Origin of the sequence: Pseudomonas sp. B16(2017), from assembly GCF_002113205.1 — a bacterium.
Lineage (GTDB): Bacteria > Pseudomonadota > Gammaproteobacteria > Pseudomonadales > Pseudomonadaceae > Aquipseudomonas > Aquipseudomonas pharyngis.
Map to the genome: position 1 here is coordinate 1 of NZ_NEKA01000026.1, position 42,553 is coordinate 42,553.

The window sequence follows — 42,553 nt, forward strand, 5'->3', positions numbered from 1 at the left end:
TGGTAGGTGTTGCCAACGGAGTCGGCGGTGAAGGCGCCGGCAGTGATCAGGCCTTGTTTTTCGCCGGTAACCGACATGTACGCTGGTGTTGCCATGGGATGCTCTCCTTGCGGATAAAGTTAGGGTGCCCGGGAGGCGAAATCGCCCGGTGGGTGCCTGACTGTTATCAAGGAGCGTGCCAGCTTTTGCCAAGTCCCCGGGAACCGGGGACTTCACTGCTCTGTATCGCGAGTTTGAGCGTTTTTTGATCAGCCAGGTAGCTCAAAGTGCGCAAGAAGTTGCGCAGTACTGCGCAACTTCTTGCGCACTTGGCTGGAGGCCTTTAAACACATGGCCTCCAGCGGAATCGGTGAGCATTTTTACGAAACAAGTGCGCAACTTCTTGCGCAGTATGGCCAATCGCCGCTTTTCACGCGGATCGGGCGATTGTAGCGAGGCATTCCTCAATCGAACGTTGCTGGGTTTCGGCATACAGGCCCAACTCATCAATGGTCGAACGCCCCAGGGCCAGCTCGAACGCCTGTCGATTGGAATGCTCGCCATAGTGCGTCTGCGCCGCGTCCCCCAGGTTCGACTGAAAAATCCCTGCCGCACTGACTGGCAGGAAATCTTCGTACACCAGCGGTTCGGCTTTCACATAGCCGTCGCGTAATAACCCTTGCAGCGAAGCATCAGCGGGACGACTCGCCGCCAGACCTTTGTCTGTCAGGAAATAACGGAAATACGCCAATTCCTGCTCGCGCATGCCCTCGAGGCTGTCAGGGAATTCGCTGAAATGCCGGGCCATCAGCGCGTTGTAGCGTGAGGCGTTGGCTTCGTTGGGGAAATCGCCCAATTCATCGCGCGCCGCGTTCAGCAGCCGGTCGTACAACGCACGGCCCTTGGGGGTCAGCGCCGCGCCACGCTGTTCGATTTCGCCGAAGCGGGCGCTGTGGCTGCCGCGGGTTTGCGTCTGGTCGGTGAAGGCAATCGGTTCGTCCAGCGCCTTGAAACTGGTCTGACGCAACAGGATCGGATGCTGCCGACGCGGCGGGCCTTCGATCACCGCTTTGGGCGTGATGCCGTGCAGCGGCATCTGCGCCTGGACGATGTCGATGTCCAGCGTGCGTGGGGTCAGGTGGTTGATGTGCGGGCCCTTGAACGCGACGACATCGGCGATCAGGCGATGCTGGGCGCTGAGCGTCTGGTATTGCGCGGCGGTGACGGTGGCGCTGTGGTGCCAGCGAAAAGTCTCCAGCGCTTGCAGGACAAACTCCCCGGCCTCGGACTCATTCAGGCCGCCAGCAGATTCAGCCTGTTCGATCAGCCTTAGCGCCAATGGCGTAAAGATCGAACGCTTATCCAGCACCGATTGCGCGAAGTCCCGCAGCTCAGGATCTTCAATCAACTCCAGTCGCAGCAACGAAGTGAACACCCGGAACGGGCTGACCTGCAGCGCATCTTCATGCACCGCCCGGAACGCCGTGGAATGCACCGGCACCCCGGCAGGGGTGAGGTCGTAATAGCCCACCGGTTGCATGCCCATCACTGCGAACAAACGGGCGAGGGTGGCCAGTTCAGTGGCGGTGCCGACGCGGATGGCGCCGTGGCGCTCCATGTCCAGCCGTTCGATTTCGCCGGTGCTGTGCAGTTGACTGGCGACTTGCGGCTCGCGTGCCAGCACGTCGCGGTTGGTCTGTTCCACCAGTTCCATCAACGCGCCGTACAGTGGCACTTCTTCGCGGTACATGTCGGACATCGCTTTGGAGAAGCGCTGGCGGATCAGGTCGGGGCTGACGAAAGGCTGCACGGTCATGAAAAAAATTCCTGGCACGGTCACGTAAAGGATGTCGGAAAAGATCGCAGCCTTCGCCGACGCGGGCAAACGAAGAATCCTACGAACTTCATTCTGCCAACGACTGACCGTTTACCTGTCCTGGCGCGAGTTTTCCCCCAGAAACTCCCGATATAGACGTGCCGTGTTCGACGGCTGTTCGACCATCGGCATATGGCCGACGCCGTCCCAGACATCGACCCGCAAATTGCTGATGCCTTTGCTCCACACCGGCACGCTGCTGACGTCGATCAGCCGGTCCTTGCGGCCCCAGAGCAACAGCGCCGGGCATTTGATGTCCGGCAGTTTCGGTTCCATCGGCGGGCTGGCGCGAAAATCCCGGAAGATCTCTTCCAGTTCGTCGCGGCATTGTTCGTAGCGCTGGGCGATCGCGTCGAGCACCAGACCGGGCACCCACGGTGGCGAGGCCATGGTCATGGCATAGAAGCGTCGGAATTCTTCCCGGGAATTGATCAGAAACGGATTGTGCCCACGGGCGAGGTGGCGCTCCATGTCGCTGGGCTCGGGCGCGGTGACACCCGCCGGGTCGATCAGCGCCACCGAAGCAATGCGATCCGGGTAGGTCGCTGCCAGCCACGCGGCGATGTAGCCGCCCATGGAGTTGCCGATCACATGGACTTTCTCGACGCCGCAAACGTCGAGCAACTGGATCATGCGCTTGGCCTGCACCGGAATATCGTAGCCACCGCCGGCCTTGAAGCCGGTTTCGCCGTGGCCGGCCAGGTCCGGGATGATTACCCGGTACTGCCCGACAAAGTGCCGGGCGAAGCGCAGCCACAGGTTTTTTTCAGCGCTGTAGCCGTGCAGCATCAAAATGCTGCTCGACGCTTCATAAGGCCCGCCTTGCCAGGTCGACACGGTCATTTCGGCAATCGGCACTTCAATCTTGTGCAACCGGTACAGCCTGGCCTCCAGGGCCGCGCTCAGATCGTAGAGCCAGTGGCCGACCGCCGGGTAACTCAACCAGCTCCAGGCCACGAAAACCGCGAGGGCGACAAACAGCAAAAGCATCGTGGGTCTTCCTTGTTCAAGACAGAATGTGGTCGGCCGGTTTCAGCGCCCGGGTCAACCGGTGGTAGCTGAAACTGAAGCCGGGGAACATCGCGATCACATGACCGCTTTTGCTTTGATACCAACTGTGGCAGCCGCCGGTTTTCCAGACCGTGCGTTCCATTTCCCGGTGAATCATCTGAGTGTAGGTACGTTCTGCTTCGGGGCGAACCTCGATGCTGCGCAGACCATTGGCCAGCAAGGTGCGGATGCAGTCGAGGATGTAGTTCATCTGCGATTCGATGATGAACAGCGCCGAGGTGTGGCCGATGCCGGTGTTCGGCCCGGTGACGATAAACAGATTGGGAAAGTCCGGCAGGCTGGTGCCGAGGTAGGCGCGCGGGTACTGCGCCCAGACATCGCGCAGTTGCACGGCGTTTTTTCCGCTGACCGGGTAGGAAATCACGCCGTCGGTGGCGTCGTAACCGGTCGACCAGACGATCAGATCGACGTCGATGTGCTGGCCGTCCGTGGTGAGGATGCCGGTTTCGTCTAGGCTGGCGATGCCTTGCTCGCGGCTGTGCAACGTGACGTTGGGCCGGGTCAGTGCCGGGTAGTAGGTGCTGGAGAGCAGCACCCGTTTGCAGCCGATGGTGAAGTCCGGTGTCAGTTTTTTCCGCAACTCGGGGTCAGTCACCTGGCGCTTGAGAAACTTCAGGGCCTGGCTCTGCACCATGTGAATCGCCGGTTTCGAATATTTGAAGGCGATAACCCGGGTTTCGAACTGCCAGTAGATCATCCAGCGCAGCAGCTTGTAGGCCGGTTTCAGACCCAGCAGCCAGCGCTGGATTCGCCCGAACGTACGATCGGCACGGGGCAGCACCCAATGCGCTGTGCGCTGAAACACGTGCAATTGGGCGACCTTCGGTGCAATGGCCGGAATCACCTGAGCCGCACTGGCACCGCTGCCGACAATCGCCACGCGTTTACCGTGATAGTCGTAGCTGTGATCCCAATTGTTTGTATGAAAGGTCTTGCCCTGAAAGCGATCCTGGCCGGGAAAGTGTGGGATAACCGGCTGGCTCAGCGGCCCGGTGGCATTGATCAGGAACTGCGCATAAAAAGTGCCTTTGGTGCCGGTGTGTACGGCCCAGCGTTTTTCTGCGTCGTCCCATTCGACGCGCTCGACGTTGGCCTGCAGTTCCACTCGGTCGCGCAGGCCAAACCGCTCGACCACATGGTCGGTGTAGCGGTGCAGTTCCGCCTGTTCGGCGAACATCTGCGTCCAGCGGTAAGGCGCAAACGACAGGGAATACAGCGGCGACGGCACATCCACCGCCGCGCCGGGGTAGGTGTTCTGGCACCAGGTGCCGCCGAAGAAGTCGCGGCGCTCCAGCAAGCGAAAGTCGTCGATACCGACCTTGAGCAGGTTGACCGCCGCGCATTGGCCGCCAAAACCGCTGCCGATGATCAACACTTGATAGGTCTGCATGGGCCTCCTTCTTAGAGTCTTTTTTCCATTTTCTTACTTTCATGTATAGCCAATCATTTGCTCGCCGTGTGGTGCTGATGACGGGGTATTCGGCCCGCTGGCCGGTGATGGCTATTTGACGTTGCCCTGATAGACTCCCAATACATCGGGTCTGCGGTCTGCGCAGTGCCGTCGAGTGGTCGAGGCCCCTATGGGAAGAACGGGAGGAAAGGGACTTTCACTGGCCAGGAGGCTCTATACATCGCGAATCCTCGGGCTGGTTCTGGGGCTTTTGTGCGTGAGCGTCGCGATGTATCCACTCGATCCGCCGGCCTGGGTCTGGGCGGTGATGCTGTTCAACGCCCTGGTCTGGCCGCACCTCGCGTATCAATGGGCGCGCCGGGCGAAGGTTCCGTACCACGCCGAACACCGTAATTTGTTGATCGACGCCTTTCTCGGTGGCTTCTGGGTCGCCGCCATGCACTTCAATCCCTTGCCCAGTGCCACGACCATTTCGATGATGGCGATGAACAACGTCGCCATCGGCGGCCTGCGTTTTCTGCTGGCCGGCGCGGCGGCGCAGTTGCTTGGCGTCGGCGTCGGGCTGGTGGTATTTGCCCCCGCGTTCGTCCCGATGACCACGTCGGCACAGCTCTTTGCCTGTCTTCCTTTGTTGATGCTGTATCCGCTGGCGCTGGGCTGGATCTGCTTTCGCCAGGCCTACACCCTCGGCTTGCATAAACGCGAATTGCTGGCGCTGAGCCGCACCGACAGCCTCACCGGTCTGCTCAATCACGGCGCCTGGAAGGATCAACTGGAAGTCGAGTTTCAACGCTGCAAACGCCAGCAGAGCGGTGCGGCGATTGCGCTGATCGACATCGACCATTTCAAGGCGATCAACGACACCTACGGCCATGTGGCCGGCGATATCGTCCTGCGCCAGCTGAGCAAGATGCTCAAGCAGAACCTGCGCATGGCCGATGTGGCGGGGCGCTACGGCGGTGACGAATTTTGCGTGATCCTGCCGGACTTGCCGCTGTTCAATGCGGTGCAGGCGATGGAAGCCTTGCGTGAGCGTTTTTCCTTTCTGGTGTACGAACAGAACCCGGCGCTGAAAGTCAGCCTGAGCATCGGTCTGGCGGCACTCGATCCGGCCCAAGGCGACGCGACACGCTGGCTCGATGACGCCGACCAGGCGCTGTACGAAGCCAAGGCCGGCGGGCGTAACCGGGTGATTTGCTGCAGCGACGACAAGCCGCGGCGCGAGGTATTCGATTCGGCTTGAACGGATCGGGTGTCGCATCCGGGATGGAGCCTTGGGGCGATGTCAGGTACGGTTCAGTACCCGACACGAAACAAGGATTGATTCATGACGTTCAATTTCCGTCGTTCTCTGCTGGCCGGTCTGTCTCTCACTTTTGCAGCCTCCGGTGTCTTTGCCGAACCGCACAAACAAGTGCTGGCCGATGCCGAGCAATACAAACCCGAAGCCCTGAAGTTGCTCGAGCGCCTGGTCAATATCGACTCCGGTTCAGGGTATGAGCCGGGGCTCAAGCAAGTCAGCGAAATCGCCATCGACGAGCTGAAAAAGCTCGGCGCCACCATCGAGCTGGTGCCCAATACGCCGGAAAAAACCAACCACGTGCTCGCCACGCTCAAAGGCACCGGCAAGGCGAAAATCCTGCTGATGGCGCACATGGACACGGTGTTCAAGGAAGGCTCCGCCGCCGAGCGACCGTTTCACATCAAGGACGGCCGCGCCTACGGGCCGGGCGTGATGGACGACAAGGGCGGGATCGTCGCCGGCATCTACGCGCTGAAAATTCTGAAGAACCTCGACTTCAAGGACTACGCGCAAATCACCTTCCTGCTCGATGCCAGCGAAGAAACCGGCTCGGACGTCGCCACCGACCTGATCAAGAAAACCGCCAAACTTCACGACGTCACCCTCAACCTCGAACCGGGCCGTCCGGCGGATGGACTGGTGGTGTGGCGCAAGGGGAGCGCCACCGCGCTGGTCGAGGTCAAGGGCAAGGCCGCCCACGCCGGCGTCGCGCCGGAACTGGGGCGCAACGCGGCGATGGAGGCGGCGCATCAGATCCTGCAACTGGGCAAGCTGGGCGACGAAGCCAGGAAAACCACCATCAACTTCACCGTGCTCAAGGCCGGCGACCGCACCAACGTAATCCCGGATCAGGCCACGGCCAAGGCTGACGTGCGGGCGGCGGTGCCGGAGGAGTTCGACCGGATCGAGAAGGATCTGGCGCGGGTGTCCCAGGACAAGCTGATCCCTGAGACCGAAGTGAAGACTTCATTGCAACGCGGCTTGCCACCGATGCCGCAGACCGCGGAGTCGGATCGTTTGATGGCGATGGCGCAAGGGATTTACGGCGAAATCGGCCGCAAGTTGACCGAAGAAGGCAGCGGCGGGGCGGCGGATGCCAGTTTGTCGGCCGGGGTAGGGACGCCGACGCTGGACGGGTTCGGGATTGTCGGCGGCAACATTCATACGCCGGAGGAATACGCGGAGGTGGAGAGCGTGGCGCCGCGGATTTATCTGTTGTCGCGGATGATTATGGAGTTGGCGAAACGGTAACGGCAGGCAGCGGTTTCGCGGCGGGCGCCATGCGAGTGGACTCGTGATGGCGTCGGGCCGCTCTGCCTCTTTGTAGCGTGGTGCGAGGTTACTCTTTGACGCTCATGTATTCCTTGGCCCAGAGGATGTATTCCTCAGGCTGGGTGTAGGTGTGGGTCAGTTCGGTGGCGCTCAGGTCGGAAGCCTGGGTGAATATCTGGCGCTGTTCGCGAAGGCTGTCGTAGGTCGCCTTGATCGCTGCGAAGTAGGCACCGTGGCCGTCGATGGTCACGCGCACACCCAATTCGGCCAGGCGTTTGTCGTCGCGCAGCGCCGGGTTGCCGTAGGTCACCAGCATCAGCGGAACGGTCAGGTGTTCGGCGATTTGCTCAAGCTGATCGAAGTCCTGAATACCCACCATGCAGATACCGTCGGCACCGGCAGCCTGGTACTGCTTGGTGCGGCTGATGATTTCCTGGTTCGGCAGGATGCCGGCGTTGGTCCGGGCGATGATTGCCATTTCCGAATCGACCCGGGCTTCCAGTGCGGCGCGGATCTTGCCGACGCCTTCGGCGACGGTGATCAGGTCGGTGGATTTGCGGCCGAATTGTGCTGGCAGCAGGGTGTCTTCGATGGTCAGCGCGGCGACGCCGGCGCGTTCCAGTTCAACGATGGTGCGCATCACGTTGAGGGCGTTGCCGTAGCCGTGGTCGGCGTCGGCGATCACCGGCAATTGGGCGACGCGACCGATGCGGGTGGCCTGTTCAGCGAATTCGCTGAGGGTGATCAGGGCAAAGTCCGGAGCGCCCAGCACCTGCAACGAGGCGACCGAGCCGCCGAGAATCCCAACTTCAAAACCCAGGTCAGCGGCGATGCGGGCAGACATCGGATCGAACACCGAGGCGGTGTGATAGCAGGTGTCGGAAGCCAGCAGCTGACGGAAGTTACGGCGCAAATCTTGATGAGAAAGCCTGGTCATACGAGTTCCACCAATACAAAGGAATGGAAAGGCTTGAGCAAAGGTGTCAACGCCGAAGGTGAAAAGGCTATCACGCCAATGGGTCAAGGATCATGACGAATTAACGAGGAAGTTAACCAGGAAAATCCTGTTCAGGCTTTCTTGCTGCAGGCAGAGGCGCTCAGGCCGCTACCGCCTGCTGCTGTCGGTTGGGCAACGGCACTGCCCGCACCGAGTTGCCCGGCTGCAATTGCAGGCGTTTGGCGGTCAGGCGGTCGATCACCAGACTGCTGCCGACCCGGCGTCCCGCCGCCACGGTGATGCGGCAGTTTTCCAGGCGCCGGTTGTGGATCAGCCACAGCGGCGCCTGATCGTCCGGCGTGCCGATGCTCAGGCTCAGTTCCAGGCTGTCGCGTACGGTGCGGATATTGCGGATCGGCGCCTCGATGACCGGGCCGCCGTCGAAGATATCGATATAGCCTTTATGGGCAAAACCCTCGGCCTGGAGGATCTTCAGCGCCGGCTCGGTGTTGGGGTGGGCCTGGCCGATCACGGCCTGGGCCTGTTCGGTGAGCAGGCAGGTGTACAGTGGCTGGCGCGGCATCAGTTCGGCGATGAAGGCCTTGTTGCCCAGCCCGGACAAGTGGTCGGCGTGGCTGAAGTCCATCTGGAAGAAGTGCCGGCCCAGACTGTCCCAGAACGGCGAACAGCCTTGCTCGTCGGCACTGCCGCGCAGTTCGGCGATCATTTTTTCGCCGAACAGGTGCGGGAATTCGGCAACAAACAGCAAGCGCCCCAGCGATAGCAGACGTCCATTGCTGCCGTGGCGCTGGTCGTGGCGCAGGAACAGCGAGCACAGTTCCGATTGGCCGGTCAGTTCATTGTTGAGGAACAGCGTCGGGATCTGCCGCTGAATGCCCAGGTCCGGCGCCGAACTGACGGTCAGCCCGACCCGATAGTTGTACCACGGCTCGCGCAGGCCGACGGCCCCGGCCAGGGCGCTGACGCCGACCACGCGTTGTTCGTCGTCTTCAAGCACGAACAGGTAATCAGCATCGGCCCGCTCGACCTGCTCGGCGAACGCCCGTTGTGCCCAGCGCACCCGGTGGGCCAGGCGATCTTCGTTGGCGGGCAGGGTGGTGAACCCCGGGCCGGCCTGTTGCACCAGCGTCATCAACGCTGGCAGGTCGCTGACTTGGACCGGACGAACAATCATGCTGCAACTCCTTTTGCGCGCCTGCTCGGGCACTGTCGTTGGGTAGGGGCGCGGTTCACAGAGCGATCATCCGGATCGTACCGCCAGCACGGACGTTGAGCGCCGCGCACAGGGCCGGGTCAAGCGCCAGGGGCTGACCGGGCTGGAAATCCAGCTCGGCAACCACCGCCCGGAAGCCATGCAGGGCCTCATTGCTCACCAGATAGCGACCGCGGGCATCAATCAGGGATTGCTCCTGAACCGTGGCGGTCTGGCTCTGCGCGATCGAACGGATGTTGGCGGTGCGTGCATACAAGGTCGGGCCGGCATCGAACAGGTCGATGTAGCTGTTGGTTTCAAAACCTTCGCGCTCGAGGATGTCGAAGGCTTCCTGGCCGTCCGGGTGAATGCGGCCGATGCAGTCCTGCGCCGCTTGCGGCAGCATTGGCACGTAGATCGGGTATTGCGGCATCAGCTCGGCGAGAAACGTACGGCTCTGCAAGCCGCACAGGCGCTCGGCCTCGACGTAGGGCAGGTCGAAGAAATGTTTGCCCAGCGCATCCCAGAACGGTGAATGCCCTTGCTCGTCGCTGTAACCGACGATTTCGGTGATCACCGCTTCGGCAAAACGTGGCGCGTGGGCGGCGATGAACAGCAGGCGTGCCCGCGACAGCAATTCGGAAAACGGCGTGCGCACCAGCGCCGCGTCGATGTGGAAACCGCGCAGCAGTGTGTGCCCGCTCAGGTCGTGACACAGCGACAGCGCCGGCACGCCGTGCTCGATATTCAGCTCCCGCGAGGCACTGGTGAAGTGGCGGTTGCGCAGGCTGTAGAACGGCTCGTTGAAACCTGCGGTGGCGAGAATTTCCGAACAGCCGACCAGTCGATGGCTGTCGATGTCTTCCAGCACGAAGAAGTAGTTCTCCGGGCCCTGAGCGGCCGCATCGCTGTCGAACGAGGCGCAGGACGCGGCGATTTTTTCGCCCAGGCGTTCGCTGTCGTCCGGCAGGGACGTGACGCCTACCAGGCTGTCGCGCGCCAATTGTTGCAATTGAGGCAGGTCGTTTGGCTCGACTGGACGTAAGACCAGCATGGATGCACTCCTGTATCAAAAGGTTCGGCCCATTCGCCGAACCTGACTATCACTGTCGGTTTCCACGCGTTAAAGCGGCGGTCGCCTGATTTGTTGTCAGACGCCGCTCTTTTTCTTGTCAGCCATTGCTCGGGTCAGGCAGCGCGGTACTGGCGCCGAGCTTGTTCAGGAAGAACAGGTACACCAGACCCAATGCGATCCAGATCAGGCCGAGTTTCTGGGCATCGACGCCCATGTTGTACATGATGGCCGCGACGATGATGAAGCCGATCACCGGGCAGATCAGGTGACGGATCACCTGTCCGGACTTCTGCCGGCGCCAGTAGTAGTTGATCACGGTCAGGTGCAGCAGCATGAAGCCGCTCAGGGCACCGAAGTTGACCAGCGAAGTCAGGGTGTCCACCGAATTGATGAACAGGTAGCAGATCACCAGCGACAGCACGGCCACCAGATAAATGCTCAGGTAGGGCGTGTTGTGTTTCGGGTGCACCTTGGCCAGCACTTTCGGCAGCTTGCCGTCGCGGGCCATGCCGAACAGCAGGCGCGAGACCGCCGCTTGCGAAGTGATTGCCACCGCCACGCCCCAGGCCAGCGCCGTGGCCACACCGGTCAGGGTTGCGAGCCAGCTGCCAGCGGCGATTTCGGCGATTTCATAGAACGCGGTGTCGGCGGACTTGAAGCCCATGCCCGCTGCCAGATCGGTCGCGATCCAGGTTTGCGCAACGAAAATCACACCCATCACCACCAGGGTGATCAGCGCCGCTTTGCCGACGCTGCGGCCCGGATCGCCCTTGATCTCTTCGGCAAGGGTGGAGATCGCATCGAAGCCGAGGAACGACAGCACCGCAATCGACACCGCTTGCATCAGCAGGGCGAAGTTGAAGGTTTCCGGGTGATACAGCGGCGCCAGGGTCAACTGGCCGTTGCCGCCACCGTTATGCAGGGCGTTCCAGGCGTAGAACAGGAAAATCCCCAGGACAACAAGCTGTGCCAGCAGGAACACAATGTTCATGCGAGCGGTGAAGGTGATACCACGCAGGTTGACGAAGGTCGCGCTGACCAAAAACGCCAGAATGAAACCGACTTTCGGGATGTCCGGATACAAGTGGTTAAGCGCCATCGCCGCGTACACGTACAGCAGCGGCGGAATCAGCAGGTAATCGAGCAGCATCAGCCAGCCGGCGATGAAACCGACGTGTTGATTCAGGCCCCGTTGCGCGTAGGAATACACCGATCCGGCAATCGGAAAGGCTCGGGCCATGCTGCCGTAGCTGAGCGCGGTGAAGACCATCGCCACCATGCCGATGATGTACGCCAGAGGCACCATCCCCGGTGCCTCGGCGTTGACGTAGCCATACACGCCGAACGGGGCGATGGGGATCATGAAGATCATCCCGTACACCACCAGATCGGTCAGTGTCAGGCTACGTTTCAACTCCTGTTTGTAGCCGAACTCTTCTATTTCCATGAAGCGCAACTCCTTGTCAGCCAATCGGTCGTTTTAGTTGTTATATCGGTCCGTCGTTTACAGCATCAGCAGTGGTTACAACATTTTTTACAGCAGTGGTGCCAGATAATTCGCCCAGCGAGAAACCGCTTCCGGGCTGCGCAGAAGGTCGTTGCGCACTTCGATCAACACCGAATCGAGGCCCCGGGCATCGCCATGCACCGGCACGGTCATGTCGCCCAGCGGGTCGATCCTGTACGGCTGGTTGCCGGCGACTTTCAGCGGATGTCGCTCCAGACCGTCGAGCATCCGCTGGGCATAGGCCCGGGCCTGACCGAACAGCACGCCGACTTCCAGCTCCCGCGGCTGGCCGTAATACACCGGGGTGAAACTGTGAATCCCTACCACCCGCACCGGTCGACCTTCGGCCAGACGTGCATCGATCAGTTGTTGCAGGCGCGTGTGAAACGGCTTGAACAGGCACTGGCGACGGTATTCGCGGGTGGCCTCGTCGAGCTCGCGGTTGCCCGGCACCTGGTAGATCTCGCTCTGCGCCGGGATGCTGTCGGGCGCATGCCGGGGGCGATTGAGGTCGATCAGCAGGCGCGAATAGTTGGCGCTCAACAGCGTGGCCCCCAATTGCTCCGACAGTTGCTCGGCCAGCGCCAGGGCGCCGATGTCCCAGGCAATGTGTTCGCGCGCCGCCGTATCAGCCAGGCCCAGATTGTTCAGGGCCTCGGGGATGTAGCGGCTGGCGTGTTCGCACACCAGAATCAGCGGGTGCGTCGAATCTTCACGGCTCAGGTTGTAGACCGGTCGGGTGTACAACCCAAGCTCAACGGATTCAGTACAGGCGTGCATAGTGCTCACAAAGATCAGCGGGCGAGAGCTGTTCCGTCAGCGCCAGTTCCTCGGTTTTAAGGGCGAAAAAAGTATCGAGCAACGCGCTTGGCAGCGCTTCGACCAGCGCTTCACTGCGACGCAGGCAATCCAGTGCCTGGGCCAGGGAGGCGGGCAGGGCAACGATGCCCCGGGCCTTGCGTTGTTCGTCGTTGAGTGAATCGGGAATTTCATCGGTGATCGCGTTCAGCGCCAGACGCTGCTCGATGCCCAGGCGTCCGGCGATCAGCAGCGCGGCCATTGCCAGATGCGGCGAGGCGGTGGCGTCCATGGCGCGGAATTCCAGGTTGTATTGCTTCGCCACAGGTTTGTCGCCCAGGCTCACGGTCGGGCAGATGCGCAGCGCCGCTTCGCGATTCTGCTGGCCGAGGCAGGCGTAGGACGCGCTCCAGTGGTGCGGCTGCAAGCGTTCATAGGACACCGGCGTCGGTGCAGTGAACGCGCACAGTGCCGGCAAGTAATGCAGCACGCCCGCCGCCCAGTGCTGGCCGAGGGTCGACAGACCATTGCTGGTGCCGGCGTCGTAAAGCATTGGCTGCCCGGCCAGATCGAGCAGACTTACATGCAGGTGAACGCCGTTGCACACCGCGTCGGCCGCGGTCTTCGGCGCAAAGCTCAGATCCAGACCCATCTGCCGGGCGATTTCGCGGGTAATCTCGCGCACGTTGACCGCGCGATCCGCCGCCGCCACGCCAAGGGTAGGGCGGCAGGTGATTTCGTATTGATGCTTGCCGTATTCGGGCAGGAACATTTCCGGCTCGACGCCACCGGCGCGCAACGCACTGAGCAGCCAGCCACCGAATTCGGCGCCCTGGCGCTGGGCTTCGAGCGAGAACGCCAGATGTTCGGCAAACCCGGCGTGCAGGTTGAATTCGTGTTCGAACGCGGCGTTGATCTGCAGGCCAAGCTCATCGCGGTAGCGCTCGACCTCGTTGCGCAGCAGGGTGCGCGGGCACGCCGCCCATGGCCGGCCATCAGTCTCGCGGATGTCGCCGTGGATGAAATCCAGCGCTGGCGCTGCGGCGTCCGGGCCGTTGCCGACGGTGACGCGGCTGGTCAGATCGGGAATCAGCCGCAGATCGCCATACGCGCCCCACGGACTGGTCGAAGCGATGATGTCCTGCGGCGTCAGCGCGCTGTTGGCTGGCACCCAGCCGCAACCGGCGGCCTGATAATGCTCCAGCTCATCGGTGGGAAACGAGCGGCCACGGGTGACGCCGATCAGGTCGGTGGTGACGATGGTGGTCATCGGCAACGGCGACAGACGTTCGCTCATGGCTGCATCTCCTGCAACCGGCCGAGCACGGTGTCGGTGTCGGTGATCCAGCAGTAGCCCTTGATCGCGTTCAGGCAGGCGTCGTGGCGTGCTTCGGTGTAGGTCGCGCAGGCGTCCGCCACCAGAGTGACGAGGTAGCCACGGTCGGCGGCATCGCGCACGGCCATGTCCACGCACTGGTCGGTGACGATGCCGGCGATGATCAGGTGACGGGTTTCCAGATTGCGCAGCACGTAGTCGATGTTGGTCGAGTTAAAGACCCCGGACGAAGTCTTCGGCAGCACGATTTCGTTTTCTGCCGGGGTCAGTTCAGCGATGACCTGTGCCTGCGGGCTGCCCTTGGGCAGGTGCATGTCCGACAGCTTGTGATCCAGCGAGCGGTCGCGGCCGTCGACGGTCAGGCTTTCGATCAGGGTGTGCAGCACGTTCTGCCGAGCGTCGCGGAAGGCCTTGAGCAGGCGGACTTGATTGGGCACCACTTGCGAGCGCGTGCGGTTGAGGAAGTACGCGGCGTCCGGGCCTTCGAGGTGCGGGTCGAACTGTGGCTCGAGCCAGGCACGCTGCATGTCGACCAGCAACAGGGCGGAGTGGTCGGTGACAAACGGCAGGTCCCGTGGCGAGCGATGGGGAAGGCTGAACATCCTTATTTATCCTCCAGCAAGTGGGTGTCGAAGTCGTTGCGCAGGGCATCGATGCCTTCCAGGCGATCGGCCAGGTCCGGGCAGCGCAAGGTCAGGCAAGCGATCAGTGCTTCAACCTGAGCCAGCGCCGGGACCATGGTGTCGAACGGCGAGGCCGACTCCACCGGGGCGCTGATGATCATGTCGGCCAGTTCGCGCAGCGGCGAGGCATAGATGTCGGTGAACAGCACGACGCGAGCATTGTTGTTTTTCGCGACGCTGGCCACGCGCAAGGCCTGGGTCTGGTAACGGCGATAGTCGAACACCAGCACCACGTCCTGACGTTGCAGGTCGAACAGACGATCCGGCAGTTGCGCGTTGTCTTCCAGCGCAAAGCAGCCGGGGCGCAGCAGGCGCAAGTGATTGAGCAGGTAAGTTGCCATCAGGCTGCTGAAGCGCCCGCCGAAGCAGTAGACCTGATGCCGGGTGTCGAGCAGCCAGTCGGCGAGGATCCGCACGTCTTCCGGCTGGGTCAGGGCCTGGGTTTCGGCCAATAAATTGTGGCTGTGAGCCAGATAGTGACTCCAGGCGTCGTCCTTGTTCTGATGCGAGCGCGGCTGCAACAGGGTACGCGGCGAGCGCAGGCGGTGGTCCATGTCGCTGAGCAGGGCGTCCTGGAATTCGGCATAACCGCCGAAACCGAGCTTTTTTACCAGCCGCACGATGGTCGGATCGCTGACTCCGGCATGTTCGGCCAGGCGCGCCATCGGGCCAAGCCCGTTGCGTGGATACTGATCGAGCAAGGCGCGAACGACTTTGCGCTCCGACGGCGTCAGGTCAAGGCCGGGGTCGGTGATCAGGTCTCTTAAAGGGGGCATCCGGGCTCCTGCTGGATGGGGTGTTGAATTCGCTTCATAATCCGTTAAAACAGTATTTATGTAACTGACGCTACATGTCTAGCGAATTTTTCGCCGTTTAAACCAAGCCCCAAAATGGGGCGGAAAGCCCGTAACGCAAGGGTTACACGGATGTCGATCAGTCTTGTAGTCCATTGCCCATAGTGGTGTCAGACATTGCCGCTTTCACGCGCTCGGATCACCCAATCGACTTGCCCGGAGCATCCCGGTTTACGGCACAATTGCCGCTCCATCAGCGATTACGTCGATGACCGTCCTGTCTTCCAGCCGAGTGACTTCCCGTGCAGACCACCCGTTTGACATTGATCTGCCATGCCAGAACCGTCGCACAAAAATTGGCGTGTTTTCCTACGAACGAACCTGTTGAAGAGACGGCGATGGCTTCCTGCTCGCTGGCTTCGCGTTTCGACACGGAACTCCGTCTGATTTGCGGCCCTGAATTGCGTACCCGCCAGACGGCGGCGTGGTTTGGCCATGAAGCGCAAATCGATCAGGCTTTGCGTGATTGCGACTGGGGACGCTGGCAAGGTCAGTCGATCAAGGACTTGCAACGCAACGAACCCGAGGCCTTGCAAGCCTGGCTCGAAGATCCGCACGCCGCCCCCCATGGCGGTGAGTCGGTGGCGCAACTGCGCGAGCGAGTGGCGGCGTGGCTGTTTTCACTGCAAACCACGCCGGGGCACGTGGTGGCGGTTACCCATCCGTTCGTGATTCGTGCGGCATTGATGCAGGTCGTGCAGGGCGAGGCGTTTCACAGCCTCGATGTCGAGCCGCTGGCGGTGGTCGATCTGCGGTTTACCGGGCGCTGGCGGCTACGCTTGTCCGGCATGAATCTGGAAGGAGCAGAGCAATGAAGCGATTGCTGGTGATCGGCATCGGTGCCGGCAACCCGGACTACATCACGATGCAGGCGGTGAAGGCGCTGAATCGGGTGGACGTGTTTTTCCTGATGGACAAGGGCCAGAGCAAGGACAAGCTGATCGACCTGCGTCGCGAAATTTGCGAGCGCTACATCACCGATCGTACCTACCGTTTCGCCGAGGCCCACAGCCCGGAGCGCGAGCGCGGCGATGTGGACTACAGCGCCAGCGTCGATGATCTTAACCGCGCCAAGCAAAAAACCTTCGAACGGCTGATCAATGACGAATTGTCTGACGGGCAGTGCGGCGGTTTTCTGGTGTGGGGGGATCCTGCGTTGTACGACAGCACGATTCGTATCCTGCAGGCGATCCTGGCCACGGGGCAATGTGAGTTTGAATTCGACGTCATTCCCGGCATTACCAGCGTTCAGGCCTTGGCGGCACAACACAAGGTGCCGTTGAACACCATCGGCCGCTCGATTGAAATCACCACCGGCCGACGCCTGGCGGCGGGGCAGGTGAGTGACACGGACAGCCTGGTGGTGATGCTTGATGCTGAAGATTCCTACCACCAAGTGGCAGATCAGGAGACCGAGATTTACTGGGGCGCCTACCTCGGCACGCCGGACGAAATCCTCATCCATGGCAAGCTCGACGATGTTGCCGATGAGATCAAGCGGGTGCGCAAGGCTGCCCGGTCCGAGCATGGCTGGATCATGGACACCTATCTGTTGCGCAAGCCTTGATCTCACGACCAAAGCGCTCGCGATACACCGACGGCGGCACCCCGACCACGCTGCGAAACGCCACACGAAAGCTTTCCACCGAGCGATAACCGCAGCGCAAGGCGATCTGCTCGGTGTTCTGCGGCGTGCTTTCCAGCAATTCCCGGGCTCGGGCCAGACGTTCGTGTTGCAACCAGGCCTTGGGTGACTGGCCGCTGGCTTCGCTGAATTTGCGCAGGAAGGTGCGCTCGCTCATCGCCGCTTCGCTGGCCAGATCGCGCACTTCCAGCGGTTCGTGCAGGCGCTCGCGGGCCCACTGCATCACACGCGACAGATCGCTGCGCGGGGTCGGGCTGACCGGCGTCGGAATGAATTGCGCCTGACCGCCGGTGCGTTGCGGCGACATCACCAGCCGTCGCGCCACCGAGTTGGCGATCTGGGTGCCGAAGTCTCGCGCCACCAGGTGCAGGCAGGCGTCGATCCCCGCTGCACTGCCGGCCGAGGTAATCAATTGGCCGGAATCGACGTAAAGCACGTCCGGGTCGACATCAATGGCCGGGAAGCGCTCGGCCAGTTCTGTGGTGTATCGCCAGTGAGTGGTGGCGCCGTGCCCGTCGAGCAATCCGCTGGCGGCCAGCACAAACACGCCCGAGCAGATCGACAGTAACCGGGCGCCGCGTGAATGGGCACCATGCAATGCTTCAAGCAAGGCTTCCGGCACCGGCGCATTTCGGTCGCGCCAGCCGGGAATAATGATGGTGCGCGCCTGCGCCAACAACTCCAGCCCACCGTCGGCGAGCACCTGAATCCCGCCCATGGCGCGCATCGGGCCTTGATCGACGGCGGCGATGCAGTGCTCGTACCACGGGAAATCGAACTCCGGCCGGGCCAGGCCGAAGATCTCCACGGCGATGCCGAACTCGAAGGTGCAGAGGCCGTCGTAGGCCAGGATCGCGACCAATCCAGGTGAATCAGGCATTTGGCGGAAAATTCCCGGTGAGTGTCTTGTGCGCCACTGTAGCGGCCAGCGGCGGCTCGATAAAGTCCGTTCATCCCCACAGACAAAGGAGTGATTCAACATGCCCAGCCTGGTTCGCGAAATTCCTGCCGCCCCTTCGGCCATTGCCCTGATGCATTTCAGCAACCGTCTGACCTTCGAAACCGATTGTTCCGACGTCTTCAGCAGCCAGGAAGCCGGCGAAGTCGACTTTGTGCTGGTGGACGTGCGCGGGCCGCTGGCCTTCGAGCGTGGGCATGTGCCGGGAGCGATCAATATTCCGGGGCGTTTGCTTACAGCGGAAGGGCTGGCGGACTACTCGAAAAACACACTGTTCGTGGTTTATTGCGCCGGCCCTCACTGCAATGGCGCCAACAAGGCCGCGGTGAAGCTGGCGGCGTTGGGCTATCCGGTCAAGGAGATGATCGGTGGAGTGACCGGGTGGCTGGATGAAGGCTTTCAGTTGAGTGTCGCGACACCGCGCGTCACCGCCGCACCGATCGCTTGCGACTGCTGATAGCCGGAGGGTTGCCGCTTCGGCGGCAGCTTTTGTCGGCTTTGTCCTACAACCCTTGCACCGCTCCGGCGCACACTTTTCCCATGTGATGGCACTCGCCGATTTTCTGTAAGTATTTGTCGCTTAAAAACAATTTGCCCCGTGCGCGCCGCCATAGACTGCCGGCCACGTCGGTTTCTTTGCGCTACTCAGCCCAAGGCCGAACCTGACAATCGAAAGCTGCCAATAAAAGCCTCCGCACACGGGAGTAATAAATGAAAAAGCTGGTTATGTTCGGTGCCCTGGCACTGTCGATGTTGTCCCTGACCGCCGTGGCCGAAGACGCCAAACCGATCCGTATCGGTATCGAAGCCGGTTACCCGCCATTCTCGATGAAAACCCCTGACGGCAAACTGGCCGGTTTCGACGTGGACATCGGCGACGCGCTGTGTGAGCAGATGAAAGTCAAATGCACCTGGGTCGAGCAAGAGTTCGACGGCCTGATCCCGGCGCTGAAAGTGAAGAAGATCGACGCGATCCTGTCCTCGATGACCATCACTGACGACCGCAAGAAAAACGTCGATTTCACCATCAAGTACTACCACACCCCGGCGCGCTTCGTGATGAAGGCCGGCTCGGGCGTGAAAGACCCGCTGGTCGAGCTCAAAGGCAAGAAAGTCGGCGTGCTGCGTGCCAGTACCCACGACCGTTACGCCACCGAAGTGCTGGTGCCGGCCGGGATCGAGCTGGTGCGTTACGGCTCGCAGCAGGAAGCCAACCTGGACATGGTGTCCGGTCGTATCGACGCAATGCTGGCCGACTCGGTCAACCTGAGCGACGGTTTCCTGAAAACCGACGCCGGCAAAGGCTTCGAATTCGTCGGCCCGACCTACGAAGACGCCAAGTACTTCGGCGGTGGCGCCGGTATTGCGGTGCGTAAAGGCGATACCGCGCTGGCGGAGAAATTCAACGCCGCCATCAACGAAATCCGCGCCAACGGCAAGTACAAGCAAGTGCAGGACAAGTACTTCGACTTTGACGTATACGGCCATTAATACGCCGTAAGAAGAAAGTGGCCCCGTTTGCGCGGTGGCCACTTTTTTTTCGCCCGTGATTTATCCTGTCAGCACATTTCAATGCGGTCACTGCGTTGGCAGCGACCACAGAATTTCCGGAGTTCCCCATGCAACGCATCGACCATCTTCTGCCCTGGAGCCACCTGGGCAGCGAACGTTCCCTGAGCGTGTTCCGTTACGGCGCCGGCCCGCGCAAGGTTTACATCCAGGCCAGCCTGCACGCCGATGAACTACCGGGCATGCGCACCGCATGGGAACTGAAAAAACGCCTGGCCGAGCTGGAGAGCAACGGCCAGTTGCAAGGCGTGATCGAACTGGTGCCGGTGGCCAACCCGATCGGTCTCGATCAGCACCTGCAAGGCAGCCACATGGGGCGTTTCGAGCTGGGCAGCGGCAAGAACTTCAACCGCTCCTTCGTTGAACTCAGCGCGCCGGTGGCCGAACGCATCGGCGATCAGCTGGGCAGCGATGCCGAAGCCAATATCACGCTGATCCGCCAGACCATGGGTCAGGTACTCGACGAACTGCCGGCCCCGGCTTCGCAACTGGAGGCGCTGCACCGCCTGTTGCTGCGCCACGCCTGTGAGGCCGACATCACCCTCGATCTGCATTGCGACTTTGACGCCGCGATTCATATTTACGCACTGCCACAACACTGGCCGCAGTGGCAATCCCTCGCCGCACGGCTGAAGGCTGGCGTGGCGCTATTGTGTGAAGATTCCGGCGGCAGTTCGTTCGATGAATCCTGCTCCTCGCCGTGGTTGCGCCTGGCCCGGGCCTTCCCGAACGCGGCGATTCCGCCGGCCAACCTCGCCACCACCCTGGAACTGGGCAGCATGGGCGATACCCGCGTCGATCAGGCTCAGGCCAATTGCGAGGCGATCCTGGGCTTTCTCGCCGAGCAGGGTTTCATCAGCGGCGAATGGCCGAAAGCGCCGGACGAATGCTGTGAAGGCATGCCGTTCGACGGCACCGAATACCTGTTCGCACCGCACCACGGCGTGGTGAGTTTCCTGCGCGATGCCGGTGAGTGGGTCGAGCGCGGCGATGCGCTGTTTGAAGTGGTCGATCCGCTGAACGACCGCGTGACCACCGTGCGCGCCGGCACCAGCGGCTTGTTGTTCGCCATCGATCGCGGGCGCTACACCCAGCCGGGCATCTGGCAGGCGAAAGTGGCGGGGCGCGAGCCGATTCGGGTGGGCAAGCTGAGCAACGACTGATATCCCGTCCTCCCGATCACAGTGTTAGGCTCTGCCCCGAACCCTGCACTGTGTGAAGGAAGGCTTATGTTGAAGGTGTTTGCGCTGTTGACGCTGCTGGCGTCCACGGCCGTCCAGGCTCAGACCTCGCTGCAAAACGATCTGCCGCTCAACTACCTGGCCCAGGTGCACCCGGACGCCGAACCGCGTCCGCTGGTGATTTTCCTGCATGGCTATGGCAGCAACGAAGCAGACTTGATCGGTATGAAATTTCAACTGCCCCAGCAGTACAACTACCTGTCGGTGCAGGCACCGATGGCGTTGGGGGAGGGGCGTTTCCAGTGGTTTCGCAAGAAAGGCGAAGGTGCCTACAACGGCGAGACCGATGATCTGAAGGCCAGCAGCCAGAAACTGCGGGCCTTTATCGCCGCTGCGGCGCAGAAATATCACGCCCAACCGGAGAAGGTGTACCTGATCGGTTTCAGCCAGGGCGCGATGATGACCTATGAGGTCGGGCTGCGGCAGCCAGCGGCGGTGGGTGGTATTGCGGCGTTGAGCGGGCGGTTGTTGCCGGTGCTCAAGAGCGAGCTGAAGTCAGAGCAACAGCATCCGCGGCTGGACATCTTCATCGGCCACGGCACGGCGGATGACCGTGTGCCTTACAGCGGTGCCACCGAGGCCGATGCGTTGTTGCAGAAGCTGTCGTACAAACCGCAATTTCATGCCTATCCCGGCGTCGGCCACAGCATCAGTGCGGCCGAGCTTCGGGATTTGAACGACTGGTTGCAGCGACTCAATCCCTGAGCATCACTTTTCCTTGAGGATGGTTTTCACCAGCGCCTCGTGACCGCTCTTGTCGCTGGCCCGGGAAATCACCTGGACCAGCGCCATGCGCGTGCCGGAACCGGCCAGCAACGTGGTGTTGAGGGTCTGGCCGCCGCCCTGGGTGGCGGTGCTGTCGACTTGGCGCAGGCCCAAGCCGTTGCCTTTCTGGGTCAGGCTCTTTTCGCTGAGCTTGTTGAAGTCCGGCAGGGCCTTGCGCTGGGCGTCGATGAAGTCGGACACCGTGCCGTCGAGGAACGCACTGTCGTTGTCCTTGACGTTGTTGCCTTCGGGAATCTGGTTTTCGGCGGTGATGACCACGGTCTTTGTCGTTTGGTTGGTGTACATCGTGCCCTTGGCACCGGTCGGGCCGGCGGGCAGCGGGTCGGCGACAAAGCCGTTGGGCAGGACAAAGCTGAATTTGCCGTCGAGCATCGAGACCTTCTCGGTGACCGCCTTCTCTTTGGCCTTGGCCGCCTGAGCATTGATGGCGCCGAAACCGGCCACCACCGCCAACAACAGGACGGCGGCTTTCTTGCAAAGCAATGACATTTGAATCTCCGAGGGATGGGTCGCGCTTGGGCGGCGATCATCCCATGGAGGGTGCCTGGCACTCCAGCGCGGTTTGTCCGGTCGGGTTCAGTTCGGCGATGGCGCCGGCGCCGGTTTGGCCAACAGCTGCCGAGTGACGCCGAGCATCGCCACCGAAACGGCCACCGCCACCACGAAACCGCCGAAGCCCAGGTTCGGAACGGTCAGCGCCAACACCAGACAAAACGCCGAAAACGAATACATCCCCGTCGCCGTCGCGCGTAACAACGCGGCGGTAAACGCTGGGCCACGGGTCTGTTGGGAAAACACCGCCATCACGCTGCCGAGCACCGGAAACACGGCGAGCAAACCGCTCCAGCGTTCGCCGACGGTGCTGGCCAGCATGGTTACCACCAGCGTCAGCGCCGCGCCGGCAATCATCCGCCAGACCAGTTTGTCCGATTTCGGCGCCGGACCCCTGACCACCGGTTGCACCTTGGGAAACAGGTACGGCGCGGAAAGTAGGGCGGTCGCAGCAGCGGCGACCGAGAAGGGTAACGACGCCGGAGTCAGCGACAGAATCAGCGCCAGCACGGCCCAGACCGATAAAGAAACTATCAATGCCAGCGGCCAGTTCGCCCGCTGCGCCACCTGCGCATAAGTGACACAAAACGCGATCATCGCAAACATGGCCGACAGCGCCGCGACCGCCGATTGCGCGGCAAACGCCGGCCCTTGCTCGATGGCGAGGAAAAACAGAATCGGCCCGACCACCACCGGCAATCCCGACAGCCACCCGGCGACGCTGGGGCCCCAGCGCTTGCCCGCGAGGGAAATCAGCAGCAGGAAACCGGGAATCAGCAGCAGTTTGAGGATCAGCACGCAGGTGTCTCCGTCGGGTCAATGAGGGCCACGTTAGCATTGTCATTAGCGGATTGCTGCATATGCATGCAATAAATGTATACAAAATCATGGGTGTGATTGCCGACTATGCTCTGGGTATCAGGGTTTACCGGAGTCGATGCCGCGATGAGCAGTACACCGAAGGTGTTGCGTGGATGCTGCGGGATAGGCTTGTGGGCGTTGTTGCTGACCCCCACCTGGGCCAGTTGGCAAGACGTGGTGCCCGGTGCGCAAATCATTGGCACCGGCGATTTCAGCATTTTCGGTTTCGACGTTTACAACGCCCGGTTGTGGAGCGCCGCGCGTCCATTGGCCGATGGTCAGCCCTTCGCCCTGGAGCTGATCTACCGGCGCAGCGTGTCCCGCGAAGATTTGGTCAAAGCCAGCGTCGACGAGATCAAACGCCTGGCAGGCGCCTCCATCAGTTCTGCGCAACTGGCGGTGTGGCAGGCCCAGATGCAGCAATCGTTCGTCGACGTGCAGGCCGGCACGCGGATCACCGGGGTGTATCTGCCGGGGCAGGGCGCGCGGTTCTTTGTTGGCCAACAGTTGCAGCACGAGATCAACGACCCGTTGTTCGCCCAGGCTTTTTTCAACATCTGGCTGGATCCACGCACACGCAATCCCGAACTGCGCCGGCAATTGCTGGGTACTGCCCAACCTTGAACGCAGCACATCGGCGCTTGGGCCTGCCGACTGAAACGTCTAAGCTGCGCCTTTCGACTTGTTTCTGGATGTGTTTGTGAAGTTCAGCTTGCCCAAAATCGCCACGGCGCCGTTCTGCCCGCCGGAAGTGGCCGGAAGTGTCCCGGTCGATCCCAACGCCTCGTTCTTCAAACGCGTGCTGCGCTTTGCCGGCCCCGGTTTGCTGGTGTCGATCGGCTACATGGATCCGGGCAACTGGGCCACCGCCATCGAGGCCGGTTCGCGTTTCGGTTACAGCTTGCTGTTCGTGGTGTTGCTGGCGAGTCTGGCGGGCATGGTCGTGCAATGCCTGTGCTCGCGGCTGGGCATCGCCACCGGGCGCGATCTGGCGCAGCTTTCCCGCGAACGCTACAGCACTCCGACGGCGCGGCTGCAATGGGTGCTGGCGGAAATCTCGATCATCGCCACTGACCTTGCGGAAGTACTCGGCTGTGCGCTGGCATTTCACCTGTTGCTCGGCTGTTCGCTGACGTTCGGCATCGCCCTGACCGCATTCGATACGTTGCTGGTGTTGGCCCTGCAAAACCGCGGTTTCCGCCGGCTGGAAGCGATCATGCTGGTGCTGGTGGGCACTATCGGCGCGTGTTTCTTCGTTGAATTGCTGTTGATCAAACCGTACTGGCCGGACGTCGCCCAAGGCTTCAAACCCTCACTGTCGGCGATCAGCGATGCCGCGCCGTTGTACTTGGCCATCGGCATCCTTGGCGCCACGGTGATGCCGCACAACCTGTACCTGCACACCTCGATCGTGCAGACACGGCTGATCGGCAAGGATCTGGCCAGCAAGCAGGACGCGGTAAAACTGGCGCGTATCGACACCATCGGTTCGCTGGCGCTGGCGTTGTTGGTCAACGCGGCGATCCTGATTCTCGCGGCGGCCGCCTTTCATCAGTCCGGACACACCGACGTGGTCGACATCCAGGACGCCTATCACTTGCTCGATCCGCTGGTGGGCGGCGCGTTGGCCAGTGTGCTGTTCGGCGTGGCGCTGCTGGCTTCGGGGCAGAGTTCGACCTTCACCGGCACCATCGCCGGGCAAGTGATCATGGAAGGTTATCTGAACCTGCGGATCCCTTGCTGGCAGCGACGTCTGATCACCCGTGGGCTGGCGCTGATCCCGGCGTTCATTGGCGTGTGGCTGATGGGCGACGGCGCGGTGGGCAAGTTGCTGGTGTTGAGCCAAGTGGTGCTGAGCCTGCAATTGCCGTTTGCGCTGTATCCGTTGATTCGCATGACCAACGACAAACAACTGATGGGGCCGTTTGTGAATCGGTTGCCAACCAAGGTTCTCGCGTGGGGATTGTTTGTGGTGATCAGCGGCGCGAATGCGTGGCTGATTCTGCAGCTAGCGGCCTAGCGGCCAAACGCTTCGACCACAAAATCAATGAACACCCGGGTCTTGGCCGGCAGCAAGGTACGGCTCGGGTAGTACAGCGAAATCGCGCCGGCATCGCATTGCCAGTCGGGCAACAGCCGCACCAGTTCACCGCGTTCGATCTGCGCGCTGACATCCGGCAGCACCAGCATCGTCACGCCCAAGCCCAGCAGCGCAGCCTTGCGCATGGCCATCGGATCATTCAGCACGATGTTCGGGTTGAGCAGGGCGCTGGCCTGTTCGCCGGCTTCGTTGTGCATCTGCCATTGGCGCAGGCGCCCGGTGCGCAGGCCGCGCATGACGATGCCGTGGTGATCGGCGAGATCGGCTGGATGTCGCGGCAGTGTACGGCCCGCCAGATACGCCGGCGACGCCACCGCCAGCACTTCGGCGGACGACAATGGCCGGGCGACCACGCCGGGCGTCAGTTCGAAGCCGCCACCAATCGCCACGTCATAACCCTCGGCGATCAGATCCACCTGACGATTTTCGAAGTGCCATTCCGGGCGAATCAGCGGATAACGCGCCAGAAACTCTGGCAGCAGCGGCAGCATGTGATCGATGCCGAATGTCGGCGGCAGGCTGATCTTGAGCACACCCGCCGGCTCGCCGCGCTCGGTCGCCACCGTCGCAATCGCTGCCTGCAAGGCGTCGAGGTTGCCGCCGATGCTCGCCAGAAAACCTTCACCGGCCTCAGTCAGCGACAGCTTGCGGGTCGAGCGCTGAAACAGCCGCACGCCGAGGTTGCGCTCAAGGATCGCCACGTTGCGACTGACCGCCGCCGGAGTCAGCGCCAGTAACCGAGCGGCTGCGGAGAAGCTGCCGGTCTCGGCGCTGCGAACGAAGGATTCGAGATTGGCGAGGGTTTCCATGGATTTCGACCTGATAGTGATACTTGAAGATCATTCAAGGCATTACCGGCTAATCAAGTGGGAATGGCAAGCGCAAGATTCGTTTCGAGTCTTACCCCACTTTGAGGAGAACACCATGAGCACTATCGGAATCATCGGCGCTGGCGCCATCGGTTCAGCGTTTGCCAAAGCCTTGTCGCGTCAGGGCATCCCGTTGGTCATCGCCAACAGTCGCGGGCCGGAGACCCTGGCTGAACTGGTCGCAGAACTCGGCCCGACTGCCCGTGCCGTTACCCGTGAAGAAGCGGCGGCCCAGGACATCGTGCTGGTCGCGGTGAACTGGTCGAAACTGCCGACGGCACTGGCCGGGCTGCCGGACTTCGGCGGGCGGATCGTCATCGACGCCAACAACTCGATTGAAGCGCCATCGTTCAAACCGGTGGACTTGCAGGGTCGACCTTCCAGCGAAGTGTTCGCCGAGTGGGTGCCGGGCGCGCGGGTGGTCAAGGCGTTCAACCATTTGCTGGCGCGTTTGCTGGAAGCGGATCCGGCGTCGGAGGGCGGCAAGCGTGTGTTGTTCCTGTCCGGGGATGATGCGCAGGCCAAGGCTGAAGTGGGTGCGCTGATCGATCAGCTCGGCTTCTTCGGTATCGATCTGGGTGAGTTGAGCGTGGGTGCACGACTGGTGCAGTTCCCGGGCGGGCCGTTGCCGGTGCTGAATCTGGTGAAATTTGGCTGACGGCCGGGCAAAAAAATACCCGGTGCGACGTGAGTCGTACCGGGTTTGTTGCCAACGGGCCATGGATGTCGTGGATCCACTGCCCGCTGTTGAACCTCTTTGCGCTTACGCGCGTTCCAGCGCCAGGGCCACGCCTTGGCCGCCGCCGATGCACAGGGTCGCGAGACCCTTTTTCGCATCACGCTTGATCATTTCGTGCAGCAACGTCACCAGCACACGGCAGCCCGACGCACCGATCGGGTGACCGAGGGCGATGGCGCCGCCGTTGACGTTGACCTTGTCCAGATCCCATTGCAGATCCTTGGCCACCGCCAGGGACTGTGCGGCGAAGGCTTCGTTGGCTTCGATCAGGTCGAGCTGGCCAATGCTCCAGCCGGCCTTGTCCAGGCAGCGGCGAGTGGCGGAAACCGGGCCGATGCCCATGATCGCCGGGTCGACGCCGGCGTTGGCGTAGGCGGCGATTTTCGCCAGGACCGGCAGGCCCAGGGCCTTGGCTTTTTCGGCGCTCATCAGAATGACCGCAGCCGCGCCGTCGTTCAGCGAAGAAGCGTTGCCGGCGGTGACGCTGCCGTCCTTCTTGAAGGCCGGACGCAGTTTGGCCAGGGATTCGGCGGTGGTGTCGCCGCGTGGTTGCTCGTCGACCTTGAACGCCACCGGATCGCCTTTGCGCTGCGGGATCAGGATCGGGGTGATTTCATCGACAAAACGACCGGCCTCGATGGCTGCGGCGGCTTTCTGTTGCGACGCAGCGGCGAAGGCGTCTTGCTGTTCGCGGCTGATCTCGTATTTCTCGACCAGGTTCTCGGCGGTGATGCCCATGTGGTAATCGTTGAACGCATCCCACAGGCCGTCGCTGATCATGGTGTCGACGATTTGCGCGTGACCCATGCGCAGACCGGTGCGTGCGCCCGGCATCACATAATTGGCCAGACTCATGTTTTCCTGGCCCCCGGCGATGATTACGTCTGCGTCGCCGCAACGGATCGCCTGGGCGCCAAGGTGCAGGGCCTTGAGGCCCGAGCCGCACACCTTGTTCAGGGTCATGGCCGGCACGGCGTGTGGCAGGCCGGCCTTGATCGCCGACTGGCGCGCCGGGTTCTGGCCGGCGCCGGCGGTCAGCACCTGGCCCATGATCACTTCATCGACCTGAGCACCGTCCAGACCGGTCTGCTCAAGCAACCGGCGGATGACCGATGCGCCCAGATCCACGGCGGAGACAGTGGCCAGCGAACCCTGGAAACTGCCGATCGCGGTACGCGTGGCGGCAACAATGACGACGTCTTGCATTTTCGAATTCCTCACTCGGCAGCGAACTGCATTTCTGGTACGTGATCCGGGACGATCAGCTTACCAGCGGTTTTGGCGACGATTTCCTCGACGCTGACGCCAGGTGCGCGTTCCTTGAGGACAAAAGCGCCATTTTCGATTTCCAGGTAGGCCAGGTCGGTCAGCACGCGCTTGATGCAACCGGCGCCGGTCAGCGGCAGGCTGCACTGGCTCAGCAACTTGGACTCACCGTCCTTGGACGCGTGGGTCATGATGACGATGATGTTGTCGGCGCCGGCCACCAGGTCCATCGCGCCGCCCATGCCCTTGACCAGCTTGCCGGGGATCATCCACGAGGCGATGTTGCCTTGCACGTCCACTTCGAACGCGCCGAGCACGGTCAGGTCGACGTGACCGCCGCGGATCATCGCGAAGGACTCGGCCGAGTTGAAGATCGAAGCGCCGATCCGTGCGGTCACGGTTTGTTTGCCGGCGTTGATCATGTCGGCGTCGATGGTGTCTTCAGTCGGGAAAGGGCCCATGCCGAGCAGGCCGTTTTCCGATTGCAGCATGACTTCCATGCCTTCGGGGATGTAGTTGGCGACCAGGGTCGGGATGCCGATGCCGAGGTTCACGTAGTAGCCGTCCTGCATTTCGCGGGCGACGCGTTGAGCCATTTGTTCGCGGGAAAGTGCCATGTTCTTGTTCTCCGTCAGCCTGGATTATTTGCGGATGGTGCGTTGTTCGATGCGTTTTTCGAACGTGCCGCAAATGACCCGGTCGACGTAGATGCCGGGGGTGTGGATGTGTGCCGGATCCAGTTCGCCGGGTTCGACGATTTCTTCGACTTCGACCACGGTGATCTTGCCGGCGGTGGCGGCCAGCGGGTTGAAGTTCTGCGCGGTGTGGCGATAGATGACGTTACCGAAGTGGTCGGCCTTCCAGCCTTTGACGATGGCGAAGTCGCCGGTGATGGATTCTTCCATCAGGTACTTGCGACCGTGGAATTCACGCACTTCCTTGCCTTCGGCGACCGGGGTGCCGACGCCAGTGGCGGTGAAGAACGCCGGAATGCCGGCGCCGCCGGCGCGCATTTTCTCGGCGAGGGTGCCTTGCGGGGTCAGGACGACTTCGATGTCGCCTTTGAGCAGTTGCTCTTCGAACAGTTTGTTTTCGCCGACGTAGGAGGCGACCACCTTGCTGATCTGGCGGTCGGTCAGCAGCACGCCGAGGCCGAAGCCATCAACGCCGCAGTTGTTGGAGACGACGGTGAGGTCGCGGGTGCCCTTGCGCTTGATCTCGGCGATCAGGTTTTCCGGAATGCCGCACAGGCCGAAGCCGCCGGCGATCACGGTCATGCCGTCTTCAAGACCTGCCATGGCTTCCTCGTAGGAATACACGCGCTTGTCGAAACCTGCCATATGCACCTCTTTTATTGTTTGTCGGGCGGCTGGCTAGCCGAGTGACTGGAGTGTCGCGCTGGAGGATATATTTGTTAAGTTGATTTTTAAGGTTGATTGATTGATAAAGCTCATTAAATGTCCGCCTTGGTCGGCGGACGGATGTTCAGCTTAGTCCGTCGAGTAACACAACCATGACCATCAAGCAGATCCGCGCCTTTCTCGCCGTGGCCCAGAGCCTGAGCTTCGCCGTGGCCTGCGAGCGCCTGCACCTGTCGCAATCGGCGCTGAGCCTGACCATCAAGGCGCTGGAAGAAGGCCTGGGCGGGCGCCTGTTCAGTCGCAACACGCGCAACGTGGCGCTGACCCCGGAAGGCGAATCGCTGCTGCCGCTGGCCCGGCGCCTGATCGCCGATTGGGACAACGCCGAAGACGAAATGCGCCAGCGCTTCAGCCTGCAGCGCGGGCGGGTGACGCTGGCGGCGATGCCGTCGTTTGCCGGCAACCTGCTGCCGCCGATTCTCAAGACCTTCCGCGCGCGTTATCCGAACGTCAACGTCACGGTCAACGACGTGATCAACGAGCAAGTGCTGGAAATGGTCCGTGACCGCCAGGTCGAACTCGGCGTGGCCTTCGAGCCGATGCAGAACACCTCGCTGACGTTCACGCCGCTTTACCGGGATCGTTTCGTCGCCGTGGTGCCGCAGGATTCGCCGCTGGCTGATCGCAGTGACATTGATTGGCAGACCTTGCTGCAGGAGCCGTTCATCACCCTGCAACGACCGTCCACGGTGCGTGTGATGCTGGAAGAACACTTGCAGGCCCGGGGCATGAAACTGCCGGTGGAATTTGAAAGCCATCAACTGGCGACGGTCGGGCGGATGGTGGCGAGCGGGTTGGGCGTGAGTGCGGTGCCAGCCTTGTGTGCCGGGCAGATGCGCGAGTTGGGCGCGCATTGCCTGACCTTGCACGAGCCGGTGGTGGAGCGGGCGATTGGCGTGCTGACGGATCCGGGGAATGAACTGTCGGCGGCGGCACAGGCGCTTTTTGACATTCTCAAGGCTGAACACTGACTTTGGGAGGTCGCTAAGTCAGACGTTCTGTCAGTAGCGGCAGCAACTGTTCGCACGACGCTTCAATCTTCAAATCCAGCAACTCATCCGCCCGCGTCTTCCCCAGGTTGATCGCAATCAGCGGCTTGCCTCGATCGGCGATCACCCGGCACAGGCGAAACGCCGAATACGCCATCAGCGACGAACCGACCACCAGCATCCCGGCGGCATTTTCCGCCAGCGCCATGGCCCGTGCCGCTGTTGGCTGTGCCACGTTCTCACCAAAAAACACTACGTCCGGTTTCATCCGCTCGCCTGCGCAGTGCGGGCAATGCGGCACTTGGAAGCGCGCCTCGAAAGCCGGGTCGAGCAGGGTGTCGCCGTCCGGTGCCTGCACGGCATCGACGCCCGCCAGATACGGGTTCTGCGTTTCCATCAATTGCTGAATCGAATCCCGCTCGCTGCGCTGACCGCAATCCAGGCACAACACCCGGTGCAGGCTGCCGTGCAGTTCGATGACATCGTGGCTGCCGGCCTGATCGTGCAGGGTGTCGACATTCTGGGTAATCAGGCCTCCGATCCGGCCGTGGCTTTGCAGACTGGCCAGCGCCTCATGGGCAGCGTTCGGTCGCGCCTGGCGCACCCGTGGCCAGCCGAGCATCGCCCGGGCCCAATAGCGCCGGCGCGATTCCGGGGCGGCGAGGAATTCCTGGTACATCATCGGCTGCCGGCCCCGGCGCACACCGTCGGTGTCGCGGTAGTCCGGGATGCCTGACGGCGTGCTGATGCCGGCGCCGGTCAGCACAATGAAGTCGCCATCGGCCATGACCTGTTGCAGATAGTCGAGCGGGTCGGGGAGGGGACGGTCGAGCATGATCAGCGCTCCGCAGGCTGTAAGTGCCTTGCAGGTTAGCACCGACGGACGCCTCTCTTCAGAGGCGTCCGCTGCCCGAGGTTACTTGCGCGCCTCCAGAATCAGGTTGAACGGCGTCTGCGTCGCCCGCCGGAAGTGTTTGAAGCCGGCTTCGGTAAACACTTTACGCAGACGCAACTCGCCCGCCTGGGCACCGAGGCCGAGACCCACTTCCTGGGACAGCGAATTTGGCGTGCAGATGAACGTTGACGCCGCGTAGAACAAGCGCCCGACCGGCGTGATGTTTTCGTCCAGGGTGTCGTTGGCGAACGGCTCGACCAGCAGCACCGTGCCGTCTTCTTTCAGGGATTCATAGGCGTGTTTGGCGGCACCGACCGGATCGCCCATGTCGTGCAGGCAGTCGAAATAGCAGATCAGGTCATAGTCATCGCCGGGGTAGCTTTTCGCCGTGCCCTGGAAGAACCGCGCGCGACTGCTGACGCCGCCTTCTTCGGCTCGTTGGGTGGCGACGGTGATCGAAGGCGCGTGATAGTCGTAGCCGACGAATCGCGAGTTCGGATAGGCCTGGGCCATGATCACCGTGGACGCACCGTGACCGCAGCCGATGTCGGCGACCTTGGCGCCTGCTTCGAGTTTGGCCACCACGCCGTCCAGCGCCGGCAGCCACTCGGCGATCAAATGCCCCTTGTAGCCGGGGCGGAAGAAGCGCTCGGTGCCGGTGAACATGCACGGATGGTGATCGCCCCAGGGCAGGGCGCCGTTGCCGCGCATGGCTTTGACCAGTTTGTCCTTGTCATGGAAAAACGACGCCACCACGCCAAGCCCGCCGGCCACGTACACCGGCGAGTCTTCCTTGGCCAGGGCCAGCGCCTGTTCTTCCGGCAGACGGAATTTGCCGTCGTGGTGTTCCATGTAGCCGGACGCCGCGTGGGCGCTCAGCCATTCGCGCACCAATCGCGGGTTGCAGGTGGTTTTTGCAGCGAGGGATTCAGGGCTGATCGGCTGACTGTCGGCCATTGCCCGATAGAGGCCGAGTTCTTCGCCGACAATGACATTGGCCAGCATCGCCGCGCCGCCCATGTCGTTGACCAGTTTGCCCATGAATTCGTTGAGTCTGGCCTCGTCCATTTCATGTGCTCCATTGACAGGATCACAGTCCGGTGGCGTTGGGGGTCGAGGCATTCACCACCGGGCGGTGGTCGTGGAAACGGGCAGGGCGACACTGCTGTCCTGCGTCCCCCTCGACTGGGTACTGATTGAGTCTAGCCGCTGTTGGCGGCGGCGGGAGCGGTCTGCGTGGATTTTGAGGCTGTGAATCGTTGTGTATCGCGACGGTGCACTCTTCCACCTTAGCGTGGGCTCCCGAATTTGATTCCGCTAAGAGGCAAAGACAAAGCGCCGGCCCATGTCCGCCTGGAGCAAATGATGGGCGAAAAAAAACCGCCTTGCGGGGCGGTTTTTTAGCAAGCCTCAGATTGCGGCTGAGGCTTAGTGCGTCTCACCGGAAGCACTGGCGTAGAAGTCATGTTATTGAGCTTTTCCTATCCTTGCAACGTAATTTTTACCCACAATGAGTGGGTGTATTTGAGATCCTGGAACGTGTTTTCAGCACCTGATATAGGAGGGCAGTGCTGACAGAAATAACGGTTTACAAAATGCGCGCTTCTTTCATTTAAGAATCACTGGGCCGAGACTTACCACCTGCGATTCTGGGTTAATATGCCCGCGCTCACACCCTGGTGCAGCGGTAGGGTTTGGCTGGTGGCCTAACGGTTTCACGCCCTCTGACACGGTTTTGCATCCGTGCCGGAATGATGATTTGGAGGGATTTCAACCGGCCGCCTCACCGGAAGTACTGGCGTGTTCTTCCGAAGGTACGCGTGATCCGGTAAGTGCGCTGGAGGTTTGGCCCCCAACCTTGGAGGCCAAAACGTATGAAGCTTTTGTTGCGTACGTTGAGCCTCGTATGGAGATTGTTGAAAGCGTTTCGCTTTTACGAGTTCCTGCGAGACCACTTTGACGACCTAAAGTAACTGTCGTTGATGTGGGGGAAAGCCCGTGTCAGTTTCGGCTGATTCGGGTTTTTTTTTTGCTTCATTAATCTGTCAAAAATGATAATTCAATCAGCTTGTTCTCGTGCGAAGGTAGGGCATTTCGCCGGCATCTGTAGGTGTCATCCGTAAGCTCTGGATATACAGGGTTGTATGTACAGTTTTTGAGTTAGTTTAAACCGATGAACTCGCTGTTCACGAAGAAGGCAGCGAGTCTGTATCCCACTGTGTACAGGCCCACCGCCGATACAAAACCCGCCACTTCCCGCGCATTGCCCACACAGCCGCGATACACCCTGCGGTTTAACTGAGCCTGTCAGTCGCCACGCCCGGCGACTCCTCAGCAGAGATCTTGCCCATGCAGATTCCCCACCCCACCTTGCAGGCCAGCGTCGGGCTCGGCTTGCGTCGCGGCTTGATGAAAGACCTGCAAGCCGCGCGCACCGGCGATTTCGACTTTCTCGAAGTGGCGCCGGAAAACTGGATCGGCGTCGGCGGTGCCCATGGCGCCGCGCTGCGCGAACTGGCCGAGCGCTATCCGTTGTCCTGTCACGGGTTATCGTTGTCGCTCGGTGGTTCGGCGCCGCTGGACGTCGATTTTCTCCGGGAAGTGCGGACCTTTCTCGATCATCACAAAGTGCCGCTGTATAGCGAACACCTGAGCTATTGCAGCGACGACGGTCATCTCTATGACCTGCTGCCGTTGCCGTTCACCGAAGAGGCGGTGCACCACGTCGCCGCACGGATCCGTCAGGCCCAGGACATTCTAGGCCGGCGCCTGGCGGTGGAAAACGTTTCCTACTACGCCGCGCCCCGGCAGGACATGGACGAAGTGACCTTCACCAACGCCGTGTTGCGCGAGGCCGATTGCGATCTGCTGCTGGACGTCAACAACGTCTACGTCAACTCGATCAACCACGGTTTCGATCCGCAGACGTTCCTGGCCGCCATCGAGCCGGGCCGGGTGGTCGGGATGCACGTGGCTGGGCACTTTGACGAGTCCGACACGCTGAAGATCGACACCCATGGCGCCTCGGTCAAACCGGTGGTCTGGTCATTGCTGGCCGACGCTTATGCCCGATTCGGCGCGCAGCCGACCTTGCTGGAGCGGGATTTCAATTTCCCCGCGTTCTCTGAACTGGTGGCCGAGCTGCAAACCATTCGCCGTCTGCAAATCGAAGGAGGCCCGCGTGGATAATCTTCTGCGGCAACAACAGGCGTTGACCCGCTACCTGCGCGATCCAGAGCATGAAATGCCGCCCGCCGACATGAACGCGGCGCGGGTCAATGTCTATCGCGATCTGGTGTTCAACAACGTCTCGCAACTGCTGGGCAGCACGTTTCCTGTGCTGATCCGGATCATCGGCCAGGAACGCTGGCGCACATTGATTCGTGGCTTCCTGCGGGACTACCGGGCGCAGACGCCGAAATTCGGCGAGATCGCCGAGGAGTTTGTCGGTTACCTCGCCTCGGAACCGGCCGTGTTGAGCGAGGGTGACTGGCCGGCGTTCCTGGTGGAGCTGGCGCATTACGAGTGGGTGGAAATGGTGTTGCAGCAGTCCGACGCCGAGCCCTTGCCTGCGAGTGATCCGGCGAAGTTGCTGGAGTGGCCACTGCAGGTTTCGGCGTTGGCCTGGCCGTTGGCGTACACCTGGCCGGTGCAAATCCTCAGCCCTGACCATCAACCGTCTACACCACCGGCCCAGCCAACGTTGTTGCTGGTAAGGCGTGCGGTAGATTTCAGTGTGAAGTTTTCCGAGCTGAGCCCGTTGGCCTGGCGGTTGTTGCAGCGCATTGGCGAGTTCCCCGCGCTGAACGGTCGTGAACAACTGGAAGGGCTGGCGATGGAGGCGGGTTTGCCGGTAACGGCATCGTTCATGGACAGTGGTTTGGCGTTGTTGCGGCAGATGCATGAGGACGGTGTGTTAGGTGTTATCTGATTTCGCAAACACCGCAAATCCTGTGGGAGCGGGCTTGGTCCGGGCGGCGATCCGACGAAGGCGCTTGTTCAGTCGATGAATATATCGACTCTACTGGCCTCTTCGCCGGCAAGCCCGCTCCCACATGGATTTATGTTTGCTTCAGGTGTGTAGCGGCAATTTCAGCTCAGCACACAACCCGCCACCTTCGCGATTGCTCAGGGTCAGCGAACCGCCCAGCGCCAGCGCCAGTTGCTGGGCGATCGCCAGCCCCAGCCCGGTGCCGCCGGTGCTGCGGTTGCGTGAGTTTTCCACGCGGTAGAACGGCTCCATCACCTGGGCCAGCTCTTCTTCGGCGATCCCCGGGCCGCGATCCATGACCTTGATCGAGAGGCCGTTCCTGTCGCGTTGAATCAGCAGCTCGGCAGCGCCGGCAAACTTCAGCGCGTTGTCGGTCAGGTTGACCAGCACCCGGCGCAAGGCGTGAGGGCGGGTGTCGATGACCGCCTCACTCTTGCCGCTCAATTGCACTTCCTTGCCCATGTCCTGATAGTCGAACACCAGGCTGTCGAGGAACGAATCCAGATTGGTGCGTCGGCTTTCCTCGGTCGAGCCGTGGATGCTGCGGGCATAGGCCACGCCTTCGCGCACCAGATGTTCCATCTCGCCGAGGTCGTTCCACAGTTTGTCTTTCTCGGCCGAATCGTCCATGAACTCCGCCCGCAGTTTCATGCGGGTGATCGGGGTTTGCAGGTCGTGGGAGATTGCCGCGAGCAGTTGCATGCGCTCTTTCAGGTACGCGGCGATGCGCGCCTGCATCGAGTTGAAGGCGCGGGCGGCGTAGGCCACTTCGTTCGGGCCTTTTTCGTCGAGGTTGATCGGGTGGGCGTTGGGGTCGAGGGTTTCCACGGCGTTGGCGAGGCGGGTGAGGGGGCGGATGGCGATGCGCACCGCCAGCCAGGTGCAGGCGAGCATCAGCGCCAGTTGCCCGAGCAATACCACCGGCAGCCATGGCGACAGCGGCACCATTGACGGGCGCACATCGATGGTCACCGGGCTGCCGTCGCTCAGGCGCAGGTGGCCCTGAAAGTGTTTTTTCGGGCCGGGAATATCGGTGAACGTCAGCGGATAGGCCTCGCCAATTGCATCGGTAATCGAGGTGACGGCAATCGGCACGTCCTGCGGGTCCAGCGGTGTGCCCGGTTCGCCCTCGCTCAGCAGATAGCCATAATTCTTGCGAGCCAGGCGTTTGAGCCACATCGGGCGTTCTTCGGCGGGCAGGCGGTCGAGGATGGCAATCGAGGTCGAAACGTCGGTTTCGAGGTTGCCGAGCATGGTGTTTTTCGCGCTTTCGTAGCGCTCGTAATACTGCGCGCCGAACGACAGCGCCTGAGCGAGGATCAGCCCGATCAGGAAAATCAGCGACAACCGTGAGGCGAGGGTGCGCGGCCAGTGCAGGGCGAGATTCATGCGGGGGCTCCGAGGACTTCGACCGGCAGCGAAAACACATAGCCTTCGCTGCGCACGGTCTTGATGTAGGCCGGTTCGCGGGCGTCATCCAGCAGGCGCTGGCGCAGACGGCTGACCAGCAGATCGATGGAGCGGTCGAACAGATCGGCGTCGCGGCCCTGGGTCAGATTCAGCAATTGATCGCGGCTCAACACCCGTTGCGGATGGTCGAGGAACACGCGCAACAAACGGTACTCCGCGCCACTGAGCGCGACCATGGTGCCGTCCTTGTCCAGCAGATGCCGAGCCGATGTGTCGAGCTGCCAACGACCGAACGCCAGCAGCCGGCCGCTTTCCGTCACCACCAGGTTCGGCGGCAGCATCCGTGTACGCCGCAGCACGGCATTGATCCGCGCCAGCAGCTCGCGGGCGGCGAAGGGTTTGGTCAGGTAGTCGTCGGCGCCCATTTCCAGGCCGAGGATGCGGTCGGTTTCATCATTGCGTGCGGTGAGCATCAGGATCGGCGTGGCCCTGTGTTTGCCCGAGCGCAACTCGCGGCACAGCAGCAGGCCATCGTCGCCGGGCATCATGATGTCGAGCACGATCAGGTCGACGGTGTTGGCTTCCAGAAAACTGCGCATCTGCCGGCCATCGGCAACCACCGTGGTGCGCAGGCCGTTTTTCTTCAGGTAATTGCCGACCAGTTCGCGAATCTCGCGGTCGTCGTCGACGATCAGGATGTGATCGACATGTTCCATGGGGCCAAACCTCAATCAAAGGGGATTGCCGGGCAGTCTATCGAGCCTGCGCGAGGCCGCCTGCCTGCCTTTGTATTGCAGTGTATCCAGCGCTGTGACGGATACACGCCGACGCAAAAAGCGGATTTTTACAGGGTTTTGTATCGCTGTGTATCCCGGGCGCGCGCGGATACGTAGCGATTTATACACGGCATTTGCCGACACATGCGCGATACCTCGCGAGCTTTAAATGAGCTCCATCGAGGCAAGCACAGAACGCCTCGGCCCACTCAACGATTCAACCATTGAAGCCCCGAGGAAAACGCCATGAACGCCAAGACCAAATCGATCGCTGCCGCTTGCCTGTTTGCCGCTCTGAACATCTGCACCCTGTCGGCCCGCGCCGAAGCCGATGTCACTCCGCAAACCTACTCCTACGGCAGCCACCTGGACATCCAGAAAGTGGTGTCGCTGAAACAGGACAACTCGATGACTTGCGGCATCGTCGACGCCCGCCTGACCTACCTCGACTCGGCCGGCAAGACCCAGGTACTCGACTACCGCAAATTCGCCGACGGCTGCAACGAAGACAACTGATTACCCACCTCTATAAAAGGAACATCGCCATGAACAACGTATCGCGCTATCTGACCGCTGTTGCCTTCTCCCTCGCCGGTGTCGCGGCCCACGCCAACGCTGCCGTCGAACAGAACAGCTGTGGCAGCAGCACCTGCTTCCAACTGGCTCCGGTGGCCAAGCCGGGCAGCGAAGGTTTGATCGCCGCCGACGGCGCCAGCCGCACGCCACAGGGCCAGACACTGGCCGCCGACGGTTCCAGCCGCACGCCACAGGGCCAGACACTGGCCGCCGACGGTTCCAGCCGCACGCCACAGGGCCAGACACTGGCCGCCGACGGCTCCAGCCGTACGCCGCAAGGCCAGACGCTGGCCGAGAACGGTGCCAGCCGCACGCCGCAAAGCCAATGGCTGGAAAACCAGACGGCTTGAGGATTGAAGGGGGCTGCCCGTAACGGTCAGCCCCCGATCCAGTCGACAGACCACCCCTCATTCAAAAGGTGAACCTCATGTTTCTCATCGCGTTCCTGGGCGGTCTGTTGACTGTCCTCAGCCCGTGCATTTTGCCGGTGGTGCCGTTTCTGTTCGCCGGAGCCGACCGCACCCGTTCTTCGATCCTGCTGACTCTCGGCGGCATGGCCCTGACCTTCGCCCTGATCTCCAGTCTGGCGGTGGTCAGCAGCGAGTGGGTGATCCAGGCCAGCAACACCGGTCGCCACATTGCGCTGGCGGTAATGGTGCTGTTTGCGCTGTCGCTGATTTCCGCGCGCATCGGTGACTGGCTGGCGCGGCCCTTTGTGCTGCTGGGCAATCGCCTCGACCCCGACGCCCGGAAAAAGACCGGGCCCATGGCGTCGATCATGATCGGTGTCGCCACCGGTCTGCTGTGGGCGCCGTGCGCCGGTCCGATCCTCGGCGTGATCCTCACCGGTGCCATGCTGCAAGGCGCCAACGCCCAAACCAGCCTGTTGCTGCTGGCCTACGGCGCGGGCAGCGCGCTGTCGCTGGGAACGCTGATCTTCGCCGGTCGCGGTCTGGTCAACCGACTGAAACCGTCGATTCCTTTCACTGGCTGGTTCCGCCGCGGCGCGGGTGTTGCGGTGCTGGCGACGGCGGCGGTGATCGCCACCGGTGCTGACAACGTGCTGCTGGCCAACACCTCGTCACAAGGCGTGGCATCGGTCGAGAAAAGCGTGCTGGAGAACGTGCCGAAAGTGGTGGACTACTTCGTCAGCAAAGTCCGTGCAGACTCGACTGAAGACGAGGCGAGCAAAGGCGCGATGCCGTCGCTGTCCGGTGCGGTGCAATGGCTGAACTCGCCGGAACTGACAGCCGAGTCCCTGCGCGGCAAAGTGGTGCTGGTGGACTTCTGGACGTATGACTGCATCAACTGCCAGCACACCCTGCCGTACGTCAAAGAGTGGGAGAAGAAGTACGGCAAGGACGGCCTGGTGGTGATCGGTGTGCACACCCCGGAATACGGCTATGAGCGGATCATCGACAACGTCAAGGATCAGGTGAAGAAGCTTGGCATCACCTACCCGGTAGCCATCGACAACAACTACGCGATCTGGCGCAACTTCGATAACCAGTACTGGCCGGCGCATTATCTGGTCGACGCCAAGGGGCAGGTGCGTTACACCCACTTTGGCGAAGGCAGTTATCAGGCGCAGGAGCAGATGATTCAGCAGCTGCTCAAAGAGGCCAAGGCGCCTGCTGCGTAAACCGCGAAACTCAATGGCTCACAGGTCGCGCACCATGAGCCATTGTTCGTTACCCCAGGCGTGAAAACGCTCCAGCACCGTCCAGCCGCGTTTGGCGTAATAGTCCTGTTTGCTCTGGGTGTGCAGATAGAAACGCGGCAGGCCCCGTTTTTTCGCCTCCTCAGCAATTCCCTCGATCAGCCTTGCTGCCAGACCCTGACCGCGTGATTCGGGGCTGACCAGCACACAGGCCAGCCACGGTCCGAGATCCGGTCGAAGGGCCAGATCCGCCCGGGCCAGTGCCGCACCGCCCAGCAGTCGATCTCCGTCCAGCGCAATCAGGCAACGCCAGTCGCCATTGGTCTGGCCCTCGGCAAATTCGCGCTGCCATTCGGCCAAAGGTTGCTCGGCATATTCGTAGTGAAACTGGCGGTGGATCCACGCCGCGTAAGTGTCGCTGTGCTGCAGGTGATCGGCGAGCCATTCGAGGCGCAAGGACATGATCGAATTCCGTTCCGGTGAGGGCCTGCATGAGAGCCGATCAGCCGGAGCGTTGGCAACCCCCCGACAGTGTTTCGGGGCCTTTACAAAATCCCGCCATTCATCGGCCAATGCCCGGTTTTACGGGCTCTCCGGACGATTGGCAGGGACGCCGGACAGCGCCCGCGCGATAGTGGGCGAGCAGGGCCGCCAACGGCTCTGCCATCCATAAAAAGAATGCGAGGTTGCCATGCCGAAGTTCGTGATTGAACGCGAGATTCCAGGAGCCGGAAAGCTATCGGAGCAAGAACTCAAGGCCGTATCGCAAACGTCCTGCAACGTGCTGCGTGAACTCGGGCCAGAGGTGCAGTGGCTGCAGAGTTATGTGACTGCCGACAAGATCTATTGCGTGTACATCGCACCCAACGAAGAACTGGTGCGCGAACACGCAAGGCAAGGGGGATTTCCGGCCAACAGCGTGTCCCGGGTGACGAGCATCATCGACCCGACGACCGCCGAGTGACGCTTGACCCTTCTGCCGTGGAGCACCCATTCATGAGTACCCCCATTGATCTCACTGCCCTGAAGGAACGCCAGAAAGTCGCCTGGGCCAGTGGCGACTACGCCGTGATCGGCACCACGCTGCAAATCGTCGGCGAAACCCTCGCCGAAGCCTGCGACCTGCGCTGCGATGAAGAAGTGCTGGATGTCGCCGCCGGCAACGGCAATGCCACGCTCGCGGCGGCACGCCGTGGTTGTCTGGTGACGTCCACCGACTATGTCGCGGCATTGCTGGAGCGCGGCCAGGACCGGGCGCGCGCCGAGCATCTGGAGGTGACCTTTCAGGTCGCCGATGCCGAAGCGCTGCCGTTTGCCGATTCCAGTTTCGATGCGGTGCTGTCGACCTTCGGCGTGATGTTCGCCCCGGATCAGGCGAAAGCGGCCAAGGAGCTGGCGCGGGTCTGTCGCCGTGGCGGACGGATCGGCCTGGCCAACTGGACGCCGGAAGGCTTCGTCGGCCAGATGTTCAAGACCCTCGGTCGCTACCTGCCACCGCCACCCGTTGCGCAACCGCCTTCGAACTGGGGCGCGGAAGCCTGGCTGCATTCGCATTTCGACGATCGCCAGTTTCAGTTGCAGATGACTCGGCGCCACTTCAACTTCCGCTATCGCTCGGCGGCGCATTTCATTGATGTGTTTCGCCACTGGTACGGCCCGGTACACAAGGCGTTCGCGGCGTTGCCGCCGGAGAGCGGGCAGGCGCTGGAGACGGATCTGACGCTACTGATCGACGGGCTGAACCGGGCGGGGGCGGAATCGATGGTGGTGCCGAGCGAGTATCTGGAGGTAGTCATCACCAAACGCTGAAGCCATTGTGGGAGCGAGCAGGTTCGCTCCCACAGGGATCCCGACAGGGCTTCTATTTCAGATGCGCGCTGTCAAACCACTCCAGCGCCGTGCGCCAGATGCAGATGCCGAGAAAGTACGCCGACGCCAGCAGCCACAGGCCCATCACCAGCGGGTTGATCACCGGGTGGTTCAGCACCAGCGACAGGCTGCACAGCAACCAGATCGCCGTCACCGCAATGTTGATCGGCATGAACCGGCGGACCCGGAACGGGTGGAGGAACTTCATGCGGGTCACGGTCAGCAGCGCCAGGCCAATCACCGTCAGGAAGGTGAGCCACGGCCCCGGATCGATGATGTACAGACACAACGCAACCACGTTCCAGGCGGCGGGGAAACCGACGAAATAGTTGTCCTTGCTCTTCATGTTGACGTTGCAGAAGCAGAACAGCGACGACACCAGAATCAGCGACACGGTCAGCAGCAGGGTGTAGTCGGGCAGGGGAATGTAGCGATAGATGAACAGCGCCGGGATGAACACGTAGGTCAGGTAGTCGATCACCAGATCGAGGATCGATCCGTCGAAACTCGGCAGCACCGACTGCACGTTGACCTTGCGCGCCAGCGCTCCGTCGAGGCCGTCGACGATCAGCGCCACGCCCAGCCACATCAGGCAGTGGATCGGCTGGTTTTCCAACAGGGCAAGGGTGGCCAGAAAAGCGGTGACCACGCCGGTCGCGGTGAAACCATGGGCGCCCCAGGCCTTGAGCCTGGCGATGTGGACGGTCGATATCACGAAGGCGTTCTCCAGAAAGTGCAGCAAGCCGCGTAAACCCTTGGGCAGCAAGGGTGGCGACCAACCGGGTCGGGTTGCAGCTATCGACCGGTCGGGCCGGGTCAAGGTTCACCCATTCTTGAAGATTAGCTGGCCGGGGAAAAATTTCTCTGGAGAATCACTCGCCCATGGCCACGTCAGCCCAACGGTGCTGGCACATCGCATCAGGAGGGCTATCGTTGCCTGACGCAGTCATACCCCTTTGCCTGAGGACGACGTCATGAACACCAGCGATCTGCTCGAACAACTGCTGCGAGGCCAGGCCTCGGCGGGACAACAAGGTGGCGCGTCGGCCGGCGGGGGAGCGGGT

General features: G+C 61.7%; 43 protein-coding genes and 2 pseudogenes. 20 read left to right on the forward strand and 25 right to left on the reverse strand.

The window, feature by feature from the left end; all coding sequences use genetic code 11:
* The 4 genes and pseudogenes from CAG25_RS27485 to CAG25_RS27500 form a co-directional block, all read right to left on the reverse strand.
* Positions 1–95 (reverse strand): annotated as a pseudogene (locus CAG25_RS27485) (type VI secretion system tube protein Hcp); the annotation flags it as partial.
* A 314-nt stretch (positions 96–409) separates the two neighbouring features.
* The gene (locus tag CAG25_RS27490) at positions 410–1,795 is read right to left on the reverse strand and encodes a VOC family protein (RefSeq protein WP_085613519.1); all 1,386 of its coding nucleotides are present in this window, start codon (positions 1,793–1,795) and stop codon (positions 410–412) included.
* A 111-nt stretch (positions 1,796–1,906) separates the two neighbouring features.
* Positions 1,907–2,845: an alpha/beta fold hydrolase gene (locus CAG25_RS27495; RefSeq protein ID WP_039767801.1), complete on the reverse strand. Its 939-nt coding sequence runs from the start codon at positions 2,843–2,845 to the stop codon at positions 1,907–1,909.
* A gap of 16 nt (positions 2,846–2,861) precedes the next feature.
* Entirely contained in the window at positions 2,862–4,316 is a 1,455-nt protein-coding gene (locus CAG25_RS27500) for an NAD(P)/FAD-dependent oxidoreductase (RefSeq protein ID WP_085613520.1), read from the reverse strand.
* Positions 4,317–4,506: 190 nt separating this feature from the next.
* Here CAG25_RS27500 and CAG25_RS27505 point away from each other — a divergent pair, with 190 nt between their 5' ends.
* Both CAG25_RS27505 and CAG25_RS27510 read left to right on the forward strand, forming a co-directional pair.
* Positions 4,507–5,580, forward strand: a complete 1,074-nt coding sequence (locus tag CAG25_RS27505) for a diguanylate cyclase (protein ID WP_085613521.1) — start codon at positions 4,507–4,509, stop codon at positions 5,578–5,580.
* A gap of 84 nt (positions 5,581–5,664) precedes the next feature.
* The gene (locus CAG25_RS27510; protein ID WP_085613522.1) at positions 5,665–6,891 is read left to right on the forward strand and encodes a M20/M25/M40 family metallo-hydrolase; all 1,227 of its coding nucleotides are present in this window, start codon (positions 5,665–5,667) and stop codon (positions 6,889–6,891) included.
* An 88-nt stretch (positions 6,892–6,979) separates the two neighbouring features.
* Here CAG25_RS27510 and CAG25_RS27515 read toward each other — a convergent pair whose 3' ends face one another.
* The 8 genes from CAG25_RS27515 to CAG25_RS27550 all read right to left on the reverse strand — a co-directional run bounded on the left by CAG25_RS27515 (position 6,980) and on the right by CAG25_RS27550 (position 15,237).
* Positions 6,980–7,849, reverse strand: coding sequence for an oxaloacetate decarboxylase (locus tag CAG25_RS27515; protein ID WP_007956238.1), 870 nt, complete (start codon positions 7,847–7,849; stop codon positions 6,980–6,982).
* Between the two features lie 160 nt (positions 7,850–8,009).
* Positions 8,010–9,044 (reverse strand): arginine N-succinyltransferase, encoded by a 1,035-nt coding sequence (astA, locus tag CAG25_RS27520; protein ID WP_085613523.1) that lies wholly within the window; start codon positions 9,042–9,044, stop codon positions 8,010–8,012.
* A 55-nt stretch (positions 9,045–9,099) separates the two neighbouring features.
* On the reverse strand, positions 9,100–10,116 hold the full coding sequence (locus CAG25_RS27525; protein WP_085613524.1) for an arginine N-succinyltransferase: 1,017 nt from the start codon (positions 10,114–10,116) through the stop codon (positions 9,100–9,102).
* Between the two features lie 118 nt (positions 10,117–10,234).
* On the reverse strand, positions 10,235–11,584 hold the full coding sequence (locus CAG25_RS27530; RefSeq protein ID WP_011333496.1) for an APC family permease: 1,350 nt from the start codon (positions 11,582–11,584) through the stop codon (positions 10,235–10,237).
* Between the two features lie 87 nt (positions 11,585–11,671).
* Positions 11,672–12,424, reverse strand: coding sequence for an N-formylglutamate amidohydrolase (locus tag CAG25_RS27535; protein WP_064595283.1), 753 nt, complete (start codon positions 12,422–12,424; stop codon positions 11,672–11,674).
* Positions 12,408–13,739, reverse strand: coding sequence for a glutamine synthetase (locus CAG25_RS27540; protein ID WP_085613525.1), 1,332 nt, complete (start codon positions 13,737–13,739; stop codon positions 12,408–12,410). Before CAG25_RS27540 ends, CAG25_RS27535 begins: the two co-directional genes overlap by 17 nt.
* Positions 13,736–14,380 carry an isochorismatase family cysteine hydrolase gene (locus tag CAG25_RS27545; RefSeq protein ID WP_085613526.1) on the reverse strand — a complete coding sequence of 215 codons (645 nt, stop codon included), beginning with the start codon at positions 14,378–14,380 and terminating at the stop codon, positions 13,736–13,738. Before CAG25_RS27545 ends, CAG25_RS27540 begins: the two co-directional genes overlap by 4 nt.
* 2 nt (positions 14,381–14,382) lie before the next feature.
* Positions 14,383–15,237, reverse strand: coding sequence for a MurR/RpiR family transcriptional regulator (locus tag CAG25_RS27550; RefSeq protein WP_085613527.1), 855 nt, complete (start codon positions 15,235–15,237; stop codon positions 14,383–14,385).
* A gap of 320 nt (positions 15,238–15,557) precedes the next feature.
* Here CAG25_RS27550 and CAG25_RS27555 point away from each other — a divergent pair, with 320 nt between their 5' ends.
* Positions 15,558–16,130, forward strand: a complete 573-nt coding sequence (locus CAG25_RS27555; protein WP_085613528.1) for a histidine phosphatase family protein — start codon at positions 15,558–15,560, stop codon at positions 16,128–16,130.
* Positions 16,127–16,882, forward strand: coding sequence for a precorrin-6A synthase (deacetylating) (cobF, locus tag CAG25_RS27560; RefSeq protein ID WP_085613529.1), 756 nt, complete (start codon positions 16,127–16,129; stop codon positions 16,880–16,882). The genes CAG25_RS27555 and cobF overlap by 4 nt, the downstream gene beginning before the upstream one ends.
* Here cobF and ftrA read toward each other — a convergent pair.
* On the reverse strand, positions 16,851–17,840 hold the full coding sequence (ftrA, locus tag CAG25_RS27565) for a transcriptional regulator FtrA (protein WP_085613530.1): 990 nt from the start codon (positions 17,838–17,840) through the stop codon (positions 16,851–16,853). The two genes, cobF and ftrA, sit on opposite strands and share 32 nt — an antisense overlap.
* Before the next feature lie 100 nt (positions 17,841–17,940).
* Here ftrA and CAG25_RS27570 point away from each other — a divergent pair, with 100 nt between their 5' ends.
* The 4 genes from CAG25_RS27570 (at position 17,941) to CAG25_RS27585 (ending at position 21,433) form a co-directional block, all read left to right on the forward strand.
* A complete protein-coding gene (locus tag CAG25_RS27570; protein ID WP_085613531.1) occupies positions 17,941–18,375 on the forward strand; it encodes a rhodanese-like domain-containing protein in 435 nt (144 codons plus the stop codon).
* Positions 18,376–18,629: 254 nt separating this feature from the next.
* The gene (locus tag CAG25_RS27575; RefSeq protein WP_085613532.1) at positions 18,630–19,409 is read left to right on the forward strand and encodes an ABC transporter substrate-binding protein; all 780 of its coding nucleotides are present in this window, start codon (positions 18,630–18,632) and stop codon (positions 19,407–19,409) included.
* Between the two features lie 128 nt (positions 19,410–19,537).
* On the forward strand, positions 19,538–20,650 hold the full coding sequence (locus CAG25_RS27580) for a succinylglutamate desuccinylase/aspartoacylase family protein (RefSeq protein WP_085613533.1): 1,113 nt from the start codon (positions 19,538–19,540) through the stop codon (positions 20,648–20,650).
* Positions 20,651–20,716: 66 nt separating this feature from the next.
* On the forward strand, positions 20,717–21,433 hold the full coding sequence (locus CAG25_RS27585; protein WP_085613534.1) for an alpha/beta hydrolase: 717 nt from the start codon (positions 20,717–20,719) through the stop codon (positions 21,431–21,433).
* A 3-nt stretch (positions 21,434–21,436) separates the two neighbouring features.
* Here CAG25_RS27585 and CAG25_RS27590 read toward each other — a convergent pair whose 3' ends face one another.
* Both CAG25_RS27590 and CAG25_RS27595 read right to left on the reverse strand, forming a co-directional pair.
* On the reverse strand, positions 21,437–22,003 hold the full coding sequence (locus CAG25_RS27590) for a hypothetical protein (protein ID WP_085613535.1): 567 nt from the start codon (positions 22,001–22,003) through the stop codon (positions 21,437–21,439).
* Between the two features lie 87 nt (positions 22,004–22,090).
* Complete coding sequence (locus CAG25_RS27595) at positions 22,091–22,864, reverse strand: hypothetical protein (protein WP_064595311.1); 774 nt, start codon at positions 22,862–22,864, stop codon at positions 22,091–22,093.
* 147 nt (positions 22,865–23,011) lie between these two features.
* Here CAG25_RS27595 and CAG25_RS27600 point away from each other — a divergent pair, with 147 nt between their 5' ends.
* Both CAG25_RS27600 and CAG25_RS27605 read left to right on the forward strand, forming a co-directional pair.
* Positions 23,012–23,551, forward strand: coding sequence for a chalcone isomerase family protein (locus tag CAG25_RS27600; RefSeq protein ID WP_085613536.1), 540 nt, complete (start codon positions 23,012–23,014; stop codon positions 23,549–23,551).
* A gap of 76 nt (positions 23,552–23,627) precedes the next feature.
* On the forward strand, positions 23,628–24,947 hold the full coding sequence (locus CAG25_RS27605) for an Nramp family divalent metal transporter (RefSeq protein WP_007956264.1): 1,320 nt from the start codon (positions 23,628–23,630) through the stop codon (positions 24,945–24,947).
* Here CAG25_RS27605 and CAG25_RS27610 read toward each other — a convergent pair.
* On the reverse strand, positions 24,944–25,837 hold the full coding sequence (locus CAG25_RS27610; RefSeq protein ID WP_064595319.1) for a LysR family transcriptional regulator: 894 nt from the start codon (positions 25,835–25,837) through the stop codon (positions 24,944–24,946). The two genes, CAG25_RS27605 and CAG25_RS27610, sit on opposite strands and share 4 nt — an antisense overlap.
* Positions 25,838–25,952: 115 nt before the next feature.
* Here CAG25_RS27610 and CAG25_RS27615 point away from each other — a divergent pair, with 115 nt between their 5' ends.
* On the forward strand, positions 25,953–26,555 hold the full coding sequence (locus CAG25_RS27615) for an NADPH-dependent F420 reductase (protein WP_085613537.1): 603 nt from the start codon (positions 25,953–25,955) through the stop codon (positions 26,553–26,555).
* A 105-nt stretch (positions 26,556–26,660) separates the two neighbouring features.
* Here the strand turns inward: CAG25_RS27615 and CAG25_RS27620 are convergent, their stop codons facing one another.
* Genes CAG25_RS27620 through CAG25_RS27630 form a run of 3 tightly spaced genes read right to left on the reverse strand, consistent with a single transcriptional unit; the run spans position 26,661 to position 29,242 of the window.
* Entirely contained in the window at positions 26,661–27,842 is a 1,182-nt protein-coding gene (locus CAG25_RS27620) for an acetyl-CoA C-acetyltransferase (RefSeq protein WP_085613538.1), read from the reverse strand.
* An 11-nt stretch (positions 27,843–27,853) separates the two neighbouring features.
* Complete coding sequence (locus CAG25_RS27625; RefSeq protein ID WP_085613539.1) at positions 27,854–28,519, reverse strand: CoA transferase subunit B; 666 nt, start codon at positions 28,517–28,519, stop codon at positions 27,854–27,856.
* A gap of 24 nt (positions 28,520–28,543) precedes the next feature.
* Positions 28,544–29,242, reverse strand: coding sequence for a CoA transferase subunit A (locus CAG25_RS27630; RefSeq protein ID WP_007956274.1), 699 nt, complete (start codon positions 29,240–29,242; stop codon positions 28,544–28,546).
* A gap of 173 nt (positions 29,243–29,415) precedes the next feature.
* Here CAG25_RS27630 and CAG25_RS27635 point away from each other — a divergent pair, with 173 nt between their 5' ends.
* Positions 29,416–30,294 carry a LysR family transcriptional regulator gene (locus CAG25_RS27635; RefSeq protein ID WP_039767829.1) on the forward strand — a complete coding sequence of 293 codons (879 nt, stop codon included), beginning with the start codon at positions 29,416–29,418 and terminating at the stop codon, positions 30,292–30,294.
* Positions 30,295–30,307: 13 nt separating this feature from the next.
* Here the strand turns inward: CAG25_RS27635 and CAG25_RS27640 are convergent, their stop codons facing one another.
* Together CAG25_RS27640 and CAG25_RS27645 are read right to left on the reverse strand one after the other, a co-directional pair.
* A complete protein-coding gene (locus tag CAG25_RS27640) occupies positions 30,308–31,147 on the reverse strand; it encodes an NAD-dependent protein deacetylase (RefSeq protein ID WP_085613540.1) in 840 nt (279 codons plus the stop codon).
* A gap of 81 nt (positions 31,148–31,228) precedes the next feature.
* Positions 31,229–32,275, reverse strand: a complete 1,047-nt coding sequence (locus CAG25_RS27645) for a class I SAM-dependent methyltransferase (RefSeq protein WP_085613541.1) — start codon at positions 32,273–32,275, stop codon at positions 31,229–31,231.
* Between the two features lie 1,281 nt (positions 32,276–33,556).
* Between CAG25_RS27645 and CAG25_RS27650 the strand changes: the two genes are divergently transcribed.
* Together CAG25_RS27650 and CAG25_RS27655 are read left to right on the forward strand one after the other, a co-directional pair.
* Positions 33,557–34,396 (forward strand): DUF692 domain-containing protein, encoded by an 840-nt coding sequence (locus tag CAG25_RS27650; RefSeq protein WP_064595331.1) that lies wholly within the window; start codon positions 33,557–33,559, stop codon positions 34,394–34,396.
* Positions 34,389–35,138: a DUF2063 domain-containing protein gene (locus CAG25_RS27655; RefSeq protein ID WP_085613542.1), complete on the forward strand. Its 750-nt coding sequence runs from the start codon at positions 34,389–34,391 to the stop codon at positions 35,136–35,138. Before CAG25_RS27650 ends, CAG25_RS27655 begins: the two co-directional genes overlap by 8 nt.
* Before the next feature lie 141 nt (positions 35,139–35,279).
* Here the strand turns inward: CAG25_RS27655 and CAG25_RS27660 are convergent, their stop codons facing one another.
* Both CAG25_RS27660 and CAG25_RS27665 read right to left on the reverse strand, forming a co-directional pair.
* Complete coding sequence (locus CAG25_RS27660; protein WP_085613543.1) at positions 35,280–36,587, reverse strand: ATP-binding protein; 1,308 nt, start codon at positions 36,585–36,587, stop codon at positions 35,280–35,282.
* Positions 36,584–37,324, reverse strand: a complete 741-nt coding sequence (locus CAG25_RS27665) for a response regulator (protein ID WP_007956289.1) — start codon at positions 37,322–37,324, stop codon at positions 36,584–36,586. The genes CAG25_RS27660 and CAG25_RS27665 overlap by 4 nt, the downstream gene beginning before the upstream one ends.
* Positions 37,325–37,630: 306 nt before the next feature.
* Between CAG25_RS27665 and CAG25_RS27670 the strand changes: the two genes are divergently transcribed.
* From CAG25_RS27670 to CAG25_RS27680, 3 genes are all read left to right on the forward strand, one after another.
* Positions 37,631–37,900, forward strand: a complete 270-nt coding sequence (locus CAG25_RS27670) for a DUF2790 domain-containing protein (protein WP_039767844.1) — start codon at positions 37,631–37,633, stop codon at positions 37,898–37,900.
* 29 nt (positions 37,901–37,929) lie between these two features.
* Entirely contained in the window at positions 37,930–38,310 is a 381-nt protein-coding gene (locus CAG25_RS27675; protein WP_085613544.1) for a hypothetical protein, read from the forward strand.
* A 77-nt stretch (positions 38,311–38,387) separates the two neighbouring features.
* Positions 38,388–39,602, forward strand: coding sequence for a cytochrome c biogenesis protein DipZ (locus tag CAG25_RS27680; protein WP_085613545.1), 1,215 nt, complete (start codon positions 38,388–38,390; stop codon positions 39,600–39,602).
* Positions 39,603–39,620: 18 nt separating this feature from the next.
* Here CAG25_RS27680 and CAG25_RS27685 read toward each other — a convergent pair whose 3' ends face one another.
* Positions 39,621–40,082, reverse strand: a complete 462-nt coding sequence (locus tag CAG25_RS27685; RefSeq protein WP_085613546.1) for a GNAT family N-acetyltransferase — start codon at positions 40,080–40,082, stop codon at positions 39,621–39,623.
* A 229-nt stretch (positions 40,083–40,311) separates the two neighbouring features.
* Here CAG25_RS27685 and CAG25_RS27690 point away from each other — a divergent pair, with 229 nt between their 5' ends.
* Both CAG25_RS27690 and CAG25_RS27695 read left to right on the forward strand, forming a co-directional pair.
* Positions 40,312–40,584 (forward strand): DUF4242 domain-containing protein, encoded by a 273-nt coding sequence (locus tag CAG25_RS27690; RefSeq protein WP_064595343.1) that lies wholly within the window; start codon positions 40,312–40,314, stop codon positions 40,582–40,584.
* Positions 40,585–40,616: 32 nt separating this feature from the next.
* Positions 40,617–41,429, forward strand: a complete 813-nt coding sequence (locus CAG25_RS27695) for a class I SAM-dependent methyltransferase (protein WP_085613547.1) — start codon at positions 40,617–40,619, stop codon at positions 41,427–41,429.
* 52 nt (positions 41,430–41,481) lie between these two features.
* Here CAG25_RS27695 and pcsA read toward each other — a convergent pair whose 3' ends face one another.
* Positions 41,482–42,204: a phosphatidylcholine synthase gene (gene pcsA / locus CAG25_RS27700; protein ID WP_039767868.1), complete on the reverse strand. Its 723-nt coding sequence runs from the start codon at positions 42,202–42,204 to the stop codon at positions 41,482–41,484.
* 259 nt (positions 42,205–42,463) lie between these two features.
* Here pcsA and CAG25_RS29190 point away from each other — a divergent pair.
* Positions 42,464–42,553: pseudogene (locus CAG25_RS29190) on the forward strand (DUF533 domain-containing protein); the annotation flags it as partial.

What these genes read in the sequence shown, in the direction of transcription:
- CAG25_RS27490 (WP_085613519.1), bottom strand. Translation starts at nt 1,795, where the DNA reads ATGACCGTGCAGCCTTTCGTCAGCCCCGACCTGATCCGCCAGCGCTTC.
- CAG25_RS27495 (WP_039767801.1), bottom strand. Translation starts at nt 2,845, where the DNA reads ATGCTTTTGCTGTTTGTCGCCCTCGCGGTTTTCGTGGCCTGGAGCTGG.
- CAG25_RS27500 (WP_085613520.1), bottom strand. Translation starts at nt 4,316, where the DNA reads ATGCAGACCTATCAAGTGTTGATCATCGGCAGCGGTTTTGGCGGCCAA.
- CAG25_RS27505 (WP_085613521.1), top strand. Translation starts at nt 4,507, where the DNA reads ATGGGAAGAACGGGAGGAAAGGGACTTTCACTGGCCAGGAGGCTCTAT.
- CAG25_RS27510 (WP_085613522.1), top strand. Translation starts at nt 5,665, where the DNA reads ATGACGTTCAATTTCCGTCGTTCTCTGCTGGCCGGTCTGTCTCTCACT.
- CAG25_RS27515 (WP_007956238.1), bottom strand. Translation starts at nt 7,849, where the DNA reads ATGACCAGGCTTTCTCATCAAGATTTGCGCCGTAACTTCCGTCAGCTG.
- astA (WP_085613523.1), bottom strand. Translation starts at nt 9,044, where the DNA reads ATGATTGTTCGTCCGGTCCAAGTCAGCGACCTGCCAGCGTTGATGACG.
- CAG25_RS27525 (WP_085613524.1), bottom strand. Translation starts at nt 10,116, where the DNA reads ATGCTGGTCTTACGTCCAGTCGAGCCAAACGACCTGCCTCAATTGCAA.
- CAG25_RS27530 (WP_011333496.1), bottom strand. Translation starts at nt 11,584, where the DNA reads ATGGAAATAGAAGAGTTCGGCTACAAACAGGAGTTGAAACGTAGCCTG.
- CAG25_RS27535 (WP_064595283.1), bottom strand. Translation starts at nt 12,424, where the DNA reads ATGCACGCCTGTACTGAATCCGTTGAGCTTGGGTTGTACACCCGACCG.
- CAG25_RS27540 (WP_085613525.1), bottom strand. Translation starts at nt 13,739, where the DNA reads ATGAGCGAACGTCTGTCGCCGTTGCCGATGACCACCATCGTCACCACC.
- CAG25_RS27545 (WP_085613526.1), bottom strand. Translation starts at nt 14,380, where the DNA reads ATGTTCAGCCTTCCCCATCGCTCGCCACGGGACCTGCCGTTTGTCACC.
- CAG25_RS27550 (WP_085613527.1), bottom strand. Translation starts at nt 15,237, where the DNA reads ATGCCCCCTTTAAGAGACCTGATCACCGACCCCGGCCTTGACCTGACG.
- cobF (WP_085613529.1), top strand. Translation starts at nt 16,127, where the DNA reads ATGAAGCGATTGCTGGTGATCGGCATCGGTGCCGGCAACCCGGACTAC.
- ftrA (WP_085613530.1), bottom strand. Translation starts at nt 17,840, where the DNA reads ATGCCTGATTCACCTGGATTGGTCGCGATCCTGGCCTACGACGGCCTC.
- CAG25_RS27570 (WP_085613531.1), top strand. Translation starts at nt 17,941, where the DNA reads ATGCCCAGCCTGGTTCGCGAAATTCCTGCCGCCCCTTCGGCCATTGCC.
- CAG25_RS27575 (WP_085613532.1), top strand. Translation starts at nt 18,630, where the DNA reads ATGAAAAAGCTGGTTATGTTCGGTGCCCTGGCACTGTCGATGTTGTCC.
- CAG25_RS27580 (WP_085613533.1), top strand. Translation starts at nt 19,538, where the DNA reads ATGCAACGCATCGACCATCTTCTGCCCTGGAGCCACCTGGGCAGCGAA.
- CAG25_RS27585 (WP_085613534.1), top strand. Translation starts at nt 20,717, where the DNA reads ATGTTGAAGGTGTTTGCGCTGTTGACGCTGCTGGCGTCCACGGCCGTC.
- CAG25_RS27590 (WP_085613535.1), bottom strand. Translation starts at nt 22,003, where the DNA reads ATGTCATTGCTTTGCAAGAAAGCCGCCGTCCTGTTGTTGGCGGTGGTG.
- CAG25_RS27600 (WP_085613536.1), top strand. Translation starts at nt 23,012, where the DNA reads ATGAGCAGTACACCGAAGGTGTTGCGTGGATGCTGCGGGATAGGCTTG.
- CAG25_RS27610 (WP_064595319.1), bottom strand. Translation starts at nt 25,837, where the DNA reads ATGGAAACCCTCGCCAATCTCGAATCCTTCGTTCGCAGCGCCGAGACC.
- CAG25_RS27615 (WP_085613537.1), top strand. Translation starts at nt 25,953, where the DNA reads ATGAGCACTATCGGAATCATCGGCGCTGGCGCCATCGGTTCAGCGTTT.
- CAG25_RS27620 (WP_085613538.1), bottom strand. Translation starts at nt 27,842, where the DNA reads ATGCAAGACGTCGTCATTGTTGCCGCCACGCGTACCGCGATCGGCAGT.
- CAG25_RS27625 (WP_085613539.1), bottom strand. Translation starts at nt 28,519, where the DNA reads ATGGCACTTTCCCGCGAACAAATGGCTCAACGCGTCGCCCGCGAAATG.
- CAG25_RS27630 (WP_007956274.1), bottom strand. Translation starts at nt 29,242, where the DNA reads ATGGCAGGTTTCGACAAGCGCGTGTATTCCTACGAGGAAGCCATGGCA.
- CAG25_RS27635 (WP_039767829.1), top strand. Translation starts at nt 29,416, where the DNA reads ATGACCATCAAGCAGATCCGCGCCTTTCTCGCCGTGGCCCAGAGCCTG.
- CAG25_RS27640 (WP_085613540.1), bottom strand. Translation starts at nt 31,147, where the DNA reads ATGCTCGACCGTCCCCTCCCCGACCCGCTCGACTATCTGCAACAGGTC.
- CAG25_RS27645 (WP_085613541.1), bottom strand. Translation starts at nt 32,275, where the DNA reads ATGGACGAGGCCAGACTCAACGAATTCATGGGCAAACTGGTCAACGAC.
- CAG25_RS27650 (WP_064595331.1), top strand. Translation starts at nt 33,557, where the DNA reads ATGCAGATTCCCCACCCCACCTTGCAGGCCAGCGTCGGGCTCGGCTTG.
- CAG25_RS27660 (WP_085613543.1), bottom strand. Translation starts at nt 36,587, where the DNA reads ATGAATCTCGCCCTGCACTGGCCGCGCACCCTCGCCTCACGGTTGTCG.
- CAG25_RS27665 (WP_007956289.1), bottom strand. Translation starts at nt 37,324, where the DNA reads ATGGAACATGTCGATCACATCCTGATCGTCGACGACGACCGCGAGATT.
- CAG25_RS27670 (WP_039767844.1), top strand. Translation starts at nt 37,631, where the DNA reads ATGAACGCCAAGACCAAATCGATCGCTGCCGCTTGCCTGTTTGCCGCT.
- CAG25_RS27675 (WP_085613544.1), top strand. Translation starts at nt 37,930, where the DNA reads ATGAACAACGTATCGCGCTATCTGACCGCTGTTGCCTTCTCCCTCGCC.
- CAG25_RS27680 (WP_085613545.1), top strand. Translation starts at nt 38,388, where the DNA reads ATGTTTCTCATCGCGTTCCTGGGCGGTCTGTTGACTGTCCTCAGCCCG.
- CAG25_RS27685 (WP_085613546.1), bottom strand. Translation starts at nt 40,082, where the DNA reads ATGTCCTTGCGCCTCGAATGGCTCGCCGATCACCTGCAGCACAGCGAC.
- CAG25_RS27690 (WP_064595343.1), top strand. Translation starts at nt 40,312, where the DNA reads ATGCCGAAGTTCGTGATTGAACGCGAGATTCCAGGAGCCGGAAAGCTA.
- CAG25_RS27695 (WP_085613547.1), top strand. Translation starts at nt 40,617, where the DNA reads ATGAGTACCCCCATTGATCTCACTGCCCTGAAGGAACGCCAGAAAGTC.